Raw genomic sequence first — 57671 nt, 5'->3', positions numbered from 1 at the left:
TTTACAATTCCTTTTCCGTCTATTAGTACATTTGCTCTCTTGGATGTACCATCTTTCTCAATAAACAGCCCATAATCCTGGGTAACTTTACCATGAGGCCAGAAGTCAGCAAGAATACTTAAATTTTCAAGAACAAGTGCAGATGCCCATACTTTTTTGGAAGGCTGGGCATCAACGCTCATACCAAGGGGTACTGTATTTAGTTTTTGAAAGTTATCCCAATTGTTTTCCAGTGATCTCATCTGATCTGTACAAACTGGTGTCCATGCAAGAGGATGCCAGGAAAGCAATACATTTTTACCTCTATAATTTGATAAGTTTATAAATTGATCGTGATTATCTTCTAATGAAAAGTTTGGTGCAGGATCTCCTATAGCAATTAGTTTCATAATTTCATCTCCCTCTTATTAGTCAGATATATTATGTCGCATTTATTTAAATATATTCTAAAACAGTTTGTCAAGTTCATTGTCAATATTTTGACTATCTGAAGCATTAATCCATTTCTTTAGGATTATTACATATTTGCAGTTATTAGATTTATTTTTTAAATAGGTATAAACTATTTGAGATTCATCGATTTCTTCCTTTCCAATTTTTATTGAATTTCCTGCATTTTTATTATTAAAGTAAAATAAAATATTAGCTCTAAAAATAGATTTTAAGTTTTCAAAACCAAAATCTTTTATTATATATTTTTTATTAAAAAGTAGTTTATTTCCCTTAATGAGGAAAAATTTAGCTTTATTATCATTTAGATATTCAAGTAAAGCAATATTCCTATTTTTTTCTGTGAATTTTATGACCTTGTCATTATGGAGAAGGTAATTTACTGAACTTATATAATCTCTATACTTGGCAGCATTTTTAAAATCAAGTTTTTCCGAAAAAATACTCATTTTATATTTCATTTTTTCAAGAATACTTTTATCAGTGCCATTGAGCAGTTTTATTATTTTATTTAATATAGTAAGATATTGTTCTTTTGGAGTGCTATCTAAGCATATACCGATGCATAATCCTAAAGAATAATTCAAACAGGATGAAATTTTTGGTGAATTGCTGCTGCACAGTATTTTACAACATTCTTTTATTCCCTGAAGCCCTTTTTCCACTGTGTTTCTGCTCTTATACGGTCCAAAATAGACAGTCCCATCATTTTCAACTAATTCATCGGAAACCTCAATACCAGGATATCTTTCATTGATGCTTATTTTTATATAAGAATAGGATTTGGGGTTTTTCATCTGTTTGTTATACATGGGCTTAATTTTTTTTATTAATTTACACTCCAGAATAAAGGCCTCGAATTCTGTATCGGTGAGTATATAGTCAAAATCCTCTATATTTTTTATCAATCTCATAATTTTGGAAGAATGTGATTTTAAATTTTGAAAATATGACCTGACTCTGTTTTTTAAATTTTTAGATTTACCTACATAAATCACATTGCCAAGAGAATCCTTCATAAGGTATACTCCTGGTGAAGAGGGAAGTTTTTTGACTTTATCCTTTAGGTCCATATTTTGTCCTCCAAAAAATATATGATATCTAAGATTGTACCATAAATATTAACCAAAGCCGAAATTATATTATTAAAATGATGGAAGGTATTGATTTTAAAAAAGCTAAGTGTATAGTTGAGTATGGTACGGGTACAGGGATTTTTACAGAAAAATTACTGGAAAACAGAGATGATAATACTGTAATTATACTTTTGGAATACAATGAAGAATTTTACAATTTACTAAAGTACAGGTTTATAAATTTGATGTAATAAAAATTCTTATGACAAGTATTCTAATATGAGGAATGAAGTGATTGTAGAAATTGAACCTAAATTTATAACTCTTTGCATTTATGAAAATGGCCAGTCATTTAGAGATTTTTTGAATATTGAAAAAAGAAAAGCTTATAGAGAGCTATGATATAAGTATTTAGTTAGATACATAAAACAAGAAAGAATGTTTTTCTTATTTTTGAAACATACTATCCTTAAGATTATATGAACTTGAGGTGGTATAAAATGGAGAATAAACATAAAGGCTTATCTGCATGGCAGATTACAATGATGGCATTGGGTAGTATAATTGGGGGCTCTTTTTTCATTGGCTCAGCTGTAGCTATTCGTGCTGTAGGTCCTGCTATTATTGTATCCTACATACTAGGTGGAATTTTAGTCTATTTTATCCTTTCTGCACTTTCAGAAATGACAGAAAAAGATCCCTCTCCAGGATCCTTTAGGACATTTTCCGCAAAAGCTTTTGGCCCAGGCACTGGATTTATTGTCGGGTGGGTTTACTGGACTGGTATGATTCTAGCTATGTCCAGTGAAGCAGCTGCTTTGTCTATTTTGATTCGGAATTGGTTTCCAGGTGTGTCTATTTCACTATTTGGGAGCATAACAATTATTGGAGTTACATTGCTTAATTTATTAGGGGCTGATAAATTGAGTAAATTTGAAAGTGGTCTGGTTGCTTTTAAATTGCTGGCAATAGTATCCTTTATAATTATTGGACTGCTTTTAATCATGGGCCTAATAGGTAAAAATCCAGCAGTAGGTATGGGTGAGTTGAGACATGAACCGCTACTTTCAGGTGGAATAAAAGGTATTGCCGGAAGCATGCTTACAGTTATGTTTGCTTATGCAGGATTTGAAACCATAGGCTTGGCGGCTGCTGATACCGATAATCCCCGAAAAGTGATTCCTAAAGCAATTACCTATACTGTTTTAAGCCTTGTGGTTCTCTATATAATTTCTGTTGCTGTTCTTCTTCCTTTGATTCCCACCGGGATGGTTAGTGAAAATGTAAGTCCAATGGTGGCTGCTCTTGATAGGCGGGGAATAAACTGGGTGGGAAATGCAATAAATATAGTGATGTTTACTGCCATGCTTTCAACTATGCTTGCAGCTATGTTTGGTCTTGGAAGAATGATTCGTTCTCTTGCAGATGAAGGTTTTGCTCCAAAATTTTTAAAAGATGAGGAAGGTGTTCCTTATAGAGGAATGATTTTTTCAGGTGCTGCAATGCTCTTGGGATTGATGTCTGGACTTTTATTTCCAAGGGTTTATTTGTTTTTGGTAAGTGCAGGAGGATTTGCACTGCTTTTTACATATGTAATGATTGTTGCTTCACAAATTCATCTTTCTAAAAGAGATAAAAAAAGACATGGATATGCCTCCTGGTTTACTTTAATAAGCCTTATTATCGTTATTTTCAGTATGCCTTTTATCCCAGGGCAATCCCCTGGACTTATAGCAGGAATAACAATTATTGCATTTTATTCATTAACTTATGCAGGAGTAAAATATTATGAAAATACAAAAAAATTCAGATATGAAAATGTAAAAAGAAATAATATGGGGCTATACACAGAGTTTTCCAAAGAACTGACAGAGAATCATAAGAATTTAGACAAAAATATAAATGAAAAAGATACAGAAAATGACGGTAAAAAATTTAAAGCATATGAACTTACAAAAGAAGATGTGGAGCAAATTTTTGAATGCAGGGAGGAATTGAATATGATAAAATCTATAGAAGATACTGTAATCTTAAACAATGGGGTTAAAATGCCGCAGCATGGTTTTGGAGTTTATCTCATTACTGATGAAAAAAAAGGGTGCGAAGCAATAGATAAGGCGTTGGAAGTAGGGTATCGTGCTTTTGATACTGCTCAATTTTATGAAAATGAAGCTTTGCTGGGTAAAATATTAAGTGAATCATCTGTAAAGAGAAGTGAGCTGTTCATAACTACCAAGGTAGCCAATTACAATCAGGGATATGACAGCACTTTAAGTACAGCTGAACAATCACTAAAGAATTTGCATGTAGATCAATTGGATCTTTTATTAATTCACTGGCCAAGCAAAAGATATTTTTTTGAAACCTGGAAAGCCATGGAAAGATTATATGATGAAAAAATGGTCAGGGCCATAGGTGTATGCAATTTTGAAATTCATCATTTGGAAGAATTGTGTGCAAAGGCAAATGTGAAACCTGTGGTAGATCAGGTGGAATGTCATCCATATTTAACACAGCAGCCAATTAGGGATTATGTTAAAAAAAATAACATTGCTTTTGAATCATGGAGTCCTCTGGGAAGAGGCGCCGTACTTCATGATACGGTACTTGGCATACTGGCAGAAAAATATAATAAGTCAGTTGCGCAGATAATTATACGTTGGCATTTGCAAAAAGGAAACATAGTAATACCAAAGTCTATAACTCCTTCGCGAGTTGAAGAAAATTCAAAGGTATATGATTTTAGTCTGGACGAATCAGAGGTGAAGATCATAGATGCCCTGAACAAAGATAAGAGAACAGGTGACCATCCGGATGTAATATGGAATCAAATATAAAACCAATATCCCCATCATATTCATGATGGGGATATTGGCATATTAAACTTATGGTATAATTGGCTAATTGATATTTTAGATTTAAAGAAAAATATTGAGAAAGAAGGGTGATATGATGGAAAAAACATTAGTGCTTATTAAACCAGATGCCATGGAGAGAAAAGTCATGGGAGAAATAATATCTATTTATGAGAAAAAGGGACTTCATATAGCGGCTTTAAAAATAATAAAACCGTCTATAGGGATTGCAGAAGCTCATTATGCTGAACACAGTGAAAAACCATTTTTTAAGGAGCTTGTTGACTTTATTACCAGAGGTGAAGTCTGTGCTATAGTTATAGAAGCGGATAATGCTGTAAAGTTGGTTAGAAAAATAAATGGAGATACAAATCCATTGCATGCTGATATGGGCACCATAAGAGGAAAATTTGCAATATCAAAAAATGAAAATGCTGTTCATGCTTCAGATAGCCCAGAAAGTGCTGAACGTGAGATAAGACTATGGTTTTCTTAGATACCTCAATAAGAATTAACAGTTATGCTGAGAACATAAAACATATATTATATATAATATAAATATAGAAGTAATCAATGTAAAAGGTGTTAAGATGTCAAAAATCAAAGTGTGTAAGCATACATTTAAATACAGAGATCTAGTTAAGACCCTAAAGGATAATAAAATTGATTTTAAAACAAAAGACTGTCTCCATAAATGTTCAAAATGTCGTAAAAAGATTTTGGTTAAAAAAAATGATGATTATATATCAGCAAAAACTGTTGAAGGTTTAATGGAGAAATTACAAGCAAAAGGGTAAAATAAAGAGTATATAAAAAGGCTGTCTAAAATATTTTTAAACAGCTTTTTTTAAATTTTTTATTCATTTTCTGATTTTAAAGAATCAATCATGGAAATCCTATTGATCTTTTTCTTGCTTAGAGCTTTGGACAACTCATAGGTCATATATATTACAATAAACCCTGAAATGATGTATATATAATTTATGGTCATAGGAAATGAAATACTCATGTCTTTGGTTACAGAATTAAATAACGAGTGCAGAAATGCAAGGATCAATGGTATACCCAGAATATAACCCGCAATAACTGTGAGTGAAGAACTGTTTAATATGAGGGAGTAAATCTCTTTTTTCCTGTAGCCCAATATTCTTAGCAATCCTATATTTTTTTTATTCTCTTCTATGATTAAAGAAGTTACTACGTATATGACTATAAGCCCGATTATAAAGGATATAGCTGATATGGAGCCTATGGTCACTTTAAGCGGCTGTATAATTGCATCAAAGGATTTTTTTATATCATCAGTTGTAGCAGTAGCCAACAGCTTGTCTTCTGGAATTTTCAGCTTGTTTTTGCTCCACAGACCCATGTAGCTATGAGGCGGATAGCCAAGCATATGGTCAAGTTTTTCAATGGGAATATATATATATTGGCCCAGATAAGTTTCTGCAATGCCATTTATTTTTATGCTGTATTCTTTTGAATCAAGTTTGTTCACAACCCGTATGGTATCATCTGGCTTTAATCCAAGTTTGTCGGCAAGAGGTCTTGTAATAATAACTTTATCAGTATCTAATTTGCTCCCTGAACTGTCTTTTAATGAAATATATTTTGAATTGGAATCTATCCCATATATAGTAAAATTTGTTTTGCTGTTGGATTTCAGATTGAAAGGTACCTCACAAAAAGCTTCACCTGCTGCAGGTTTTCCATTTTGAATGGAATTGAATATATAGGTATAATTATATTTAAATGCCTGATTGAATGAATCCTTCATAAGATAGTCTATGGAACTTTTGGCAGCAAATCCGAAAAGCAGTAACATCGTTGCAAGTATGACCCCCAGTAGAAGAAAGGCACTTCTTGGTATATTTCTAAGCTGCTCCCGAATTTTAAACTTGGTGGAAAATTTCAATCTGTCAAGTTTTAAATTCTTTTCTATAAAACTGACTTTATTCCTTCCGTAACTGTCTCTCATCAATTGTGTTGGAGAATATTTAAGGGTATTTCTTATTACAAAATAGCTGCAAATGCCGAGGAAAATTACAGGCAGAATAATACTTATTGCAATATATTTTATAGTAAAATCCATGGAATCCATAGGCATATTAAAATAGTCCAGCATTAAATTGATCATGGGTTTTGAGGATAGAATTCCAAGGGCAGTACCTGTTAGTCCACCTGTAAGTGCAATGGACAGAGGATATATAAGGTAGTGCTTCATGATTTCCGCTTTATTATATCCAAGGGCATAAAGGGTTCCTATAATTATGGATTCTCTTTTTAACATTCTCCACATGACAGTTCCTGTAAGTATGCAGGTGAGAAGCAGTATGGCAACGGGCATGGAAGAGCTTATGCGATTTATGCTGTTGAGCTTTGCGTTTACATAGGTTACTCTTGGGTTTTCACTGATATTTGTCCAGTTTAGTATAATTATATTTTTGCTTCTTAAATAGTCTTTAAATTGTGATATCCTAGAGTCAATGCTGCCTTTATTAGCATTGAATTTTATACTGTAAAAGCTGTTGCCGCTTTTAAAACTGTTAAAATCTTTCTTGCCTATTACCCCTATTCCAAAACTGTTTGGATCATTCATCAAATCTGATTCGGATTTAAGTGGATATATATAGTTGGGCAGTGACATAAAACCCGATACCCTAAAGGATTTTCCATAGATTTTTATATGATCATTGACCTTGAGTTTATTTGCCTTTGCATAGGCGGGATCAATTAGTATGTCATGTCCACTCAGATTTTTTCCTTCAATGATTGCAGGAATATTTATTTTTGTATTCTGGCTGAATATTCTAAGAATATTGCCGCTGGATACAGGGTAATCAACTGATCTGGTTTCTTCAATGTTCATGTTGAACTTTGTCTCCAGGGAATTTATGCTGTTTAATTTCCTATTTAGTGTAAAATTTGCGTCTTCCTGATTGTAGTTCTTTTCAAAGGAAGATGATATATTTGATATATTACTGGAAAGCAGATTGAACATGGTAAAAAGAAGACAGCTTAAAATGATGAGCAATAGGGAACCCATGTATTGAGACTTGTTTTCCAGCATGGTTCTTTTGATTTTTTTATTTATGACCATTACCACTCAATCCTTTCTGCAGGAATAATATTTTTATTTATCTTATTTTCAATAATTTCTCCGCTCCTTACTTTGAAGATTCTGTTGGACATGGAACTTATGGCTTCATTATGAGTTATCATAAGTATGGTTGTACCAAAATTTCTGTTGATTTTCTGAAGAAGCTTCAATATCTCTCTTGAAGTTAAAAAATCCAGCGCACCTGTAGGCTCATCACATAAAAGCAGGATTGGATTTTTGACTATGGCCCTTGCAATTGAAACCCTCTGCTGTTCACCACCGCTAAGTTCATTGGGGAACCTGTATTTTTTATCAAGCATATCTACATCTCTCAGTACCTCATCTGTAGGCAGTGGGGATTTACTGATATTTGAAACGACTTCAATATTTTCACCTACAGTAAGGTGGGGTACCAGATTATAAAATTGAAATATAAACCCTATTTTCTTTCGCCTGTAATCAGTAAGTTTTTTGTCGGAAAGTCTGGTAACTTCTGTCCTATCTACTAAAACTGATCCGGAATCACAGCGGTCCAGTCCGCCTATTATATTTAGCAGAGTGGATTTACCGGAACCTGAGGGACCGAGAATTACACCAATCTCTCCGCTGTCAAGGGATAAATTTACATTATTTAAAACAGGAGTAGTGACATTACCTGTTTTATAGCTTTTCTTTAAATTACTTACCTGTATGAACATTTATTTTTCCCCCATTCCATTTTTTAAAAGCTCTATCATTGATTTAATTTCCCGTTCATTTATTTCAAAGCCTTCATCCACAATATCACTTCCATTTTTTCTTGCTTTATTCATCATGTGTTCTTTGAATTCTATTGATACTCCTCTAATAAATATGGAAAGCATGTCATCATCTAAGTCTTTTCTTATAAAACCATTTTCTTTACCATTTCGAATTAGTTTTAATGTATATTCATTTAAAGTATCCATCATATAAGACATGGATTCATCAGTTAAATTTTTATATTTACCAAGAAATACATCCTGAATAAATATGATGAGTTCCCTTTCTTCTTTCATCTCAATCCATATAGATTTAGAACTTCTATAAAATAAATCAAAAATATTTACATCCTTATTATCAGAAATAAAATAGTCACCGTACTTTTTACTGGTAAAGTCCACTGTCCATTTTACTGAAAAGAGAAATAGTTCTTTTTTGTTTTCAAAATATTGATACATACTGCCTTTTGATACTCTGGCATTTTTAGCTATATTAGATATATTGCCTTTTTCAAAACCATGATTTAAAAATTCATTTACAGCAGACCTCATTATAGTTTCCTGTTTTTTTTCTTCCAGATTAAAAAATGTTTTTTTTGGCATTACATCACTCCTTTATATTATATGACTCGCAGGTCATATGACTTATTGGTCATAATTATAATACTTGATTGTATATAAGTCAAATTAAGGACCTCTTTTTTATGTCTGATTTTCCATAAAAATAATGGTATAATTACAATATACAACTATAATGAAAATATACTTTTGAGAAATAGATAATTTGTTTTGGGGTGAGAAAATGAGAGATTATAATTCAGAAAAAAGCAAGGTGATATTGGTTAAATGTACTGAATATGATGAAGATAAGGTATATGAGGCTGTTAAAAGCGGATTGGAGCTTTTGGGGGGAATAGAAAAATTTGTAGGGAAAGATGAAAGGATTCTTTTGAAACCCAACCTTTTGAAAAAAGCAACCCCGGATAAGGCTATAACAACCCATCCAACTGTATTTCGAGCTGTGGCAAAACTTTTAAAAGAAAGTGGATATACACGTGTTTCCTATGGGGATTCCCCTGGAAATGGAAATCCCACAAAAATATCAAGTTCTGCCGGCATTAAAGAAGTTGCAGATGAACTGGGAATTGAAGAGGCAAATTTCAGACAGGGTAAAATGGTGGAGTTTCCCCGGGGAAAAGTTGCAAAAGAGTTTGTAATAAGCCAGGGGGTTTTAGATGCTGATGGCATTATAAATATTTGTAAAATGAAGACTCATGCTCTGGAGCGTATTACAGGGGCAATGAAAAACATATTTGGATGTATTTATGGTTTTAATAAAGGGTTAAGCCATGCAAAATATCAAAGTTCAGATAGATTTGCAAAAATGTTGGCGGATTTGCATGTTATGATAAAACCCAGACTTCACATTATGGATGGAATTGTTGCCATGGAAGGAAATGGACCTGCATCGGGAACTCCTGTACAGATGAATGTTATTCTGATGTCAGAAGATCCAGTGGCTCTTGACAGTGTTTTTTGCAGGCTCATTCATTTGGATCCGGCATCAGTGCCCACTAATGTAAATGGTGAAGCCTGGGGACTTGGAAATTGGCATGATGATCATATTGAAATTTTAACTCCTCAGGGTGAAAAATCCATAGATGAAATTGTTCAACAATACGGCAATGAAAATTTTGATGTTTACCGGGGTGATATAAAAAAAGCAGGTTTTCATAGAGTGGAATGGTTGATGAAACTTGTAAGGCAAAGGCCTTATGTAATAAAGGAGAAATGTATTCGCTGTGGTATATGTGTAAACAGCTGTCCTGTGGAAGGAAAGGCCATTAGACTGGATAGAGATAAAGGTACTGCTCCTGAATATAATTATGATAAATGTATCCGATGTTATTGTTGTCAGGAAATGTGTCCTAAACAAGCAATTGAAGTAAAAACACCAGTTTTAAGAAAGTTGTTGGATAAGATAGTAAGCTGACCTTAATGAAATAAAGAAGTTATTGTTTTCCTATTGACATTGACGCTGCGTGAAGGTTTATATTTAATTTGCAAGGGGATGAAAATATGGAATATACAGTACAAAAACTCAGTGAGCTATCGGGAATCAGCAAAAGGGCAATTCGTTACTATGATGAAATTGGAATACTGAAGCCGGCCAGAATCAATTCATCTGGGTATAGGATTTATGGACAAAAAGAAGTGGATAGACTCCAGCAAATTCTTTTTTACAGAGAATTGGGCGTTGGCCTTGAGAGTATAAAAAATATTGTAACTTCCATTGATTTTGATGCTGTAAAAGCACTGAAAAAGCATCATAAAAAACTCCTTGAAAAAAAACAAAAATTGGATTTGTTGATTGCAAATGTGGAAAAAACCATTGCATTGGCGGAAGGAAGGATTACAATGACAGATAGTGAAAAATTTGAAGGCTTCAAGCAAAAAATCATAGATGAGAATGAGAAGAAATACGGCCAGGAGATTAGGAAGAAATATGGCAGTAGTGCTGTTGAAAAGTCCAACAAGAAAGTTAAAAATATGACTGAAAAGCAGTATGGTGAAATTACAAAACTTGAAAATAGTATGATGGAAACACTAGAGGCTGCTTTTAAGACAGGAGATCCTGCAGGAGAATTGGCGCAAAAGGCAGCAGATATGCATAAGAAATGGCTTTGTTATTTCTGGGACAGTTATTCAAAAGAAGCACATGCCGGCCTTGCACAGATGTATTTAGATGATAAAAGATTTACGTCCTATTATGACAAGAAAAAGCCAGGTACAGCAGAGTTTTTAAAAAATTCCATTTTGATTTATACTGGAATGAATAAATAGAGGAAAAGATGATACACATGAAATTTTTAATACAATTATTTATTAAAACCTGTATAGAAACGGTTAATTTAACAGGCATGCTCATATTGATAGGTTTCCTTTTGGGGATGCTTAGAAATTATTCAGTGAGAAATTTTCAGAGAGGTTTTGGCAGTAAGGCAGTTATGATAACTGGATTTATAGGAGTTCCGGTACATGAACTCAGTCACGCTATTGCTGCACTGCTTTTTAAACACAGAATTACTGCCATAAAGCTGCTTCAAAGACCGGATGTCAATGGTGTAATGGGATATGTAGAACACAGCTATAATCAAAATAGTATTTATCAGCAGGTAGGAAATTTTTTTATAGGAATAGCTCCTATATTTGGCGGCATTGCTTCCATGATTGGATTAATGCATGTGACTATTCCTGAAACCTATAATAATTTTGTATATATTTTAATGAAAAATGTCCATGTGGAAGTAATAGATAAGTCTACAATTATGGGAATATTGTATTCATATTTGGGACTTGTAAAAAGTATTTTTTCAATTGGAAACTTTGAAAATCCACATTTTTATATATTCCTATTTATATCCATATGCATATCTTCCCATATATCACTTAGCTTAGCTGACATAAAGGGAGCTTCAATTGGACTTACAGTTATATTTTTCATACTGCTTATATTGAACATTTTTGGACTGTCAAAATATATACAGGCTTTTAATTTGATAAAATATAATATTTTAATAACAAGCTTTTTAGTTGTGGCAGTGATACTTTCTCTGATAACTTTTTTGATAAGTTTGTCTTTAGTAGTTATAAGAAAAAATTGAAATATATATTATAAGAAAAGATGTGCTTCTGTAGGCTGTAAAAAAAAGATGGGCTTGTAGAACTTAAAAGAATATCATAAAGGAGTATATATGGAGAATATAACTATTCTAGGATTTGCATTATATGAGATATTATTTTACTTTGTAATCTATGCATTTTTAGGCTGGTGTCTTGAAGTTGTCTATGCTGCAGTAAATACGGGATCTTTTGTAAACAGGGGATTTTTAAATGGACCTGTGTGCCCCATATATGGTGTTGGAGCGGTAATAGTCATAGATTTACTCATGCCATTTAGGGACAATTTAGTTTTATTGTTCATTACTTCTGTTTTCATTACTTCTCTTCTTGAATATGTTACTGGTTTAGCTCTTGAGAAACTTTTTAATGACAAGTGGTGGGATTATTCTCAATATCCTTTTAATATAAGAGGCTATATTTGTCTTAAATTTTCACTGGCATGGGGCATAGGATGTATCCTGACTATGAAAATTATACATCCTGTAATTGTGGAATTTGTCAAATTGATTCCAACTTTTTTAGGTAATATTCTATTACTATCTTTGACAATTGTATTTGTTATTGACCTTGTATCTACAGTTGACACAGTAATGAAACTTAATTTCAGATTGAAAAGAATTCATGAAATATCCGGTAAAATCAAAGAAAAATCAAATATACTTGGAGAAGGGATATCAAGAGATACAATTGAACTTAAAAGAAAGTATGAATATCAGGCAGTTGAGATTAGAAAAAAATATAATGATTTGTCTGAAGATGCTATTGAGCTTAAGGAAAAATATCAAAATGATCTAATCGAAATTAAGGAAAAATATGAAAATAGTTTGGCTGAAATCAGAGAGGGATACGAAAGGGAAATAAGCGAATTGAAGGAGAACTATAAAAAGCTTACGGGCAGGAGAAACCATCTTCATAGGAGAATTATCAGGGCATTTCCTGATATTAAATCAAACAGGTATTTTGAGGCATTAAATGAATTAAAGAGGAATATAACCAAGAAGTAGTTATTTGAATTTAATATGTAGACCTGGATATAATAATGGCATAACAGCTGCAGCATATATTTTATATTTGTTGCAGTTGTATGCCATTTATTGTTATCTTGAAATTATGAGAAGCTTAACTTTTATGGGTGAAGCTGTTAAAGCACAATGCTTTGTGCCAAAGAACAGCTGCATTTTTTACCAACGAACAACGTTCCTACTTGCTTGCCATCGATAATACTGTATAAGTCCTCTGGCCTTTGACCATGGGTTATAACCATGTCAATACCATGTGAAGTGGCAATTTGGGCGGCATCAAGTTTTGTAATCATTCCACCAGTACCGCGATTTGAACCGGAACCTTTTGCCAATGCACGGATATTTTTATCAATATCATCAACCTGACGGATAAGATGCGCATTAGGATTTTGACGTGGGTCACTTTCGTAAAGTCCATCTATATCCGACATCAGAACCAATTTTTTTGCCCTGCACAGTACAGCAACTACTGCAGAAAGTGTGTCATTGTCACCAAATATTTTTTGCTCGGATTCAATTTCCGTATAACTTACAGAATCATTTTCGTTTACGATGGGGATAATATCCCTCTCCAGAAGAGAGTTAAATGTGTTTATTAAATTCTGCTTTTTTTTGCTCTGTTCCACATCTTCCCCACTGAGAAGTATCTGAGCAACAATTTTACCATACTCGCTGAAAAATTTATCATAGATATGCATGAGCTCGCATTGGCCTACGGCAGCTGCAGCTTGCTTTATTCTAAGCTCTTTCGGGCGTTCAGACATTCCCATTTTACTTGTTCCCACTGCAATGGCACCTGATGAAACAAGGATGATTTCATATCCTAAATTTTGAATACCCGATAGTACGAAGGCCAGCTTGTCAATACAACGTAAATTCACTTTGCCTTTTTCGTTTGTGAGGGAGGATGTACCAATTTTAATTACTATACGATTTTTAATAAGATCCATAATGATTCAATCCTTTCTATATTGTAGTTTTTATAATAAGCAGTTGTTTTCAATTTAAGAACTTATTTTAGATAATAAAAAAGCCCTAAGTTGATTAAAATCAACTTAGGGCGAAAATACTTTCCGTGTTACCACCTAAATTCAGTATGAACTGCACTTAACCAGTACGAAGATAATTCTTGATACTGTTTTCCTAATAGCGGCGGAATTTCCGATGAAGTCTACTTGAATAATCGTTCGATCCATAGCTCCAAGACTGGTTCGATATTTTTTCATTAAAGTTTCACACCAACCAACTTTTCTCTGAAAATCCCAAATATCTACTATTTCTCTTCATGGCATTTACAATATTAATCCTTAAAAGTATAACACTAATTTTTAACAATGGCAAGCAGAAAATTATGTAAAATTTATTTATCAGTACAGCCAAGATGTTTCTGGCAGATAAGTAAAATTTCTATTAAATGTAGTATACCACTTTTTCAGCGAAAAGTCATGAGCTTGGTTTTTTATATCATCAAAATTACAAAATTGTAAGACAGGTCTTTTAATCTGTAAGCCAATAGATATGGAGTGAAGACAGTACTTTGGTTATACTTTAGACATGGGAGGGAAAATAAAATGGAAATATTAAAAGTGGAAAATTTAACTAAGATATATGGAAAAGGAGAAAATAAGGTAGAGGCATTAAAAAATATAAATTTATCTTTGAATAAAGGAGAATTTGCAGCAATTGTAGGAGCATCCGGTTCGGGTAAAAGTACGCTTCTGCATCTTTTAGGGGGACTTGACAGGCCTACAGGCGGGAAAGTGATAATAGACGGGGAAAATATCTATGATTATAGTGAGGATAGACTTGCTGTATTCAGAAGGAGAAAAATAGGATTTGTATTTCAGTTTTTTAATCTGATACCGGTTCTGGATGTGGAAGAGAATATAGCTCTTCCCGCTCTTTTGGACAATGACAAGGTGGATGAAAGATATTTGAACGAGATTATAAAATTGCTCGGTCTTGAAGAAAGGAAAAGGCATCTTCCTTCAGAGCTTTCAGGAGGACAGCAACAGAGGGTGTCCATTGGAAGGGCGCTTTTAAACAAACCCTCCATAATATTTGCAGATGAACCTACAGGCAATTTAGACAGCAAAAATTCAAAGGAAGTTATTGAACTTTTGAAATTTACAGCTGAGAAATACAGCCAGACCCTTGTACTCATTACCCATGATATAAATATAGCATCTCTGGCGGACAGGATAATTACAATTGAAGACGGACAGATAATTTCAGACAAATATCTTCAAAACAACTAGATAAAGAGAGGTGGTGATTTAAAATGATAACTAGCTATAAAAAACTTACAGGAAGATATCTTAAGTCAAACAAAAAGAGAAGTATCCTTACTATTATAGGAATTGTACTTTCAGTTGCACTCATAACTACTATAGGATTTTTTATGGTAGGCATGCAGGATGCCGAAATTGAAAGAGTGAAAAGTGATTATGGATCATGGCATGTGATGTATTCTGCTCCAGATAAGGATCTCATTGCAAAGGTAACCGGCAATCCTAAAATTTCAAGAAGCGGTCTTTATCAAATGGATAAGGATATAAAAATAAATGCAGATGTAAGTGTAAGTTCAATTACTGCCTCAGACAGTGCACTGGAACTTCTGCCATATAAAATTAAGATGGGAAGGTTTCCTGAAAATGCCCATGAGGCAGCTGTAGAAAATTGGGTTCTCAGGTATATGAAAAAGGATATTAAAGTAGGAGATAAAATAGAACTCAATAACAGGAAATACACTCTTGTGGGAATACTCCAGGATAGTGTATCCAGCCAGATAGAAAAAAAAGGCGTATTTTTATCCAAGAACAATAGTATTGACAGACAAAAATCCGTACTGCTTGCAGAGATAAGTTCAAAGACAAATTTAAAGAGGGCGGTTTCAGAATTGGATGGCCTGCCCAAATATAAAACAATAGAAGTCAATGGTAAAATTAGTCCTTCTGTTGTAAATAATTCACCTCTTATAGATGTGGAAGGGGGAGGAAACAGTAATGAATCAGGATTGACAAGCTTGTATGGTACAGTGGCAGTTATAATAGGAATAGTGCTTATTGCAGCCATTGCAGTGATATATAATTCATTTCAAATCAGTGTAGTGGAGAGGATGAAGCAGTTCGGGCTTTTGAGGGCAATTGGAGCAACACCGTCGCAAATCAGAAAAATAGTACTTAGGGAAGCATCTGCTCTTTCAATTATAGGTATACCAGTAGGACTTATATGCGGTATTATAGCAATTTGGGCTATAGGGTTTGGATTTAAAATAATTGGAGGAGACATGGTTTCCATAATGAAAGTATCCATATCACCTGAAATTATGCTTATAAGTGCTGCAGTTTCCATAGCGGCCATATATGTATCTGCACTGCTGCCTGCCTTACTTGCAGGAAAAACATCTACGCTTGCTGCTATAAGCGGAAGAACATCTATAACAAAGGAGAAAATAAAACGGAGAAAAAATATAATTATAAGCAAGTTATTTAAATTTGAAGGGGAGTTAGCGTATAAAAACATAAAGAGAAACAGAAAAAGATACAGGATAACTGTTTTTTCCATAGTAATAAGTGTGGTGTTATTTATTACTTTTAAATCCTTTATGGATATGTCCTTGAATGTATCGGAAGGTCTTAGCGAATCCAGCAATATACATTTTTCAATTCAATCCAATGGAGAAAATAGTTTTGTAGATAATCAGATTATAAAGGATATAGGTGAATTAGATTCCGTGGATAAAATGTATAAAGTATATAATGAGTATAATTTTACCCAATTTATAGATAAAAATAAGGAAATAGGAGAGGTGAAGAACATAAAGGGCATATATGGCAAAGGCACAACTATTGATGAAAAAGAAAAAATACCCATGGATGGAGCCATTGGCATATATGATAAAAATGCACTGCAGGTATCAAAGAAGTATGTACAATCCGGCAGTATAGATATAAATAAATTGAATGATGAAAATGGTGTAATTTTAATAAACAAAAATATAATTTACAATAAAGAGGCCAAGAAAAGCTATGTGGGTCCTGCAGCCAATATAAAAGCAGGAGATGAAATAGAACTGCAGTACGGCGGGGAAACAAATATAAGATCAATAAACAACAGCAATGAAGTTGCAAATAGAAAGCCGGTTGAAAATAAAGGTGTTGTTAAAAGGGTAAAGGTAATGGCAGTACTGAAGGATGAGCCTTTTGATTTTAACATGCAAAATGGGCTTAAACTTATAACTACTGAGAAAGTTGCTGAGAAACTCACCGGAAGAGATAATATTAAACCTACAGGATTAAATATAATTGTAAAGAATATCAAAAATGAAAATAATGTAAAAGACCAGATAGAAAATATTATAAAATCAGATCCTGCACTCAGCATGATAAATCATCTTGATCAAAACAGGACAGCAAAATCAGCAATTTTGATGATAAAAATATTGATATATGGATTTGTAGTAGTAGTGTCCTTAATTGGAAGTGTCAATATTATAAATACATTGACCACAAATATAATACTGAGGAGAAAAGAATTTGCCATCTTAAAGGCTGTGGGACTTACCCAAAGAGGACTGAAAAAAATGATAGTTTTAGAAGGCCTGTTATATGCAGTTGTAGGAACAATATACGGCTCCATAATATCCTGCGGATTATCCTATATGATGTATAGGGGAATAAATGGAGTGAGGGAATTCAGCTGGCCGGTTCCATGGGGTGGAATGCTGATTGCAGCAGCTGCTGCTGTTATCATAGGATATTTTTCAGTACTTTCGCCACTTTCCAGAATAAACAGGGAAAATTTAATTGACACAATAAGAGAAGACTATTGACAATTCACAGCGCACAATTGATTACAGTGTACAATTTACAATTTATGGTGAATTGTACACTGCTTGTGGTTTTGGTGCTGGAAAAGCAGAGAACTTAGAATTATACTTATTGGGTTTGTGATATATTTTATTCTTCAAAATCGATAGTATAAGACTAAAAAATTACAATGATTGGAGATAAAATCCTTATGTTTATTGCAGTCATCAAGGTGTTAGCTTATAAATACCTATGCTTAATATTTTTTGCATTATATTTGAAATAATTATGATTGTAAAAGATGGAGCCGGACTGTAAATAAAGTAATGAGAGTAAGATTGCAAAAAAGTTAGATTCTTTAAAAGAAGTGGTAAATAGAGCAAGTAAAATTAAAATGGCAGTGATTTTTTCTTTCAAGATACTATTGACCGAATCGGTTTATAGCAATATAATGATATTACTATAAACCGATTCGGTTCATAGACTTTGGGAGGTGAATTCTTTTGGAAAAATTTTTTAATTTACCTGTAGAGAAGCAAAATATAATTATAGATGCTGCACTTAAATCCTTTGATAAAAATGGTTATAAGAAAACATCCATAAGGGACATTGCTGCCGCAGCAGGAATTTCAAAATCAATGGTATTTCATTACTTTGGTACAAAAAAAAATTTATACCTTTATTTAATTAAGCTATGTGGCAATATTATTATGAAAGAAGTTGATGAAAAGTTTGATTATACGGTTACTGATTTCTTTGACAGAATTAAACTTTCATCTAATATTGAAATTTCGGTTATGAAGAAACACCCTGCAATCCCGTCCTTTTTAACGAGTATGTATTTTGAAAATGATGAGGAAGTAAAAGAAGATATAAAAGCTATTTTAGCAGAAGGTGAAGATTTTAGAGACAAAATTGCTTTTGATGGCATGGACTATTCAAAATTTAAGGAAGGCATTGATCCGAAGCTTGTTATGAAAATGCTTGGTTGGCTTACTGATGGGTATATAAATCAATTATCAAGTAAAACAGGAGTTGATTACGAAGCTTTTTTCAAAGAATTTGAGGAGTGTATGGATTTACTTAGGAACAATTTTTATAAGGAGGAATATGTATGAATTCATATGTGATGAGCTTCCAAGATATTGATAAATCAAATCTGCCTATGGTAGGCGGCAAAGGTGCTAATTTAGGAGAACTGTCCAAAATTAAGGATATACGCGTCCCAGAGGGATTTTGCATAACTACCAAAGCCTATAGAAGAATTGTTGATAACAACCCTGACTTTAATGCCATAATTGATCAATTATCTTTTTTGCAGGTGAGTGACAGGAAAAAAATCAGTGAGCTCAGCAAAAAGATCCGTGAGGTCATAGAAGGAATATCCATTCCAGTAGATATTATAGAAGGAATCTCACAATATGTTTCAAAACTTGGTAAAAAAAATGCCTATGCCGTACGTTCAAGTGCCACAACAGAGGATTTGCCTCTGGCTTCCTTTGCAGGTCAGCAAGATACCTATCTGAACATCAGGGGAGAGGATTACATACTGAAGTATGTTAAAAAGTGCTGGGCATCACTGTATACAGACAGAGCGGTAATTTATCGTATGCAAAATAACTTTGATCATCGCAAGGTTTATCTGTGTGTTGTAATACAAAAAATGGTTTTCCCACAGGCTTCGGGAATAATGTTTACTGCAGATCCTGTCACTTCCAACAGAAAGGTTACATCCATCGATGCAAGCTTTGGCCTTGGCGAAGCTCTTGTGTCCGGTATGGTTAATCCAGATATCTATAAAGTACGGGAAGGAAAAATATTGGACAAAAAAATATCCATAAAGAAACTGGCTATTTCAGCACTACAGAACGGCGGTACAAAAAAACAGGAGATTGAGACTGCAAAGCAAAATATGCAGACACTTTTGGATGAACAAATTTTACAACTAGATAGTATGGGCAGAAAGATTGAGGCCTATTTTGGTCGTCCACAGGACATAGAGTGGTGTCTTTATGAAGGCAAGTTCTACATTGTTCAAAGCAGACCTATTACTACATTGTATCCTGTACAACAAGAAACTAAGAACGGAAAGAATCATGTGTATATCTCATTTGGGCACAGACAGATGATGACTGAAGCTATGAAGCCATTGGGAATATCCCTCTTTCAAACTTTATTCAAACAGATGGTTGGGACTCCGATGAGCGAGATGGGTGGAAGGTTGTATATTGATGTATCCCGTGAACTTTCTTCATCCCTTGGTAGGATGTCTTTTATCAAAGGCCTGGATACAGTGGATGTACTAATGAAGAATGCCCTCATTAATCTTACAAAACGAAAAGATTTTATCAAAACGCTATATAAAAAAAAGACAGCCATGGCTGCAAAATCAATGTGGTTGAAATGGCTAATCCTTACCATAAAAGATTATAGAGCAAACGACCCAGCTATAGTGGAAAGCCTGATGAATAATAATAAGGCTCTGATGCTGGAACTAGAACAAGATATTACCAAAGTTTCTGGAGATAAACTGTTTGATTTCATTCTTAAGAGTATGAAGAAGATAAAGGATACCATTTTTAACAGCTATGGAGTGGTTTTTGCGGAAGCCTATGCCTCTTACTGCATAAATAAAAATATTGAGAAATGGCTAAGTGAAAAGAATGCAGCTGATATTCTTGTCCAATCCGTATCCAATAATGTCACATCTGAAATGGGGCTTGAACTTTTGGATGTTGCTGATGTTGTAAGACAGTATCCAGCCGTAATTGAATATTTTCAGCAACCAAATGAAGAAACTTTTTTTGAAGATTTGTCCAAGCTTGAAGGAGGCTCAGCTGTTATCAATTCAATTAAAGCATTTCTCAAAAAATATGGTATGCGATGCTCCGCTGAAATTGATATAACCAGGACTCGATGGAATGAAAGACCGACTATACTTATTCCTGCTATTCTCAATAATATCAAAGCCTTTGGGCCAAATGCCCACAGTATGAAATTTGAACAGGGGCTGCTGGAGGCAAAGCAAAAAGAGCAGGAGATCATAAGGCGTCTTGAAAAATTGCCTGGTGGAAAAAGAAAAGCCAAGAAAACCAAGAAAGCAGTCAGTGTTTTACGTAATTATGCCGGTTATCGTGAATTCAATAAGTACATTCTAATGTGGTATGACTGGATTGTGAAACAGGCATTTATGAAAGAATCAGATACTTTAGTCCATAAGAGTATAATACAAAACAGGGAGGATATATATTACCTAACTTTTGATGAACTTAGGGATGTTATTAAAACAGATAGAATAGATTACGATATCATAACTAAGAGAAAGGAGGACTACGAAACTTTCGAAAAGCTTACACCTCCCCGTGTTATAACCTCCGAGGGTGAGATCATAACTGGTGAGTACAATACAGATAAAATACCTGAAGGTGCCCTGGCAGGAGTACCTGTTTCATCAGGTGTTGTTGAAGGGCGTGCAAGGGTTGTTTTAAAGATGGAGGATGCCAATATAGAAGAAGGGGATATTTTGGTTACAACATTTACTGATCCCAGCTGGACTCCGCTGTTTGTATCAATTAAAGGTTTGGTTACCGAGGTAGGTGGAATGATGACCCATGGGGCTGTTGTTGCAAGGGAATATGGCTTACCTGCAGTGGTAAGTGTTGAAGATGCTACAAAATTGATTAAAGACGGACAGAGAATAAGGCTAAACGGGAAAGAAGGGTATGTGGAAATTCTGTAAGGAAAAGCTGCTGCATCACAATTATGTGTTATAGCAGCTTTTTAAATATGGGAGCTAGCATGTAATCTCTGTGGCTTTGCTGTGTTTTAAAGCTCCCTGGTAATTAAAATTTTTACCTGTATGAGTAATCTTTTCAACTATCATCCTATTTTACCACGAAGAAGAAGTTTTAACAAAATTTAGATGTGCACCGGTTGCAGCCAGTGACATCATGTTAAAGCCAGTTCTTCTCAAAAAATGAAACGATAAAACTGCGCCGCCAGCAATTGATACAAAACCTAAACAGGGGTGGATTCTCCGATTACAAAAAAATCGAGAGAGAATCGACCTCCCTTTGGCTTGCAGTTTTCTATTATGATACAGCAGAAAAGTAGGAAAATCAAACTGCATTTTGGTTACAAAAACTGCATTTCATTTACAAAACTGGCTTTTCGAGTGCAAAAATTGCATTTAGTTTACAAATATTCAGTTGTTGATTACAAACATTGCATTTGTTTTTACAAAGTTGCATCTCGTTTTGCTATTGAGTTTATGAGAGTTAGCGCCTCACCTTTCAATTAATCTAAACACCATAATTCGATAATAATATATTGTAAAACAATAAAATATGTGTTAAAATCATTTTATCATTAAATTAGTGAGGTGTTTCAAATGAATGTTAAACGAGGTTCAACCACCTTCTTAAAGGTAAGTATTTTTCTGGCTGGAATTGCAGTACTTGCTTTATGTATATTTTTAGTGCCCCATATGGCGAATTTCGCAGCAAAATTGTATCCAAATATTGCCCTAATGAAATATCTCATTTTCATCGTGATGTATGGAGCGGCTGTGCCTTTTTACTTTGCTCTCTATCAAGCTTTCAATCTTTTACGGTACATTGACAAGAACACAGCGTTTTCGGAATTATCTGTAAAGGCGTTAAAGAACATAAAGTGCTGTGCGATTATAATCAGTGGTTTGTATGTATTAGGTTTGCCACTCTTTCGTTTTATAGCGAAGAAAGTTGACCCTCCTATTGGATTAATGGTACTCATCATCATTTTTGCTTCGTTGGTTATCGCCGTCTTTGCTGCTATCCTCCAACGGCTTCTACAAGAAGCGATTAACATAAAGTCAGAAAATGATTTAACGGTATGAGGTGAATAACATGGCAATTATAATCAATATTGATGTGATGCTGGCTAAAAGGAAAATGAGTGTAACAGAACTTACAGAGAAGGTTGGAATAACCATGGCAAACATTTCTATACTAAAGAACGGAAAGGCAAAGGCCATTAGATTTTCAACTTTAGAGGCAATATGCAAAGCTTTGGAATGCCAACCAGGAGATATTTTAGAATACAGAAATGATACATAAATGGGAAGTTGTACTGCAAGTAGATTAGTTGAATGTTGAGTAAAGTTTGTTTGAGGAGGTAATGTATGAAGATTAAATTAATTCAACCTGCAATGCTGCCAAGACCTATGGATACAAAGTTAAAAACAAGAATGTCTCCTTCATTAGCTTTATTGACAATAGCAAATCTTACGCCGAAAGAGCATGAAGTTATTATTGAGAATGAAAATGTTGAAAAGATAGATTTTGATGAGCCTGTAGATTTGGTAGCAATAACTGTTACTGTAGATGTCATGAATAGAGCAGTGGAAATATCAAAGAAGTTCCAAAATCGCAACGTTACAGTAATTGCAGGAGGTATACATATTACAGCAGATCCAGAGGGTGCTCCTCTTAATAGTTTTGACGCAATATGTGTGGGAATGGCTGAGAAAGTTTGGGCAAAAATCCTTAAGGATAAAGAAAATAATTCACTTAAGAAGATATATTATGATATGGAAGATATTACCGGAAAGGAAATAGTATCACCTAACTATTATATTATTGATAATAAAAAGTATTTATATACTAATATAATTAGTACAAGCAGGGGATGTCCTTTTGAATGTGATTTCTGCTATAATAGCTGCAAAAATGTACTTAAAACTTATATTAATAGACCCATAGACGACGTGATTAAAGATATAAATGCATTAAAAACAAGGCATATAATGTTTATTGATGATAATTTTATTGGGAATCCAAAATGGACAAAAAAATTATTAGAGGAAATAAAACCTCTTAAACTAAAGTGGAACGCAGCGGTTACTTCCAATATAGTGGACATGCCTGAATTATTAAATGAAATGAAGGCGGCTGGTTGTCAAAGTCTATTTATAGGTTTTGAAAGTATAAATAGTAAGTCAATAGATAGTGTCCACAAGGTGCAAAATAGTGTAAAGAGATATGAGAAACTTGTAGATGAAATTCATAAAAGGGGAATAATGATAAATGCAAGTTTTGTTTTTGGATTAGATGAAGATGATGTCTCTGTATTTAAGAATACATTAAAATGGATAGTTAAAAATAAAATAGAAACGGTAACCTCACATATCCTTACCCCATATCCTGGTACAAAGTTATACTCATCATTAATGGAGAAAAATAGAATTGTAGATTATAATTTGTCAAATTATAATACCGCGCATGTGGTATATAAACCCAAAAATATGACAGCAGAAGAATTATATGATGGCTATCTATGGATATATAAAGAAGTGTACACGTTTAAAAATATAATGAAAAGATTACCAAAATCTAAAAAGCAATTGATCCCATTTCTAGCATTTAATTTCTTTTATAGGAAGTTTGGAAAGCTGACAGAATTATTGTGTAATATAGTTTCTTTTAAAAATGTAGGAAGATTTTTTAGATGGTTAGCTTATTGTATAAAGTAGGTGGTGGAATTTTTATCTTTCTATCATTAGATAAAATGTTAGAGCCTATTAAACATTCTTTACAATATATTGGAATTATACAGAAGAACGGAAGAAAGGAGTTCCTTTACAGTCTAATTTAGATTAACTGGCGTATGTCTTATGTGAAAAAATTTATTTTAAACAATGATAAAAAATGTTACTATTATATAAAGGATTACAGCACAATAGTAATTAATTACGTTGCAACGTAACAAATAATGGATTTTTTAATTTATACAGTTGACAAATATATCAGATTGATATATGGAGGATTGAGGTATGAAAAGACAAAAGGTTAGGAAACTGCTGCTGATAACAGCATTTTTATTATTTCCGATAACGATGTGGTATTTTTCACCAGACATTATTATTCTGGGAGCTATGGAAAGGATAATTAACGGAAGTTTCATTACATTTTCGATGATGTTGTTTGGTTCAATATTTTTGGGGAGATTCTTTTGCGGATATTTATGCCCAGCAGGTGGTCTGCAAGAATGTGCTATGCTGGTAAATGAGGAATCACTGAAACAGGGCTGGAAAAATAATATAAAGTATGGTATCTGGTTTGTTTGGATAGTTGCAATTGTGGTATGTTTTATTTTAAGTAAAAATAATGTGACGATTAATCCGTTTCATATGACTGACCATGGGATATCGATATCAAATATTTCTGATTACATTGTCTATTATGGTGTATTGTTATTGCTTTTCATTCCGTCAGTTTTGTTTGGTAAAAGGGCTGCCTGCCATTATTTCTGCTGGATGGCACCATTTATGGTAATTGGTACAAAGGTCGGTAAATTGTTGCATATTCCGCAGCTGCATATCAAAGCAGAACGAGACAAATGCATTTCCTGCAAGCAGTGCAACAGAAAATGTCCGATGAGTCTGGATGTGGAGAAAATGGTATCCAAAGGAGAATGCAGTAATTCGGAATGCATTCTGTGTGGAGAATGTGTGGACATATGTCCAAAAAAAGTCCTGCGATATAGCATTGAGAAATAGAGGAAAGAACGATGGCAAATGAGAAGAAAATTAATCAGATGATTTTGGGGCTGTTAAGCCCTGAATCATTGATTGGTATAGGACATATCGGAATTCAGTTGCAGCATTTGAAGGAATGCGAGATAGGAAAATTATGAGCATTGACTTAAACTGTAGAAGGAGAAATGTCAGCAGGCAGTTTTAATAATAGGTCTTGGAAGTATATTTATTAAGAATTTATATATTTTGTCACTTGATTTGCCGAATATTATAAATAAGAACTATATAAAAATCTCTTGTGAAGTTGAAAAGTCCACTAAAGCATCTTCAAGATCAGACCATCATTCACAATACATTGTTGTTAGGAATCTGCAAGATAAAATATGAACTTATCAGTAGGGGAATTAAAGTGAAAACTAAAATAATAAGACATAATGGAGTCAGAAGTTTTGTAACTTTGAATAAAGGTGGAAATGAATATTATGAAATATATATTCAGTCCAGAGAAATGGGAAAAGCCAATAAAATTATTCACAATCAATGAATAATGAACCTAAAAACCTTTTGAAAAAATGACAAGAGTACTTAAAGAAGGGGGAAAAATTCATTTTTGGCAGAGATTGATGCTTATGATTGGTTAAAAAGAAAAAAATTATATTGATATAAAAAGAGGTAGAATTAATGTACAAATTGTTATTGGTTGAAGATGACAGTGCACTTGCGGCAGGTATAGAGTTTACTTTAAAAGACGAGGGATATGAAGTCCTTACAGTGCCAACGGTTAAGGACACGAAAAAAATAATGGAAAACAGGAATTTTCACGTTGTCATTCTGGATATAAATCTGCCTGATGGAAACGGATATGATCTGTGCAGGTATATAAGGGAAAAAAGTGATGTACCCATAGTGTTTTTAACTGCCCTGGATGAGGAGGTAAATATTGTACTGGGCCTTGAAATCGGGGGAGATGATTATATAACCAAACCTTTTGCGGTGAGGGAGTTTTTGTCAAGAATAAAGGCCATAATAAGAAGAAATTATAAAAAGGAATCTTCAGGCAGCAGATTCCAGAGCGGGAATATAGTGGTGGATACCTCAAGTGCCCTGGTAAAAAAGAATGATAAAAAAGTGATGCTTACAGCACAGGAATATAAACTGCTGCTGATATTTTTAAATAATCCGGAGGCTCTCATGAGGAGAGAGGAGATATTAGGCAGGCTTATTGAAGGTGAAAAATCATTTTTTGATGAGAATACGATGTCAGTCTACATAAGGAGAATCAGAGAAAAAATAGAGGATGATTCTAAAAAGCCGGAATATATAGTTACCCAGAGGGGAATAGGGTACATGTGGAATAAAAAAGTCAGCAAGGAGAAATAGATATGAAAAGATATTTTATAAATCCCGAACTCAAAAGAAGTACTGCAGTCCTCCTGATTTTTAATATGTTGTTTATGGCTGCCGTGCTTTTAAATTTGAAAATATACCATGATAATCTGAAACAGGATTATTTACGGACTTTTGGTGCTGTAACTGAAAGAATATACAGTTATAATCCTGAAATTGCCAGGGAAATAATGCCTGCTATTACGGCTGGAGCAGATGAGAAGGAAGCTCAAAAGGGAGAGTCCATATTAAAACAGTACGGGTTAAGTGAAAAATTGGAAAATGGACTTTTCCCATACATAAACAAATCCGCACAGAAAGAAAATTTAAATGTGATTCTTATATTTATCGGCATGGCAGCTGTATTTTTCCTGATGAATTACATTCAGTACAGCTATTTTTATGACAGGATAAGAAGACTCAATACAGGTGCGAAGAAAATAATAGATGGGGATTATAATATATCAATAAGTGAGGACAGAGAAGGTGACTTTTCAAAATTATCCAATTCCTTTAATTCAATGAGGAAAATCATAAGAAACAACCTGGATGAGCTTAAAAAGGAAAAACAGTTTTTGGTGGAGCTGTTGTCTGATATATCACATCAATTGAAAACACCTCTTTCCTCAATGATAGTCTACAATGATATTCTGCTGAATAAACAGGTTTCAAAGGAACAATCCAGAACTTTTTTGATAAATAGTAAAAATCAGCTCTACAGGATGAACTGGCTTATTAAAAGTATATTGAAACTGGCCAGGCTAGATGCCAGGGCAATAGAATTTCACATGGAGCGGCAGAGCTTAAATGAAACTACAAGGTATTCCATAGAAGCTCTTGAGGACAAAATAAAATCCGCAGGTGTACAGGTGGATCTTCATGAAAATGAAAAGATACTGTTTCCCCATGACAGGCAGTGGCTTTGTGAGTCGCTTATAAACATAGTTAAAAATTGTGTGGAGCATACTCAAAATGGAGGTAGAGTGGATGTATATGTTATGGAAAATCCAATTTATAAGAGAATCATCGTATCAGATAATGGAGAGGGCATAGATGAAAAAGATCTTCCCAACATATTCAAGAGATTTTATAAAGCCAGAACCTCTAAAAGCAGTGATTCCATAGGCATAGGTCTGGCGCTTTCAAAATCCATAATAGAAGCTCATGGTGGAATTATAAATGTACAGAGTAAGCTTGGTGTTGGAACTACTTTTACAATTACTTTTTTAAAATACTAACTTTTATTCATTTTTAGTATTCATTGATGTTGTACTATTTTTCTCCATACGTTCTGATATGTTTTGTTTTAGAATTTCATAAAATGAAATATCATTCTCATTATTTTTTTCACGTTTATTCTCACGTATATTATTCAGATATCTATGCATTCCATTATTAGATTTGATAATTGAATTTACTCGCATTTTATCACCTCTAATTATAAATACGAAATATGCATTACTTTTTATGGAGTTATTAAGTAAAATATATTTTTTTAATGAATTTATATTATTTCTGTTTCAATGCACCTCTAAAGCATTATCACCATTATTTGCATAAAAAATAAGCACACTAAATAATAGATGCTTATTTTTATTGTTTACTTTTATATTCAGAGTATCCACTTACTTAATTTAGGAATTGTGCAAGTAATTTTTGCAACTCTTAATCCATATCTAAATATGATTTAATGGCATGTTAATGTTGAGCTTCTTCATTTTTTTGTCCATTATTATTGGTTGCTTTGTTCTGATTATTCTCTTTATTTTTATTGTTATCTGCTTCCTTTTTGATTTCACTTTTTACAGCCGGCTTTGCCGTCTGTTTTTTCGCATTTTCACTGATTACAGAAGTTGGTTTAGTTGCAGTGGAACCTGTTGCGGTATCACCTGCTGTTGTATTAGTTGTTGTAGTAGTATCAGCTGCAGTTGTCGTGGTTGTTGTAGCTGTAGTAGTGTTTGTTTTATCTGATTGTGTGTTTACATTATGTTTTGAACTCTTCTTTTTCTGTGTTTTTGCTTCTTTTATTAATTTACCAACACTTATCTTAGAAGCTTCTTTCTTTGCTTGAACAGCTTTTGCAAGATTCTGCTTTTCTGTATCTAATATCTGCTGCTTTTGCTGTAATAAATCTTCTGCAGACGTAATTGCTGTTTGATCTCCTGATTTTTTTGCCTTTTCAAGAGCTACTTTAGCTTCATTATATTGCTTTTTAGCGTCATTATAAACTACACGTTCTTTTCTGACAGCTAGTATGGCATTTCTTTTTGCTGTTTGCATTTCTATAACCTTTGCTATTACAACTTTTGCCTTATCTCCAACTTTATTTTGGAGTTTAGTTAGTACATCAAGGGATTTCTTTTCTTTATCGGTAATTTTATTTTCTACATCTTCCAACTTTTTGAGTTTATCTTGATTATCTGTGGTTTGATTATTAGTTATTGCATTCTCAATTTTGTTTTCAGCTGCATTCATATAATTCTTATAATCAGTAATAGCTGTATTTGCAAGGGCCTGATCACCATTATTCACCATTATCTCACTTTCACCTAATCTTTCTTCAGCTATATCAGATAATGTATCTGCTTTTGCTTCATCTGAAAAAGACAATATGACTTTTATACCATCGACAGCCTTATCTGCCGGGTATAAAATACTATCAGGTGTTATACCTGCCTGATCTTTCAGAGTTGCTGAATCAACAGCAAATACTGTACTGCCTATACCTAATGTCACCACTGCACTTGCTGCCAAAATCATTATTTTTTTCATTTTAATCATCCTTTCTAAATGCATAAAAATTTAAACTATGTTTTTTTGTCAGTCATATTTGGTTGAACACTAAAATATACGACAAGTACTCATATTTTAGGGAGCTCACAGAATAATTTATGTAAACCCTTTAAAATTTTTATTTATTTCGTATAATATTAATAGATGAGGTGATTTCATGCCGGATATTAATCACTTGATTCATGAAAATAAAAATGAATTTATTCATGAAAATAAAAACTTTATATATAAATGCACCTATACTATTTCAAAAAGACATCTCCAATGGGAAAATGATGATGAACTTAGCATTGCTCTAATTGCATTTAACAAAGCCTGTGATAATTATACAGAGTGTAAGGGGAATTTTTATACATATGCAAAAGTTATAATTAGAAATGCATTGATTGATTATTTTAGGAAAAATAAAAATTCACCTTTGCTTACCTTTGATAATGGTGATTATAACATGGAAAAATTAAATAATAATAGTGCTATAACTAGCTTTGAATTAGAAGTGAACAATAAAAACAGAGCAGATGAAATTATTGAGCTAAATAAAGAACTTACGAAATATAAAATTGATTTTAATGGTCTTGTAAATAATAGTCCAAAACATAAGGATACAAGAAATAACGTTTTAAAGCTTGTTTTAAAAATATGCAATAATAATGAAATTAGCAATTCCATATTAAATAATAGGCAGTTGCCCATTAAGAAAATATGTATATATACTGGATTTAACAAAAAATTTCTTGATAAGTGGAGAAAATATATTATTGCTTTATTTATAATATTCAATAGTGAAAAATTTCTTTATATAAAGTCTTATTTAAATATAAAAGTGGGTGAAAGCAATGAGTGAAAAAAAAGGTATAGTAATAAGTATACGTGGAAAATATGTCAATTTGCTTACTCCTTATGGTGAATTTGTAAAAGTGGACTGCAATGGTAAAAAGCCTAATATTGGTGAAAAATTTGTAGGAAATGAAGTCCAACATAAATTTTTTCATTTTAATACCAGAGGAATAGTGGCTGCTGCATGCATAATGTTTATATTGTTTATAGGTGGAGGTGTTAAAGCTTATTACAGCTCGTCAGCTACAGTGCTGGTAAATATAAACCCACATATTGAATTGAAGGTAAATTTTTTAAACAGAATTATTTTTTCTAAAGCATTAAATGATGATGGAAGTAAAATATTAAGTCAGGTTAAAATAAATAATACCAATATCAATGATGGTTTGGAAATAATAATTGATCAATCTAAAAAAGACAAATTCATTGACGAGAATTATATAAAAACAAAAACTATTTCCATTGATATAAATGGTAAAAATATAAATATTTCTAAATTTAAATCCAATATGGCAGTTTCTGACTTAAGTATTAAAATTCAATCTAATGGTAATGTAATTTTAAATAAGAATTCAAATAAGAAATTAAATAAGAACTCAAGTAAAAAATTAAATAAAAGCTCAAGTAATAATTCAAATATAGGTGTAAAAAATACTGATGGTATATTAAATAATGGGAAGTCCTCAAGTAACAAAAGCAATTACAAAAAATCAAACAGTAACAGCTTTCCCAAAAAAAATGTTTCTGCTGGTGGCAATAATTCTGTTTCAAGTAAAAATAATGATAAGGGTGAGTCTGATTCAAAACAGCCACAATATTCAAATAGTAATAAAATTAAGGAAAATCAAAACCCAGATAAAAAGACTGATAATTATAAAAGTAAGGATAATGATCACCATTATAATTCCAATAAAAGTAATACATCTGGACAAAATTCCAGTGCAAATAGGCACAAATAGAAGATTAAGGTCTATGTCAAATAGATCTTAATCTTGTTAGAAAATGTGAAAATAAATTTTAAATAAGAGTACTCATTGACAAATAGTAAATTAATATGATAATATATGTATATACATATAAAAAGATTATAATGCTTTTAGCTGCTATTCAAGGAAGGTAAAATCAAGTTATTATCAAATTTTTTAAAAATAATAAAAAAATTTTAATATAATATATGTATATACATATATTATGCGGATAGGAGTAGAGAAATGATGAATACAATAGAGCAGATGATCCAAAATAAGGCCTATGAATTAGGTTATGAAAAATGTGGTATTATTCCAGTTCATGCTATGAAAGATTATGCTGAAAAATTTGAGGAGCGTATTCAAAAGGTTCCTGAATCGAAAATGTTTTATCAAGGACAACGCCGTTTGTTAAATCCACTTGATAAATATCCATGGGCAAAATCTATTGTTGTATTGGCGTCAAGATATGGCAAGTATAAAATACCCAAATATGTAAAGGATCATATTGCAAAAGCTTATTTATTTGATATTCGTGTTGATGCTAATTCAAAAGAGTTTCAAAACAGTCAAAACTTAGAACAATATATGCAGCAGCTTGGTCTAAAAACTGCTGCTGATCATAAATTTGGAATAGTAGGGTTGCGCTGGGCAGCTATGCAAGCTGGACTTGGAATAATTAGACGAAACAATTTTTTCTATACTCAGTATGGTTCTTGGATGCATATAGAAGCATGGCTTACGGACAAAGATATGGAATTGATTGAAACACACAATCTTCAAAAATGCCCCAATGGATGTAACCGTTGCATAACAGCATGCCCTACTCACTCGTTGAGTTCTCCCTATACCATGTTACCGACTGCTTGCATTTCGTACTTGACTACATTTGGCGGTCGGGATTTACCACATGAACCTCTTCGTAAAAATTTTGGAAATTGCATTTACGGATGTGATGTTTGTCAAGATGTATGTCCAATGAATAGGGGAAAATGGGAGGAAAACTATAATTTCCCCAACCTTTCTGAATTGGCTCCTTTTCTTACTCCGGAAAACATACTGAATATGGAGGAAGAATTCTATAGAAAACAAATACAACCAAAATTCTTTTATTTATCAGGAAGTGAGCTTTGGAAATGGAAAGTAGATGTATTATGTTTTATGGGAAATAACTATCAGGAAAAATACAAGCCTTATATTACTGCAGCCTGTGAAAATAAGAATGAAAAGATTCGGGAAATGGCTCAGCTGATATGCAGTGAGCTATATGCTTGAAAGGTTGTTTCTAAGAACTCAATTTTTTAGAGTGTATACTAGTTATAACTTATTTGAATCTAATATTGGTGAAGATGATTCTAGAAAAAGATATATTTCTATTAGTGGAGGAGGAGAAAAAAGTCCATGAGACTGTTTTATTGTGGGAAAAAGCACAGTTTCAACAATAGAAGGCTGTTTTGAATTTATCATAATCTAATTGTAATTACCCGTTTTTTGTCTTGGGGTTAACCTAAGACAAAAAACGGGTATATCTGAAAAAACTATATTCTCATGTCTTGATATTATAGGTACTGTTAAATAATTATACATCTAAAGTAGTAAAATTAATTTTTAAATCTTCATATATTAGATTTAATATAATTATAAAATATAGCTGACAGCTCCATAATAATACCTTGATGTATCCTGCTAGGTGCAGGTGGCATATCATATATATTCCCATCCATAAGCTCTATTCTAAAACCTTCAGGATGGTTCATGTAATCTATATAAGTATAAGTTTTATTTTTAGCTGTATTATTCATAAAAGCTCAACATAATAAGCATGGAAATAAGGTTTTTTGTGCTTATTGGTATCATAATTATACATCTTTATTATGATTCCATCAAATCAGGCTACAAGTGCACCTGCATAAAAATTATGTTAAAATGTAATAAAAAATATATTTTGATTGTGGTATATTTATAATGCAAAAATTTATAAAATTATTCATAAAAACAAACTGTAAAAATAATAAAAAATTCAGTATTGTAGATCTTGAAAATTTTATTACAGATAGATGCGGAGGTCAGAGTAGTTATTATGAACTAGGCGGTTATGATGTATTTTACAGTGAGATGCAGAAGCTCAAAAAACAGGGTAGGATAAGAGAAATTAAAAGTTCAGGTACAAATAACAGGATGAATGCACCCACGAAGCTCAGGTGGATTTTAATAAATGATGAGGTAAATGGATCCTGGAAAGATGAGGATATTATAAGATGTTCGGACATATTGAATTTCAAGACATATAACAATCACCCCGAATATGAGACTAAAATGGAATGGGAGTATGTAAAAAACATATACAGATTTTTGAAAGAAAGGGAAAGCAGGCAGTGGGCCAGCCTGGAAGAGAGATGCCTGGAGCTTTTTTACGATGAAAAATTTTTAACTGATAATGACAGGGGCAGAAAAGACAACAAGGTTCTCAAAAGATTGGGAGTCACCCTCCAGGACATAAAGGCCAGACGATATGGAGAACAGTTCATATACTGGAATAAGGGTGTTGAAAATATCAGGACAATTATAATTCTTGAAAATCATTCCACCTTCTTTTCCTTTAAAAAGGCAGCGCAAAATGGGCTTGGCATATTTGGTATAAAGCCGGATGCTCTTATATTCGGGTATGGAAAGAAAATCATAAAGAGTTTCTCATTTATTGATGAAATTGCAGATCCGAAATGCATTGAAGTGTATTATTTCGGGGACATGGATCCTGAAGGTTATTTTATATATGGATCTTTAAAAGAAAAATACAATAATATTGATATAAGGTTATTTGTCAAAGCATATGTGGAGCTTATAAAATTATGCCGCAGAAAATATAGGGGAAAACAGCAGAATAAAAATGAAAAATATTTAAATATAATACTGCAGGAGTTTAATACATATAAATTGGGGCATTATTCTGATTACATAGTGGAGCTTTGGAATGGAAATTTGAGGATTCCCCAGGAACTCATCACTTATGAGCATTTACTTAAATTGAAAGGGGAAATTTAAGCTGATGGATTTAATTCAAAATGGAATGAATGAAAGATTAAAAAAGATAGACGCTATAAGAATGCTTGGATCCGGCATGGATGTAGGGAACTTAAATGAATATGCCCACGAGATTTCCCTGTGTCTTTTGCTTTCTGTGTTCAGACGGGAAATTACGGAAAATCCCAATAGAACCAGAAGTGATATGGTATATATGACTCTGGATATTTTAAGGGACATGAAGCTTGCAGCTTCAGATAAAAATATAGAGAGAATAGTGGATGGAGTACTCTGGTATAAGGATCCCTATAAACAGGCACCTTTTACCTGTCCCATATACAATGAGGAAAGCGGCAGGCACGAAATATATAAATTCAAATATTTGATACCGGATAGAGAATTTTCAAGATGGGAAAAAGGCGGAAGTACTGTATACATGCTTACTGAAGTGGCACAGGAGATAATATTGATAACCAGGGAGATGCTTGAGGAATTTGGATTTGATGTGGAGCAGTTTTATACACTTCAGCTTATCAAGAGTGGAAATTTCAACAAGGCATTGAACAGCGTCAGCAATTTGATAGGCAGAGTCAGAAGGCTTATACACAGGGAAAAAGACTATAGACAAGACATGATAAGAAATCCCCAGGTAATATTTTTTGATACTAAAAGAGATAGAAAAAAAGGGGAAGAGGAAATCAAAAATCAATTTAAAGATGAAAAAAATGAATTTTTGTATGCAAAGCCAAGAAGTTATCACTATGCAACCTGGGGTGCTGTAAATGGAGGAGAGGGAGATTCACCAGAAGGAAGTGGGGGGCAATCACTGTCCATAAATACCTTTGTGATTATGATGTTGATGAATTATAAAAAGAAAACTCCAGGCAATGAAAATCCTTGGACAGTGCTTATGCTTGATAATCCTTTTGGAAAAGCATCTGGTGCACATGTACTTGATCCTATATTTACCATAGCAAACAAATTGAATTTTCAAATCATTGCTTTTGCAGCACCGGAGATTATAAAAACAGAAATCAGTGAAAGATTTCCCGTTTTTTGGTCTTTAAAAATAAATAATGCAAAAGAAAATGGAAACATAGGCAGTGTATTAGGCAGAATGGTTCATGGGGGAAGGGTGATAATTGATGGATAAAAGGCTGAAAATAAATATGAAAGGCTGGTAGGTGATTTGAAGAGAATTTATATACGCACTGTTGGTTCAAGTATTGTCAATGTATTGTTATAAGTGTTAAGGTTAGCTTGAGCACCTACAGGTATAGCCATTTTGTATGTGCCATGTCCTGATGCTAAATTTGTCATAAGAGGTTTATTCAATGGCACCATAACTTCATTAATTAAGCTTTCATATGACTTACCATATGCAGGCTCACAATTCGTGCATTCACCCATAATGATACCTGCACAATCCCTAAGTTTACCTGCTAATATTAGATGGTTTATATACCTGTAGACTGTATTAATAGGTTCATGAACTTCTTCGATTAAGAGTATCTTTCCTATGGTATCAACTTCAAATGGTGCGCCAAGGTTATCTACAAAGGATGCAAGGTTACCTCCTACTATAGTCCCCGTTACATTGCCAGGGACCCTGCTTATTAGAGGCATTCCAGGAGGATTTTCAAGTTTCCTTGGTGAGGTAAGTGTGGATGTAGCAGTGAAAAACTGATTCATGTTGTATGCAGGAGTAGTCGATTTAAAGTCTATTAAAAGAAGACTATGAAAAGTAATTAAGTTAGCCCATATATACAAAACATTTAATAAAATTGTTATATCACTGTACCCTGTGATAATTTTAGGATTCCGTGCGATGACAGGATAATCAAGATATGGTATAATACCTGCAACACCTACTCCGCCTCTTGAGGGTATAATAGCCCTCACATCAGGGTTTTTAAACATTTCCATCAAATCAGAGGCCCTCTGTTGTTCTGTGGCTGCAATATATCCGCCATAAGAATATACGTATTTTCCTAAAACTACATTAAAGCCCATATTCTTAAGAGTCTGTATACCAGTATTAATGACATTCGCAGATAATGGACTCCCTAAAGTAACTATTCCAATTGTATCTCCTGCACGTAAAATTTGCGGTCTCATGGCCATATCTATTCACCTTCTAAATAACTTAATAATATATAATCTTACAATTCCGTAAAAACTACTCCTTTTAGAATATTATATGAAGTTACTCAAATAGTTGCTAATTAATAATATAACGTTCATTACTGCTCGCCTATGTTGGCTGATGTTTCATATTTTTTAGTACATGTTGATATCGTTTAGCTATCTATGCTATACTCAGCATTATGGTTATGCGCATCGATTTTGTGCGATATTTGCCAGACGGATACTGAATATGGCATGGATCATGGAGCATGGTGCGTTTTAAAAATTATATAACATGGGGGATATCTCTCCAATAGAGAATATAACCACTAAGATTTTGCCTAAGAAAATGACTGAGTTTGTGCGTTATTAAAATTCATTTCAAAAGCACTTTGTCTACTATTCCATAATCCACAGCCTTTTTTGCAGACATAAAATAATCCCTTTCCATATCCTTCTCTATTTTTTCAATAGGATTGCCTGTTTTTTCGCTGTATATGCTGTTTATTTTTTTCTTGGTTTCAAGTAACCACTTGGTATGAATTTCTATATCTGTGGCCTGACCCTGCATTCCTCCATATACTGACGGTTGATGTATCAATATCTCACTGTTTGGAAGTGCATATCTTTTTCCATGTTCACCTGCTGTCAATAAAAATGATCCCATACTTGCAGCCATACCAATACATATTGTAGATACATCTGATTTTATATACTGCATTGTATCATATATTGCCATTCCTGCTGTAATAGAACCTCCAGGACTATTTATATAAAAATGAATATCATCGTCAGGATTTTCAGATTCAAGAAACAACATCTGTGCTACAATAACACTTGCTGCTGCATCTGTTATTTGATCATTTAGCATAATTATTCTATCCTTAAGCAATCTTGAGTAAATATCATAGGAACGTTCTCCTAAATTAGTTTGTTCAATAACCACTGGTACATAACTCATAAGCTCACCTCGTAAAAGTATTATTTGACATAAATATTAAGCTGCCATAGAAAGAGCACTTGTAATTCTATTTCTTCTAAATTCCCTTGGAGGTATTCCATAAAGTTTTTTAAAAGCTTTTGTAAAGACTTCCTGAGAGTTAAATTGATATTTAAACGCTATATCCACAATTTTATCATCTGTATTTAATAGTTCATCGGCTGCTTCTATGAGTCTTCTTTTTCTTATATACTCAGCTACGGGCTCACCAACAACGGCATGAAAAACTCTATGAAAATGGTACTTTGATAAAAAGACCATATCCGCGAGATCTTTAAGTTTTATTTTCTTATCTAGATTATGTTCAATATATTCAATAGCTTTCTTAATACATGCGTCATAATTCATGTTAGGACATCCTCCTTATTCAATCTCTTTTCTATATTATAATCTAGCTTTTCATGTAAATCCTGTCTTTTCTTGCTAATTAATACGTTAAATAGTTAACTGTGGACTTAAAATTAAACTATAATCCTTAGTCTTTTTGAACCTCATCTATTTATAAAAATATCTAAAATGTAAAGATATATTGACATGTGTGGATAAATATCATATTATAATGTAAAGAACGTTTAACATTATGGGAGGTAATTAAGTTGAGATTATTCAGGGAAAAGGATGAACGGGAAAAGACCATTGGTGCAATCGCAATTCGATATACTTTTTTATTAGTCATTTTAACATTATTTGTTATAATAGTTGTACAGGGTATATATGAAAATATTAGTATATTGTATCCGGTGAACTTATTTGGAAATTATCATATAAATATTTATATCAGTGAAAGTATAAAACAGAATTTTGTTTTTATAATGAGTACTCAGGTACTGATATTGTTTGCATCTGAGATGATCATAAATAGGAGATCTGGGGGAGAAAGAAAACCTATAGTAAGCGGCGACTGGAAATTTAGATTTATGGATGAACGGGAAAGGATGATATCAGATAAAAGCATTGCAATATCTTTGTACTTTGTTATTGCATATCCATTTGTATGGGCAATTGCGGATTTAGTTTTAGATAAAACTTTTGGACTTCCGGCCGTTATGGTTATTCTAAATTTGATATTTTATATTATAGTTAGATTTGTAACACTTGTACAGCTTGGAGGTTAAAATATGAAAAACAATATAAAAAAATACCGAAAAAAATATAAACTAACTCAGGAAGAACTGGCAAAAGTTGTTGGAGTCACAAGGCAGACCATTATAGCCATAGAAAATGATAAGTACAATCCCACCCTGGAATTGGCAATGAATCTTGCGAAATACTTGGATGTTTCAGTAGAAGAGTTGTTTATATTGGAATAATGATAAAATTTTATTGAAGGGAAGCATATTTATGACTGATTATTTTGATTTAATTAAGCAGCGTGAAAGTTGCAGAAACTATTTAGATAAACAAGTGGAAAAAGAAAAGTTGATTGCCTGCATAGAAGCATGTCGAATTGCTCCTTCATCTTGTAATGGCCAACCCTGGAAATTTATAGTTGTAAATAACAAAGAACTATCTATTAAAGTGGCAAAATGTCTTCAAGATCTGGGTATGAATAAATTTACAGACAAATGTCCATCATTTATCATCGTATTGGAAGAAAAAGGAGATATTAAAGCCAGAATTGGTGGGACAATCAAAAATCAAGATTATTCATCTATTGACATTGGCATTGCAACTGCTCATTTATGTCTCGCAGCTACGGAACAGGGATTATCCACCTGTATTATGGGATGGTTCAATGAGAAAAAACTTAAAAATTTACTGGACATAGCAGTTTCTAAAAGAATAAGACTTGTAATAAGCATTGGCTATTCTGCAGATACGAAACTCCGTAAGAAAGTGCGTAAGAGCATGGATGAGATTTTACAATTCATAGAGTGATGTAATATTTTAGCCAAAATTGTGGTAAAAATGAATATATGAAAGAATTTATACAGGGCGCAGTAGTGCTTATCATCCTCCACTTTACGAAGCTGGGGTTGCTAACAATGGTAGCCCTTGAATAAAATAAAATATAGTAAGGAATGAAGAAGTGCATGGAAAATGTAAAAGATATTTTAGAGAATAGTGGTTTTACATTTGAATTGATTCATAATGATATACCTATTTATACAGCAAAAGAAGGTGCTGATTATTTTAAAGTTGATATCGCTCAAATAGCACCAACACTGATAATATATACTGGTATAGGTTTTCATGTATTAGTTGTTTCAGGTGGAAGAGGTCATGTTAATTTTAAAGAAGTAAAGCATTTATTAAATTGTAAAAATGTTAGACTAGCAACTAAGGATGAGGTTAAGTCGGCAACAGGATTTTCAGTTGGTAATGTACCGATGTTTGGAATTTCACTGCCCTATATAGTAGATAAAAAACTTCTTGAATTTTCATTCATTTATGGTGGCTTGGGTGAGGACAATACTACTTTAAAAATTGATCCAAATGCCTTATTCAAATTGAATAGAGTTGTTGGAACACTGGATTAAAAGATATGAAAGTCAGTCAGGGAGATGTGGTGAGAAATCATATGAGTATTGAATTAATATTAAGAAAGGCAGTTATACAAGATTTAAATAATGTGGTGGAAATATTTAAATCTACTATTAGAGTAATGGATGACAATGGAATTAATCAGTGGGATAATGTATATCCAGATGAAGAAGTCTTAAGAAAAGATATTTTAAAAGGGCAAATGTTTTTAGGGAAGATTGACGATAGAATAGCATCTGTATTTGTGTTAAATCAAGAGTACAATGAAGAGTACAAAAATGGAAATTGGAAATATAAAAATGGATCTTTTATTGTAGTCCATAGATTATGTGTTAACCCAATATTTCAAAATCAGGGAGTTGGCAAATGCAGCATGATGTTAATTGAGAAGATGCTGAAAAAAGAAAATATAGAATCTATCAGGTTAGATGCTTTTTCTTTAAATCCAGTTGCTTTGAAGTTGTATGAGAGAAGTGGTTATGTGAGAGTGGGAAAGGCAAACTTTAGAAAAGGATTATTTTATTTGTATGAAAAGAAGATATACTGAATAAATGGAGGAAAGAGAATGAAATGCAATATAAAAGAATATATATTGACTTGCCAGGTATGGGAAAAACCAAGGCTGAGGATTGGATTATAAACTCAGATGTAATGCTGGATATTGTAATTGATTTTATTGAAAAAATTATTTCAAATGAAAGTTTCTTACTTGCAGGTGAGTCCTATGGAGGATATTTATCAAGAGGAATAGTATATAAAATTGCAAATAGAGTGAATGGCTTGTAAGGGTTAATGAATCATAATATGTTAATATGGTTTTAACAATAATAAAATGGAGGTTTTATTAAATGAAAATTTTTGAATCAATTCAGATTAAAAATATTGAATTTAAGAATAGAATTGTTATGGCTCCAATGGTCAATTTTGGCTTACCTGCAAGTCCAAAGGGAATTATTAGTGACGGTTTGTTACATCATTATTTACAAAGAGCAGATGCCGGTATTGGACTTATGATTCTTCAGTCAACTTCAGTAACCTCTTCAAAAAATATAGATGGCCGCATCGGTATGTATTCAGATGAACATATCGTAAATATACAAAAAATAGCAGAAGCATGTCATAAAGGTGGTACTAAATTTTTTGTACAACTTGCTTACCCAAGTATAGGTTACAGTAGAGGTGATACTATTAATAATTTCACTGAAGCTGATTTAGAAAAAATAACAGACAAATTTATAAGTGCGGCAGAAAGATGTAAAGGAGCTGGCTGTGACGGAATTGAGTTGCATGGTGCACATAGCTTTTTCCTCAATATGATGGCATCACCCTTGTCAAATAAACGAACAGATAAATATGGTGGAGATATAAATGGAAGATTGCTGTTAGTGAAAAATATCATTGAGGGAATTAAAAATTTTTCGAATAATAATTTTATTGTTTCTTATAGAATGGGATGGAATGATAATCTAGATATTGACGTTCAAACCGCTCAAGCTTTGGCAGCTGCTGGTGTAGAGATGCTGCATGTTTCCTCTGGCATACCAGTTAATAGAGAATTGAGAATCCCTAATGAGTTTATGTTTAATGATATTGTATATACTGGCAGTGAAATTAAAAAGCACGTAAGCATTCCTGTTATTGTTGTAAATAATATAAGAACACTGCACAGAGGAAATATTTTGCTTGAAGATAATCTATGTGATTTTGCAGCATATGGAAGACCATTTCTTGCTGACGGAAGCTTTGCTCTTAAATCCATGAAAAATTATGATTATGAACCTTGTTTTAATTGTAAAGAATGTCAGTGGTTTGTAAATGGTGAAAATTGTCCCGCAGTAAAACAAATGATTTAAAACATGGTGCTTTTAGACCATCCTATCTATCCTCCATCTTACTTCATTAAAGGCACTGTTAAAAGCGCCATACAGCTTGCAGTAAAATATGACGAACTAATTGATATTCATTGTGACGAAATTGTAAATTTAATTGATCTCATAACCAAAAATAGCGCAAAAACACTGCACATTGAAAATGAATATGGAATACAAGAAGGAAATCCTGGAAAAACAGATGTTTATGTTGATGGGAAAGAGAGAATTTCATTTGAGCTAAAAAAATAAAAGGCCCCCCTAGGGGGCTTTTATTATACTCTCTGTCTTTTGTTTTCTTGAATTTTTTCATTGAGCTCATTCAAGTATGCCCATCGATCCATTTTTTCATCCAATTCCTTTTCCAGAACATCTTTTTCAGCTGTAAGTTCCTCAAGACGTATATAATCAGAAGAGATCTTTCCTATTTCTGTTTCTTTTTGAGATATGGATTTTTCCAGGTTCTCAATTATACCATCTATTTCACTGAATTCCAGCTGTTCTTTATAGGTAAATTTTAACTTCTTTTTTTGGTGCTGCGTATAGCCCTTTTTCTCCATGACTTTTTTAATATTTTCTTTTGAGGCTTCTTTTTGTTTTTCCTTTTGCATTTGGCGGAAATAAGAATAGCTGCTGGTATACTGGGAGATCTTGCCTTGACCTTCAAATGCAAATATTTTATTAACTATTTTGTCAAGAAAATATCTGTCATGGGATACGGCTACAACTGCTCCCTTAAAATTTTGAAGGTAATTTTCAAGAATTGTAAGTGTCTCTATGTCAAGATCATTTGTTGGCTCATCCAGTAAAAGCAGGTTGGGATATTCCATAAGTACTTTTAAAAGATAAAGCCTTCTTCTTTCTCCACCTGAGAGCTTTCCCAAAGGAGTCCATTGAACTGAAGGCTCAAAGAGAAATTTTTCAAGTACAGCCGAGGCACTTATTTTTTCACCTCCTGCAGTTGCAGCGTATTCTGACGTTCCTCTTATATATTCAATTACCCTCTGATTCATATCCATATTGGATATTTCCTGGGAATAATATCCTATTTTGACGGTTTCACCTATATCGATATTTCCACTGTCAGGTAAGATTTTTCCGTCTAGAATATTCATCAATGTGGATTTACCGCTTCCATTAGGACCGATGATGCCTATTCTATCATCATTTAATATATTGTATGAAAAACCTTTAATTAAGGCTGTATCCCCAAAACTTTTACTTATATTGTTTATGTTTATTACTTTTTTACCAATCCTTGAACTTTTAAGATCGATATCCAGTTTTGAATTATCTGAAATTGATTCTTGATTTGTAAGTTCCTGAAATCTTTCGATTCTGGCTTTTTGCTTTGTGCTCCTTGCTTTTGCACCCCTTCTTATCCAGGCAAGTTCTTTTTTTATAAGGCTTTCTCTTTTCCTTTCATCGCTGTTCTCTCTTTCAAGTCTTTCTGCCTTTTTTTCAAGAAAAGTACTGTAGTTACCTGTATAACTGTATAAATTTCCATCATGAAGTTCAAGTATTCTATTCGTAATTTTATCTAAAAAAAACCTGTCGTGGGTTACCATGAGCAGGGCCCCGTTATGACTGCTTAAAAATTCCTCTAACCATTCGATGGTTTCATCATCAAGGTGATTTGTGGGTTCGTCAAGTATTAGAATATTTGAAGGAGTTATGAGGGCAGAGGCCAGGGCTATTCTCTTTTTCTGTCCTCCTGAAAGTGTAGATATCTTTGCATCAAAATCAACAATACCCAGCTTTGTAAGTACGATTTTAGCCTGGTTTTCAATTTCCCACGCATTTTCTGCTTCCATTTTAGAATTAAGGTTAAAAATTTGATTCTGCAGCTTTGCATTATCAGGATCTTTTTTAATAAGTCTGAGAATGGTTTTATATTCTCTTAAAAGTTTCATTACAGGAGAATTGCCCTTGAAAATTTGTTCCAGTACCGTTGTCTCATTACTGTTATTAAAATCAGAATTTTGGGGTAAATATCCTAGGTCGGATTTATTTGCCCTTATGATTCTGCCCTTATCTGGTGTTTCAAATCCGGAGAGAATTTTTAAAAGTGTTGATTTCCCGGTACCATTAACACCTATGATGCCTATTTTATCTCCTTCATTTATTCCTAAAGATATATTGTCAAGCAATATTTTTTCACTGTAACTTTTGCTTATATTTTCTGCAGTTAATAGATTCATTCTTACACATCCTTTGCCTTATTATTATAACATGAGTAAATAGTAAATGTGATATAATCATTGTGGTCGCATAAAAATTGCTAAAAGAGGATGATAAGATGAAAAACAAAAAATTCATTAGCAAGATTCTAACAGTTTGTATTACTGGAATCTTACTGGTTTCAGCAGCAGGATGTTCAGATTCCAGCAGTGATAATAAAAATGTAGATAAATCCACACAAACTCTTGCTGTAAAAAGTAATGATTCCAACAAGAGTACAAGCCAAGAATCCAAATCGCCAATACAACTTGAACAAGCAGTGGTAATCAAGCATATAGACGGAGACACAGTGTATGTGAAGCTGGAAAATGGACAAGATGTGAAGGTGAGATTTATAGGTGTAAATACACCTGAAAGCACAACAGAGCACGAGCAATATGGAGAAGAAGCAAGCAATTACACTAAATCAAGGCTTTTAGGTAAAACTGTATATCTTGAAAAGGATATAGGTGATACAGACAAATATGGAAGGCTTTTAAGATATGTATGGCTATCACCACCTACAGAAATAAACGAAAGTGAAATTATAAACAAGATGTTTAATGCCATGCTGGCTGTCAATGGTTATGCACAGCAGATGACAATTCAACCCAATGTAAAATATGCGGATTATTTCAAGAAGTTCTGTGCAGAGGCCAGAGAAAATAACAAAGGGTTATGGTCTATAAATTCCAATGGAACTACAAGAGGAGATAGTATAAAAAGAACTGCAGGCTCTGCATCAAATATAAAAAGCAGCAGTACTTCTTCGGGTACTGATTCATCCGGTGAAAGCAGTACTTCTTTAGAGCATGGACTTATAAAGGGTAATATAAATTCAAAGGGTGAGAAGATTTATCATATGCCAGGGGATAAATATTATGATAAAACAAATCCGGAGGCATGGTTTAATACAGAAAAAGAGGCACAAGCTGCAGGATATAGAAAATCAAAAATATAAATTTAAGTTTATAGAGATATCTTTAAGAAATACATCTTCACAGCCCAATCTTTTTTGTATGGTATATTTAAGAGGTTTGGAGTATGTTGGGATATTAGAGGATAACCTCTGTGAAATGAAGTTATTATTGCAGAATGTTGTATTTTACCTCTTTTGTTTTCATAAAATATTACATCTCCCAGCTCCAGCATGGATACAGAATCAACTTGTGTACCTTTCACACCATACAGTTTTTCAGCAGCGTTGATTTTCAGATACCAGTAAAGTGAACCGGCTACAGCCCAGGAAACCGACCAACTCCGGCCAGTATACCACCATTTGTTTTTGCCTGAAAAGACCATTGGAGCTCCTCCAGCTTTAAGGCATTGAGATATAAAATTTGTACAGTCACCGCCGTTATCACTTTGTACAAGAAAATATCTATAAGCAGGATTTGGTGATTGGGCATAGTTTATAGCATAATTTACAGCATTGGTTCTAGAATAGGATAAATTATTTCTATAATTCATAATTACTCCACAAAATTATTCATGTTATAATCTATGTTAATATATAATAAAAAATTACAAGGAGAGGATGCAAATGAGAATACCAATTTATCAAATAGATGCTTTTACAGACCATCAGTTTAAAGGAAATCCTGCAGCAGTTTGTATGTTGAAAAATAGTATAAGTGATGATCTTATGCAAAATATAGCCAGAGAAAATAATTTATCTGAAACTGCTTTTTGTATTAATAAAAAGAATAATATATATGATTTGAGATGGTTTACTCCAGAAGATGAAATAGATTTATGCGGGCATGCAACTTTGGGAACTGCATATGTTATTTTTAATTTCATAGATAAAGAGTCAAATGAGGTTGTATTCCATACTAAGAGTGGTGTTTTAAAAGTAATGAAAAAAGAAAAACTAATGACAATGGTATTTCCAAGCAGACCGGGGGAAAAATGCAATGTAACAGATCAAATAATACTTGGTCTTGGAAAAGAGCCAAAAGAATTGTATAAGGCAAGGGATTATATGGCTGTATTTGAGACAGAGGATGAAATTAAAAATTTAAAACCTGATATGGAGTTATTGAAAAAAATAGATTCCATTGGAATAATAGTTACTGCTAAGGGAAATAAAGTAGATTTTGTATCTAGGTATTTTGCACCTAATTGTGGGATTTTCGAAGATCCGGTTACAGGTTCATCCCATTGCACTTTAGTTCCTTATTGGAAGGGAGTCCTGAAAAAGGATACTTTTGTGGCTCATCAGCTGTCTGATAGAGGTGGGAGGCTGTATTGTACTGATTTAGGTAAAAAAATAGAAATATCAGGTGAAGCTGTCTCATATTTGGAAGGATATATAAATATTTGAATATGTGTAATTTTATTATATGACTTCTGGTATTTAGAGAATGTAAAAATTTTATCTAAATTCATGGAGGTCTATTTATGTTATAATTAAATTCTGTATAAAATTATTTTTGGATTCAATCTAAATCTTAAAATAACTTATCCAGGGATATAACATTGTTTATCTCCCGTGGATGGGAACTTTAGCAATAATAAATGACAGTCGTTAGATAAAATATATAATACCAGGGTGATATGATGGATAAGGATAAGTTATTACAATTGTTTAATGAACAGATAAGCGGGAAAAACCATGGTAAGGGAATGAGAATTATAGATAACGACCTGGTTTCTTCTGTAAATATTTCAAGTGAAGAAGACCTTATTTACATAAAAGGCAGGGTTATTTCAGAAAGTCTTTTTAATGAATATAACACGGAAATTGAAATGGATGCTGAAAATAAAAACATAGTTTCAACTTACTGCAGTTGTATGGATTATGAAAATAATGAATTCAGAAAAGATAATTACTGCTGCAAGCATTTAATAGCCACTTTTTACAGGGCAGTTGATAAATTAGTAAAGCATCCCCTTTTAAACGAATCAAAAGCTGAAAATATTTTTCAGACTAAATATAATATGGATACACTATCTATGCTTTTAGATAATGAAAAGGGCAGAAGTGAAATAAAAATAGAGGTTTACGTAGATAGAAATCAATGGGAAAATAAAATTTCTGCCCAGTTTAAAATAGGGCTTATTTCCATGAACTCAAATAATCTTTATGTTTTAAAAGATATAAACCAGTTTTTATTGGCAATCTGCAATAATATGCCTGTAATCTACGGAAAAAATTTTACTTTAGATATGAGACAAAATAGGTTAGGCACTAGAGATAAATGTCTTGTTGATTTTATTCAAATGTTGAAAAGCATAGAGGGAAGTTCTATATATAGAGGCAAGATAAAAAAATCAAATATAGACGGAAAATATATACACATACCGGATTATCTGGTGAGAGAGTTTTTTCAGGTAATAAAAGAGCATAGAGTCTATTTAAATGAAGGCTTTTTATACAGATGCGTTGAAACTGAAGTACTGGAAGTTAATCCACCACTAGAATTTGACTTGAAAATGGTGAAAAAAAATTATATCTTAAAGCTGCCAAGTGGAATGCCTATGGTATTGGGTTCTAGAAATAATGTATTTTTTTATGGATCAACTATATATCTTCCTGATGCTGAATATTGTTCAAAAATAAATCCTTATCTTACAGTGTTCAGTGAAGCTAGATCAGTTACACTGCAAGGATCTGAGGAAGATACAATACTTAGAAATTTAATTCCCAGGCTTAATTTATTATCAGATAATATTGTATTATCTAAACCTATAAGAGACAAGATAGTAAATGAAAAATGTGAGTTTAAATTCTATTTTGACAGGGAAGGAAAGAAGGTTGCTTTGATTGTCAAAGTTAAATATGGGGCTTTTGAGTTCAATATTTTTGAGGATTGTACTGAGAAGATCATATACAGGGATTCCAAAAGAGAAGCAGGGACCTTGGGAATGTTGAGATCTTTGGGATTTGAAAGGTCAGATGACAAGTTTTATCTTATGTGGGGGGATGACTATGTATTTAGATTTTTCAAAGTGGAAATAGAAAAACTCCAGAAAATAGGAGAGGTGTTTTATTCTGAAAACTTCAAAGGTATAAAATCCATAAACAGTAAAAATATAAGAGGAGACATTAAATCAGGGAAATATGATTATTTTGAAATGAAATTCAAGCTGGATGACATACCATCAGAAGAGACAACTGCCATATTAAGGGCTTTTAGAGATAATCTTAAATATTACAAGTTAAAGAGCGGAGAATATCTGGATTTGGAAGAATTGGAACTTAAGAAATTCTTAAGATTATTGGATGTGGTCTCAGAGGAGAATATTAAAGACAATCATATGGAAATAAATAAAAATAAAAGTATTTATTTGGATTCATATATAGAAGAAAACAATATAAGATATATTAAGGGCAATTCAGAGCTTAAAAAGATAAGAAATAAGTTAAAAGATATAAAAAATCTTGAATTTAAAGAACCGGAGAATTTAAAAATTGCTTTAAGGGAATATCAAAAAGTAGGTTATAATTGGTTTAAAACACTGGATTATCTGGGCTTTGGTGGAATACTGGGAGATGAAATGGGACTTGGGAAAACCTTTCAGGCCATTGCATTTTTGCTTTCAAACCCAGGCAGCAGGTCATTGATTGTAGTACCTACATCTCTGGTATATAACTGGATTCATGAATTTGAAAAATTTGCTCCGGATATGAGGGTAGCGGCAATTAATGGATCAAAAAAGGAAAGAGAAGAATTGCTGAAAAATATGGATAAATGTGATGTCATCATAACTACCTATAATATGTTAAAAAGGGATTTGGAGATATATGAAAATATGGAATTTGACTACTGCCTGCTGGATGAAGCTCAGTATATAAAAAATCCTCATTGTCAAAATGCTGAAAGCGTAAAAAGCATAAAGGCAAGAAGAAGATTTGCACTGACAGGCACTCCAATAGAGAATTCTGTTATGGAACTCTGGTCCATATTTGATTTTATAATGCCGGGTTATTTATATAATGAAAAGAAATTTAGTGTGAGATACTATAAGAGGCTTAAAGAGGAGCCTGTAGTAATTGAAGATCTCAACAGACTTGTAAAACCATTTATTTTACGAAGAAAGAAAAAAGATGTTATAAAAGAGCTTCCTGATAAAATAGAAAAGACCATTAAGGTTTATTTAAGGGATAAACAGGAGAAGGTTTATGGAACTTATGCAAAGCATGCATTGGATCTTATTGAAAATAAAGTAAAAGAAGATGAATTTAAAAACAGTAAGATTGAAATACTTGCATATATTACAAAGCTCAGGCAGCTTTGTCTTGATCCATCTGTAGTAATGAAAGACTACAACGGAAGCAGTGCAAAAATAGAAGCACTTGTAGAGCTTTTAACACAGAGTATAGGCGAGGGGCACAGAGTGCTGGTATTTTCACAATTCACCTCCGTACTTAAAAATATTGCAGGGAGAATAAGTGAAGAGGGTATAGAATGCAGTTATTTAGATGGTTCTGTGTCTTCAAAAAATAGAATGAAACTGGTGGAAGAGTTTAATTCAGGAATGAATTCAGTGTTTTTAATAAGTTTAAAGGCGGGAGGAACAGGTCTCAATCTCACTTCTGCAGATATAGTAATTCATTTTGACCCCTGGTGGAATCCTGCAGTAGAGCAGCAGGCCACGGACAGGGCACACAGAATAGGCCAAAAACATGTAGTGGAAGTAATAAAGCTTGTGGCTAAAGGCACTATTGAAGAAAAGATTATACAACTGCAGGAGGAAAAGAAAAAGCTTATAGACAGTCTGCTTGGGGGAGAACTTTCCGGAAGCCAGGGAATTGCCTCATTATCACAGGAGGAAATTATGAAATTGTTCAAATAAATGGAATGGGGTCAGACCCCCTGACATTTATTGTCAGAGGGTCTGACTCATGCTTGGATTACAGATCTTTGTTTTTATATGCTGTATAGGATAAAATAAATGATATTGAAAATACAACCAAGCATATTGTAATGATGATAAAGTCCATTGTAATTTCTGGAATACTGCTCAAATAGGTACTAACAAGCTGAACTTTTTTAACAAATATTTTTGCAAAGGCCGTAAAAACAAAGAACATGCCTAAAAATAATACCATTACTGCATATCTTGTTTTTGAATATCCAAATTTAAAATACACGGGAAAAAGTATACAGCTTAAAAATAAAACTGTTATTAGTCCACCCAGTATACCTTCTGTATTGATAGTCCTAGACAGGTGTGTCAATCCTGTATACTGTGCAAAAGTGAGAAATAAAAATAAAATTACCATGCTGATAAGTACGAATACAAGCAATGACAGGTACTTGGATATAATTATAGTTGTCCTATTTATTGGAAGACTGTTTAACATTACCTCGGCACCTTCATCCCGATAAAAGCTGTTGGTTAAAAATGCATAAGCGGTGAAAGTTGCTACAAAGGAATACACAACACTAGTGTCACCGGAAGTACCTTTAAAAGCAAAAACCAGGGGCAAACAAGTTAAAATTGTTATAATAAAAGTTTTTTTCTGTATAAGTAAGTCTTTTAAAACTAAATTCCACATTATCTGTTCCTCCTTTTTTAGTTTAAATCTTTGTTTTTATATACCTGGCAGGATATTATGAAAGATACTAAAAGCAATATCATTAATAAAAATGTACAAATCCAGGCCCCTCCTAAATTAAATGCGTTATTTAAATATGAAATGATTTTTAGAATAATATTTTTCAAATGGGAATTACCTTCAAAAAATAGAGGGCTTAAAGCAACGAGTATAGTTAAAATTGTATTTAAATATCTGATTTTTGAATATCCAAATTTGAAATTTGCGGGAAAATACAGTGAGCTATAAAATAAGGTTTGCCCCATATATATAAATAATATATTTGAATTCATGAAATTTTGGTCATTAACAATTCCAAGGGCAGTCAATACAAGTAAAATGAGATAGTATATAATTATGGCAATGCCCATTGATACAAACATGGACAGATATTTGGCTGAAATTATATCAGACCTTTTAAGGGGAAAGCTGACAATAATTTTTTCCGAGATTTCATCTTTCAAAGCAGCATTTTCTATAAAATTGCTGGAAATACAAAAAAGTACAAGTGAAATATATCCGCTGAAATTACCATTTGATCTTTGAAACAATAGGATTGCAAATATTAAAAATGCTATGAAAAACAGGGAAATTTTTTTCTGTATAAGTATGTCTTTTAAGACTAAATTCCACATTGCCTATTCCCCTTTCACAGTATATACCATGATATCATCAAGAGTGGCTCTTTCAATTATAACTTTGTCCTTGAATAATTTTTTTATCTCCGGGCTATTATTAGTCAATCCTTCAAAACCAAAGGAGGTTTCTCTTATACCTATAAACTTGTTTCTCATATCAGGTTGTAAAAGATTTTTATCCCCTTTTACAATGCCATAGCTGTCCAGGATATTGTCTTTGGTATCTGAAAAAACTATCTTGCCGGAATTCAGGAAAGTGATGTAATCCGCTATTTTCTCAAGATCCGTGGTGATGTGGGTGGAAAATAGTATGGCTTTGTTCTCATCCTGGATTATTGAACAAAGGGTATCCAGCATTTCACTTCTAAAGACCGGATCCAGTCCTGAAGTGGGTTCATCCATTATAATGAATTCGGCATTGTGGGAAAGGGCAATGGCAAGAGAATACTTCATTTTCATTCCCTTGGACAATTGTTTTATTTTTTTGTTTCTAGAAAGGTTGAATTCATCCATATATCTATTAAAGGCTTTATCATCCCAATTTTTGTAAAAACGACATATGATATTTTTCATGGCTGTTGTAGTCAGATCCGAGTAAAAATAATTTGCATCATATACAAAACCTATTTTCTGTTTTATCTGTTTCTCGCATTTTAAATTGTCCAGTCCAAAAACCTTTATAAGTCCTGAATTCTTCCTTATAAGATTCATTATGAGTTTTATAGTGGTGCTTTTACCTGCACCATTTGGACCAATGAGCCCCATAATATATCCTCTGGGCAGGCTAAAGCTTATATTATCCAGGGTAAAGCCCTTGTAAATTTTACTTAAGTTATTGATCTCTAAAATATTATCCATAATTCTCCCTCCAAAATTCACATATTGTCATATAGAATATCCAGCATTTCTTTTAATTCTTTTTTCGTCAGGCCAATGATCTTGCTGTCCTCTATAGCCTCCATGAGTTTATCTTCAATTGACTTCATCTTTTTTTCTTTTAATAATTCCTTGTTTTGTACTGATACATAGGAACCTTTTCCGGGAACTGTTTCAATAAAACCTTCTCTTTCAAGTTCCTCATAGGCCCTTTTGGTGGTTATTACACTTATCTTCAGTTCTCTTGCAAGATTTCTTATGGAGGGCAGAAGTTCACCTTCAGAAATAATGCCCTTTATTATATTATCTTTTATCTGTTTTGTAATCTGTTCATAAATAGGATCCTTGGATATGTTGGAAATAATTATGTTCATAAGCAGTACTCCTTTTGTAAACCGTATATACTGTATATATTAGTTTATATACAGTATATATAAAATGAATATTTTTGTCAATTGCCAATTTTCTAATGGTATTCTAATGTTGCACTAATTTTAATCTAATGATGATGCTGTATTGTATAAATATAAACTCACATGTAAGGTTAATAAAAGTAAATTGGAGGAATTAATATGGCTATTACTATTGAACAAATTGATTTGTTGAGAAAAAGAGCAGATGTAGGTTATAAGGAAGCAAAGGAAGCACTTGAAAAGTGTAACGGGGACATAGTAGAAGCGCTTTCATATTTGGAATCGCAAAATAAAATCAAGCCTGAAGAAGAATTTTTAAAAGGATCTTCTCTTATCAAAAAAATAAAAAGAGTGATTTCAAAAGGTAATAAAATGAGCGTTGTGATTTCAAAAAGTGAAAAAACTATACTGAATCTGCCTCTGACGCTGGCTGTAGTATTTACTGTATTTGCAATGCCGGTTGTTATAATATCCCTTGTAATTGTACTGATTACCAGCTGTAAAATAAGATTTAACAGAGAAAATGGTGATGATTGCAGTATTAATGATAAAATAGATAAAGTCAGTAAAGCAGTTGAACATGTTACAAATAAGGTAAATAAAGAATTTACCAACGCTTAAAAGACCAAGTCTGCCTTTGATTTTCATGGGGCAGACTTTTATTTTATATTTTCCTAATAGCATTAAAAGGGTATAATACATTTAGATAATCTGAATGTATACAAATAGGAGGTATATATGGCTGGCGAAAAAATTCTTATTATTGAAGATGAAATAAAAATAGCTAGATTTGTTCAATTGGAACTTCAACACGAAGGATATGAAGTTGAACAATGTCAGGATGGAAGGACAGGATTAAATACAGCTTTAAAGGGGAATCATGATCTTATAATCATTGATGTGATGCTTCCATCTATAAATGGAATGGAAGTTCTTAGAAGGTTGAGGCAAACATCTCAGGTTCCTGTAATCATGCTTACTGCAAAGGATGGAGTTACAGACAAGGTTATGGCACTTGATATAGGGGCTGAAGATTACGTAACAAAGCCCTTTGCCATAGAGGAACTTCTGGCCCGCATTCGAGTTATATTCAAACATAAAAATCATGTGGCTCAATCTGAAATTATTACTGTGGGAAAATTGAAGATGGATATGAATAGACACGTTGTGACTTATCATGATAATGTGATAGATCTGACCAAAAAAGAATTTGATCTGCTTAAATATCTTATGATCAATAAAAATATAGTGCTTTCCAGAGATAATATTCTTGAAAATGTTTGGAAATACGATTATATAGGTGATACAAATATAGTGGATGTATATATTCGATATTTGAGAAGCAAAATTGATGACAAATTCAATGACAAATTTATTTATACTATTCGTGGAGTGGGGTATCAACTGAAATATGAATAGCATAAAATCCGCATTTAAAATAATATATAATATAACTAAATCTATTTTGATTTTTTTGTATAATATGATATGCAGAATTATTAAAATTATTTTTGAAAAACTCAGATTTTCCATAAGCTTTAAGCTCACAATAACTTATGCTTTTATGTTTTTAATAGCTTTTCTATTTATGGGTACAGGTGCATTAATCAGTTTCAGATATTATATAAAAAATGGCAGCCATGGGGATTATACAGTGTTGTTAAGTAATGTTATATTCATATTAGGTATTATAAGTTTGATTGCAATTATCATGTTGGGGTCAAGGGCCAGCAAAAAATTTTTGTCACCAGTGAAAAATATGAATGAAACTGTAAAAGAAATATCTATAAATGATCTTGGAAGACGTATTGATGTAAAAGGCTCAAAAAATGAATTGAAGGATTTGGCAAAAACCTTCAACGCCATGCTGGATAGGATACAGAATTCAGTAGAACAGCAAAATCAGTTTATATCAGATGCATCACATGAATTGAGGACACCTATTTCTGTGATTCAGGGATATGCAAATCTTTTGGATCGCTGGGGAAAAGATGACAGGTCTGTTCTTGAAGAATCCATTGCATCTATTAAAAGTGAATCTGAAAATATGAAGGAACTTGTGGAAAAACTTTTATTTCTGGCAAGAGGAGATAAAAATACACAAAGAGTTGAAAAAGAAAATTTTAAGCTCAATGAGTTGATTGATGAACTGATAAAGGAAACAAGGCTAATTGACAAAGATCATATTATAGAAAGTGATTACAATGATGAGATTGATATACGTGCAGATAGAAAACTTATGAAGGAAGCTCTCAGAATATTTATTGACAACAGTATTAAATATACTCCTTCTGGAGGGACAGTAAAGTTAGATTCTTATCTCAAGGACAATGCAGCTATTATAGTTGTATCAGATACAGGCATAGGTATTTCAGAAGAAGACATTCCCCACATATTTGACAGATTTTATAGGGCGGATAAGTCCAGAACAAAATCCAGTGGAGGAACAGGACTTGGGCTTTCTATCGCCAGATGGATAATTGGCAGGCACAGTGGCAAAATAGATATTTGGAGTCAGGTGGACATTGGAACAGTTATAAAAATTACCATTCCCATCTTTAAAATATAAAATAAGTTAATAATTATTGGATAATACTGAAAAAAGGAAATTCCATGGTTTTTTGTTGATAAAAAATATAATCATTTCTTTGATTAATTTATAATAGACTTATATAGATGATTATATAAGTCTATTGCTGTAAAAAGCAATAAATAGAAAAGGGGAATCTCTAAATATGATAAGTATAACCAAACTGCTGTGGGATTCACATAATTATGGAGATAATCTTAGATATATAGAAGGTGCTGCATTGGAAAAGTGTGGTGTAAGTAAAGGCAGAGGGCCTGTGGTTGCATGGAACTGCACAAAAACCTGTAATTTAAAATGTAGACATTGCTATGCAAATTCAGATAGTAAAAGATATGAAGGGGAACTGACATTTAACCAGGCAAAAGAATTTATAGATGATTTAAGGGATTATAATGTACCGGTGTTGTTGTTTTCAGGTGGAGAGCCTCTTATGAAGGGGAATTTATTAGACATACTAGCTCATGCCAATAAAAGAAAGATTAGAAGTACTATATCCACTAATGGAACTCTTTTAGATAAAGATGTATGCAAAACTTTAAAGAGATTAGATGTTGGATATGTAGGTGTAAGCCTTGATGGAATAGGAGAAAACCATGATAAATTCAGGGGTGTTCCAGGTGCATTTGACAGTGCATTAAAAGGAATAAGAAATTGCATAGAAGCAGGCCTGAAGGTTGGCCTTAGATTTACTATAAATAGAAATAATTATAAAGAAATAGAAGAGATCTTTTGTTTGATAAAGGAGGAAAATATACCAAGAGTCTGTTTTTATCACCTGGTATATTCAGGCAGAGGAAATAATATGATAGATGAAGATATTTCAAAAGAGAAAACACGGAAGGTTTTGGACTTAATTATAAAAAAGTCATTGGAATTTGGACCGAAAGTAGAAATACTTACTGTGGATAATCATGCAGATGGAGTTTATACATATTTAAAATCTCTAAAAATGTTCAAGGATAAATCAGAAAGAATATTGTATTATTTAAAAAACAATGGAGGAAACAGATCTGGTATGGCTTTTGCTGATGTAGATTTTTATGGAAATGTACATGCCGATCAGTTTACATGGCAGTATGTTTTTGGAAATGTTAAGGAAAAAAATTTAGTTCCATATGGAAAAATGGCAATAATAAAATATTAAGTGGACTTCGAGATAGAAAAAGATTACTTAAAGGCAGATGTAGTAAATGCAAGTGGATTAATGTATGTAATGGAAACTTTAGAACCAGGGCAGAATCATTATCAGGAGATTTTTGGGAAGAAGATCCGGCCTGTTACCTTACGGATCAGGAAATCAGATGATTAATTTTAGAATTTTGTTTATTGGAGGTAAATGATGATAAATGATAGTTTCATGGAATACAACAAATAGGTGCAATTTAAAATGCAAACACTGTTATAGGGATTCAGGTAAAGAAATCAATAATGAATTAACTACTAAAGAGGCAAAAACATTAATAGATCAAATTGTAAAAACTGGATTTAAAATAATGATATTTTCTGGTGGAGAGCCGCTTATGAGAGATGACATATTTGAACTTATAAGTTATGCTTCACAAGTTGGTCTGAGGTCTGTTCTTGGAACTAATGGAACTTTAATTTCTGAAAAAATAGCAGAGAAGCTGAAAAAATCTGGCATTGCTGGAGTGGGGATAAGTCTTGATAGTCTTGATTCAAAAAAACACGATATCTTTAGAGGTTATGATGGAGCATTTAGAGATACTATTAATGCAATGAAAAATTGCAGGGAAGCAGGTATAAGATTTCAAGTTCATACTACAGTTATGGAGTGGAATAAAGAAGAACTAATTACTATTACTGATTCCGCAATAGCTATGGGTGCAGCTGCACATCATATTTTCTTTCTCATACCTACAGGAAGAGCAAAAAATATAGAAGATGAAGTATTAAAATCTGAAGAATATGAAAAGTTGTTAACAGCTATAATGAAAAAACAACAGGAGGTTCATATAGAATTAAAGCCTACTTGTGCTCCGCAATTTGTACCAATTGCTAAAAGCTTAGGCATTGATATCAGATTTAAACGTGGATGTATTGCAGGAATAAATTATTGCGTTATAAATCCAAAAGGGGATGTACAAGCATGTGCCTATTTATCACAGTCTGCCGGGAATATAAGAAAAACAACCTTTGATGAAATCTGGAGAAATAGTGTTTTATTTAATAATTTAAGAACCCAGAATTATAAAGGAAGCTGTGGAAGCTGTAAATATAAAGATACTTGTGGTGGTTGCAGAGCAAGAGCCGCATACTATAGTAAAGGAAATTATATGGAATCAGATAAATTATGTACATTTTAAGCTTTAAAACTTTTACAAGGAGGGTTTTTATGGATGAGATAGATAAAAGATTACTTGAGCTAATACAAAATGAAATCCCAATTGATAAAAGACCATTTAAAATATTAGGGAAGAAATTATTGATTACAGAAGAAGAAGTATTACAAAGAATAGATAAATTGAAAGAAAAAGGTTTCATACGAAGAATAGGTGGAATTTTTGATTCAAGAAAATTAGGATATACAAGTACTTATGCATCATATGATGCATCAAACCAAATAAGTGGATCAGAGTTTTGGAGAAATGATATGACCCCAATAAGTTAGACTTTATTGCGTAGTAGTTT

The 57671-nt window shown here is 32.8% G+C and carries 60 protein-coding genes, 2 pseudogenes and 1 other annotated feature (1 of these 63 running past the window's edge); of the genes and pseudogenes, 43 read left to right on the top strand and 19 right to left on the bottom strand.

What is annotated here, in order from left to right; translation table 11 throughout:
* Together AB8U03_RS07830 and AB8U03_RS07825 are read right to left on the bottom strand one after the other, a co-directional pair.
* Positions 1 to 389: the 5' portion of a redoxin domain-containing protein gene (locus tag AB8U03_RS07830; protein WP_369703994.1), read on the bottom strand. It extends 73 nt beyond the left edge of the window; 389 of the gene's 462 nt are visible here — the first part of the coding sequence; the start codon lies at positions 387 to 389; its stop codon lies beyond the left edge, outside the window.
* Between the two features lie 57 nt (positions 390 to 446).
* A complete protein-coding gene (locus AB8U03_RS07825) occupies positions 447 to 1523 on the bottom strand; it encodes a GIY-YIG nuclease family protein (protein WP_369703993.1) in 1077 nt (358 codons plus the stop codon).
* A gap of 77 nt (positions 1524 to 1600) precedes the next feature.
* Here AB8U03_RS07825 and AB8U03_RS07820 point away from each other — a divergent pair, with 77 nt between their 5' ends.
* The 5 genes and pseudogenes from AB8U03_RS07820 to ndk all read left to right on the top strand — a co-directional run bounded on the left by AB8U03_RS07820 (position 1601) and on the right by ndk (position 4877).
* The gene (locus AB8U03_RS07820; protein WP_369703992.1) at positions 1601 to 1777 is read left to right on the top strand and encodes a hypothetical protein; all 177 of its coding nucleotides are present in this window, start codon (positions 1601 to 1603) and stop codon (positions 1775 to 1777) included.
* A gap of 28 nt (positions 1778 to 1805) precedes the next feature.
* Complete coding sequence (locus AB8U03_RS07815; protein WP_369703991.1) at positions 1806 to 1928, top strand: hypothetical protein; 123 nt, start codon at positions 1806 to 1808, stop codon at positions 1926 to 1928.
* A gap of 98 nt (positions 1929 to 2026) precedes the next feature.
* Positions 2027 to 3442 (top strand): annotated as a pseudogene (locus AB8U03_RS07810) (amino acid permease); the annotation flags it as partial.
* An 84-nt stretch (positions 3443 to 3526) separates the two neighbouring features.
* Complete coding sequence (locus AB8U03_RS07805; RefSeq protein ID WP_369704114.1) at positions 3527 to 4363, top strand: aldo/keto reductase; 837 nt, start codon at positions 3527 to 3529, stop codon at positions 4361 to 4363.
* A 115-nt stretch (positions 4364 to 4478) separates the two neighbouring features.
* Positions 4479 to 4877 (top strand): nucleoside-diphosphate kinase, encoded by a 399-nt coding sequence (gene ndk, locus AB8U03_RS07800; RefSeq protein WP_369703990.1) that lies wholly within the window; start codon positions 4479 to 4481, stop codon positions 4875 to 4877.
* A 360-nt stretch (positions 4878 to 5237) separates the two neighbouring features.
* Here ndk and AB8U03_RS07795 read toward each other — a convergent pair whose 3' ends face one another.
* From AB8U03_RS07795 to AB8U03_RS07785, 3 genes are read right to left on the bottom strand one after another with little or no spacing between them, the layout of a single operon-like run.
* A complete protein-coding gene (locus tag AB8U03_RS07795) occupies positions 5238 to 7481 on the bottom strand; it encodes an ABC transporter permease (protein ID WP_369703989.1) in 2244 nt (747 codons plus the stop codon).
* Positions 7481 to 8179: an ABC transporter ATP-binding protein gene (locus AB8U03_RS07790; RefSeq protein ID WP_369703988.1), complete on the bottom strand. Its 699-nt coding sequence runs from the start codon at positions 8177 to 8179 to the stop codon at positions 7481 to 7483. Before AB8U03_RS07790 ends, AB8U03_RS07795 begins: the two co-directional genes overlap by 1 nt.
* Positions 8180 to 8824 carry a TetR/AcrR family transcriptional regulator gene (locus tag AB8U03_RS07785; protein WP_369703987.1) on the bottom strand — a complete coding sequence of 215 codons (645 nt, stop codon included), beginning with the start codon at positions 8822 to 8824 and terminating at the stop codon, positions 8180 to 8182.
* A 199-nt stretch (positions 8825 to 9023) separates the two neighbouring features.
* Here AB8U03_RS07785 and AB8U03_RS07780 point away from each other — a divergent pair, with 199 nt between their 5' ends.
* The 4 genes from AB8U03_RS07780 to AB8U03_RS07765 all read left to right on the top strand — a co-directional run bounded on the left by AB8U03_RS07780 (position 9024) and on the right by AB8U03_RS07765 (position 12909).
* On the top strand, positions 9024 to 10214 hold the full coding sequence (locus AB8U03_RS07780) for a DUF362 domain-containing protein (RefSeq protein WP_369703986.1): 1191 nt from the start codon (positions 9024 to 9026) through the stop codon (positions 10212 to 10214).
* A gap of 86 nt (positions 10215 to 10300) precedes the next feature.
* Positions 10301 to 11065 carry a MerR family transcriptional regulator gene (locus tag AB8U03_RS07775; protein WP_369703985.1) on the top strand — a complete coding sequence of 255 codons (765 nt, stop codon included), beginning with the start codon at positions 10301 to 10303 and terminating at the stop codon, positions 11063 to 11065.
* A 17-nt stretch (positions 11066 to 11082) separates the two neighbouring features.
* Positions 11083 to 11886, top strand: a complete 804-nt coding sequence (locus AB8U03_RS07770) for a hypothetical protein (RefSeq protein WP_369703984.1) — start codon at positions 11083 to 11085, stop codon at positions 11884 to 11886.
* A gap of 90 nt (positions 11887 to 11976) precedes the next feature.
* The gene (locus tag AB8U03_RS07765; RefSeq protein WP_369703983.1) at positions 11977 to 12909 is read left to right on the top strand and encodes a putative ABC transporter permease; all 933 of its coding nucleotides are present in this window, start codon (positions 11977 to 11979) and stop codon (positions 12907 to 12909) included.
* Between the two features lie 137 nt (positions 12910 to 13046).
* Here AB8U03_RS07765 and proB read toward each other — a convergent pair whose 3' ends face one another.
* Positions 13047 to 13877 (bottom strand): glutamate 5-kinase, encoded by an 831-nt coding sequence (proB, locus tag AB8U03_RS07760; protein WP_369703982.1) that lies wholly within the window; start codon positions 13875 to 13877, stop codon positions 13047 to 13049.
* A 103-nt stretch (positions 13878 to 13980) separates the two neighbouring features.
* Positions 13981 to 14223: a binding site (T-box leader), on the bottom strand.
* 275 nt (positions 14224 to 14498) lie between these two features.
* Here proB and AB8U03_RS07755 point away from each other — a divergent pair.
* The 12 genes from AB8U03_RS07755 (at position 14499) to AB8U03_RS07700 (ending at position 27878) form a co-directional block, all read left to right on the top strand.
* Entirely contained in the window at positions 14499 to 15185 is a 687-nt protein-coding gene (locus AB8U03_RS07755) for an ABC transporter ATP-binding protein (protein ID WP_369703981.1), read from the top strand.
* Between the two features lie 23 nt (positions 15186 to 15208).
* A complete protein-coding gene (locus AB8U03_RS07750; RefSeq protein ID WP_369703980.1) occupies positions 15209 to 17761 on the top strand; it encodes an ABC transporter permease in 2553 nt (850 codons plus the stop codon).
* Between the two features lie 480 nt (positions 17762 to 18241).
* On the top strand, positions 18242 to 18856 hold the full coding sequence (locus AB8U03_RS07745) for a TetR/AcrR family transcriptional regulator (RefSeq protein ID WP_369703979.1): 615 nt from the start codon (positions 18242 to 18244) through the stop codon (positions 18854 to 18856).
* Positions 18853 to 21477, top strand: coding sequence for a phosphoenolpyruvate synthase (gene ppsA, locus AB8U03_RS07740; protein ID WP_369703978.1), 2625 nt, complete (start codon positions 18853 to 18855; stop codon positions 21475 to 21477). The genes AB8U03_RS07745 and ppsA overlap by 4 nt, the downstream gene beginning before the upstream one ends.
* Positions 21478 to 22128: 651 nt before the next feature.
* The gene (locus tag AB8U03_RS07735) at positions 22129 to 22614 is read left to right on the top strand and encodes a DUF2975 domain-containing protein (protein WP_369703977.1); all 486 of its coding nucleotides are present in this window, start codon (positions 22129 to 22131) and stop codon (positions 22612 to 22614) included.
* Positions 22615 to 22624: 10 nt separating this feature from the next.
* A complete protein-coding gene (locus tag AB8U03_RS07730) occupies positions 22625 to 22834 on the top strand; it encodes a helix-turn-helix domain-containing protein (RefSeq protein WP_368488493.1) in 210 nt (69 codons plus the stop codon).
* Positions 22835 to 22899: 65 nt separating this feature from the next.
* Positions 22900 to 24249, top strand: a complete 1350-nt coding sequence (locus AB8U03_RS07725) for a B12-binding domain-containing radical SAM protein (RefSeq protein WP_369703976.1) — start codon at positions 22900 to 22902, stop codon at positions 24247 to 24249.
* A gap of 300 nt (positions 24250 to 24549) precedes the next feature.
* Positions 24550 to 25275 (top strand): 4Fe-4S binding protein, encoded by a 726-nt coding sequence (locus AB8U03_RS07720; RefSeq protein WP_369703975.1) that lies wholly within the window; start codon positions 24550 to 24552, stop codon positions 25273 to 25275.
* A gap of 11 nt (positions 25276 to 25286) precedes the next feature.
* Positions 25287 to 25412 carry a hypothetical protein gene (locus tag AB8U03_RS07715; RefSeq protein ID WP_369703974.1) on the top strand — a complete coding sequence of 42 codons (126 nt, stop codon included), beginning with the start codon at positions 25287 to 25289 and terminating at the stop codon, positions 25410 to 25412.
* Positions 25413 to 25552: 140 nt separating this feature from the next.
* Positions 25553 to 25798, top strand: coding sequence for a hypothetical protein (locus tag AB8U03_RS07710; RefSeq protein WP_369703973.1), 246 nt, complete (start codon positions 25553 to 25555; stop codon positions 25796 to 25798).
* Between the two features lie 137 nt (positions 25799 to 25935).
* Complete coding sequence (locus AB8U03_RS07705; protein ID WP_369703972.1) at positions 25936 to 26634, top strand: response regulator transcription factor; 699 nt, start codon at positions 25936 to 25938, stop codon at positions 26632 to 26634.
* 2 nt (positions 26635 to 26636) lie between these two features.
* Positions 26637 to 27878 (top strand): HAMP domain-containing sensor histidine kinase, encoded by a 1242-nt coding sequence (locus tag AB8U03_RS07700; RefSeq protein WP_369703971.1) that lies wholly within the window; start codon positions 26637 to 26639, stop codon positions 27876 to 27878.
* Positions 27879 to 27881: 3 nt separating this feature from the next.
* Here AB8U03_RS07700 and AB8U03_RS07695 read toward each other — a convergent pair whose 3' ends face one another.
* Positions 27882 to 28064: a hypothetical protein gene (locus AB8U03_RS07695; RefSeq protein ID WP_369703970.1), complete on the bottom strand. Its 183-nt coding sequence runs from the start codon at positions 28062 to 28064 to the stop codon at positions 27882 to 27884.
* Positions 28065 to 28338: 274 nt separating this feature from the next.
* On the bottom strand, positions 28339 to 29412 hold the full coding sequence (locus AB8U03_RS07690) for a DUF5667 domain-containing protein (protein WP_369703969.1): 1074 nt from the start codon (positions 29410 to 29412) through the stop codon (positions 28339 to 28341).
* Between the two features lie 178 nt (positions 29413 to 29590).
* On the opposite strand from AB8U03_RS07690, the gene sigI reads away from it, so the two are divergent.
* The 3 genes from sigI to AB8U03_RS07675 all read left to right on the top strand — a co-directional run bounded on the left by sigI (position 29591) and on the right by AB8U03_RS07675 (position 32513).
* Positions 29591 to 30277, top strand: coding sequence for an RNA polymerase sigma-I factor (gene sigI / locus AB8U03_RS07685; protein WP_369703968.1), 687 nt, complete (start codon positions 29591 to 29593; stop codon positions 30275 to 30277).
* On the top strand, positions 30270 to 31229 hold the full coding sequence (locus AB8U03_RS07680; protein ID WP_369703967.1) for an anti-sigma-I factor RsgI family protein: 960 nt from the start codon (positions 30270 to 30272) through the stop codon (positions 31227 to 31229). The genes sigI and AB8U03_RS07680 overlap by 8 nt, the downstream gene beginning before the upstream one ends.
* Positions 31230 to 31484: 255 nt before the next feature.
* Complete coding sequence (locus tag AB8U03_RS07675) at positions 31485 to 32513, top strand: epoxyqueuosine reductase (RefSeq protein ID WP_369704113.1); 1029 nt, start codon at positions 31485 to 31487, stop codon at positions 32511 to 32513.
* A 341-nt stretch (positions 32514 to 32854) separates the two neighbouring features.
* Here AB8U03_RS07675 and AB8U03_RS07670 read toward each other — a convergent pair whose 3' ends face one another.
* Positions 32855 to 33040, bottom strand: coding sequence for a hypothetical protein (locus AB8U03_RS07670; RefSeq protein WP_369703966.1), 186 nt, complete (start codon positions 33038 to 33040; stop codon positions 32855 to 32857).
* The gene (locus AB8U03_RS07665) at positions 33037 to 33114 is read right to left on the bottom strand and encodes a hypothetical protein (RefSeq protein ID WP_369704112.1); all 78 of its coding nucleotides are present in this window, start codon (positions 33112 to 33114) and stop codon (positions 33037 to 33039) included. The genes AB8U03_RS07670 and AB8U03_RS07665 overlap by 4 nt, the downstream gene beginning before the upstream one ends.
* An 89-nt stretch (positions 33115 to 33203) precedes the next feature.
* Between AB8U03_RS07665 and AB8U03_RS07660 the strand changes: the two genes are divergently transcribed.
* Both AB8U03_RS07660 and AB8U03_RS07655 read left to right on the top strand, forming a co-directional pair.
* Positions 33204 to 34280: a Wadjet anti-phage system protein JetD domain-containing protein gene (locus AB8U03_RS07660; protein WP_369703965.1), complete on the top strand. Its 1077-nt coding sequence runs from the start codon at positions 33204 to 33206 to the stop codon at positions 34278 to 34280.
* Between the two features lie 4 nt (positions 34281 to 34284).
* Complete coding sequence (locus AB8U03_RS07655; RefSeq protein WP_369703964.1) at positions 34285 to 35412, top strand: hypothetical protein; 1128 nt, start codon at positions 34285 to 34287, stop codon at positions 35410 to 35412.
* Between the two features lie 47 nt (positions 35413 to 35459).
* Here AB8U03_RS07655 and AB8U03_RS07650 read toward each other — a convergent pair whose 3' ends face one another.
* The 3 genes from AB8U03_RS07650 to AB8U03_RS07640 all read right to left on the bottom strand — a co-directional run bounded on the left by AB8U03_RS07650 (position 35460) and on the right by AB8U03_RS07640 (position 37734).
* Entirely contained in the window at positions 35460 to 36383 is a 924-nt protein-coding gene (locus tag AB8U03_RS07650) for a S66 peptidase family protein (protein WP_369703963.1), read from the bottom strand.
* A gap of 379 nt (positions 36384 to 36762) precedes the next feature.
* Positions 36763 to 37347, bottom strand: coding sequence for an ATP-dependent Clp endopeptidase proteolytic subunit ClpP (clpP, locus tag AB8U03_RS07645; protein ID WP_369703962.1), 585 nt, complete (start codon positions 37345 to 37347; stop codon positions 36763 to 36765).
* 36 nt (positions 37348 to 37383) lie between these two features.
* Positions 37384 to 37734, bottom strand: coding sequence for a helix-turn-helix transcriptional regulator (locus tag AB8U03_RS07640; RefSeq protein ID WP_369703961.1), 351 nt, complete (start codon positions 37732 to 37734; stop codon positions 37384 to 37386).
* Positions 37735 to 37982: 248 nt separating this feature from the next.
* Between AB8U03_RS07640 and AB8U03_RS07635 the strand changes: the two genes are divergently transcribed.
* The 8 genes from AB8U03_RS07635 (at position 37983) to AB8U03_RS07600 (ending at position 41990) form a co-directional block, all read left to right on the top strand.
* Positions 37983 to 38501, top strand: a complete 519-nt coding sequence (locus AB8U03_RS07635) for a hypothetical protein (RefSeq protein WP_369703960.1) — start codon at positions 37983 to 37985, stop codon at positions 38499 to 38501.
* A 3-nt stretch (positions 38502 to 38504) separates the two neighbouring features.
* Positions 38505 to 38696 carry a helix-turn-helix transcriptional regulator gene (locus AB8U03_RS07630; protein WP_369703959.1) on the top strand — a complete coding sequence of 64 codons (192 nt, stop codon included), beginning with the start codon at positions 38505 to 38507 and terminating at the stop codon, positions 38694 to 38696.
* A 31-nt stretch (positions 38697 to 38727) separates the two neighbouring features.
* A complete protein-coding gene (locus AB8U03_RS07625; protein ID WP_369703958.1) occupies positions 38728 to 39264 on the top strand; it encodes a nitroreductase family protein in 537 nt (178 codons plus the stop codon).
* Between the two features lie 155 nt (positions 39265 to 39419).
* A complete protein-coding gene (locus AB8U03_RS07620; protein ID WP_369704111.1) occupies positions 39420 to 39866 on the top strand; it encodes a YbaK/EbsC family protein in 447 nt (148 codons plus the stop codon).
* Positions 39867 to 39871: 5 nt separating this feature from the next.
* Positions 39872 to 40417 carry a GNAT family N-acetyltransferase gene (locus AB8U03_RS07615; protein WP_369703957.1) on the top strand — a complete coding sequence of 182 codons (546 nt, stop codon included), beginning with the start codon at positions 39872 to 39874 and terminating at the stop codon, positions 40415 to 40417.
* Positions 40418 to 40440: 23 nt separating this feature from the next.
* On the top strand, positions 40441 to 40656 hold the full coding sequence (locus AB8U03_RS07610; RefSeq protein ID WP_369703956.1) for an alpha/beta fold hydrolase: 216 nt from the start codon (positions 40441 to 40443) through the stop codon (positions 40654 to 40656).
* 62 nt (positions 40657 to 40718) lie between these two features.
* Positions 40719 to 41723, top strand: a complete 1005-nt coding sequence (locus AB8U03_RS07605; RefSeq protein ID WP_369703955.1) for an NADH:flavin oxidoreductase — start codon at positions 40719 to 40721, stop codon at positions 41721 to 41723.
* A 3-nt stretch (positions 41724 to 41726) separates the two neighbouring features.
* Positions 41727 to 41990: a hypothetical protein gene (locus AB8U03_RS07600; protein WP_369703954.1), complete on the top strand. Its 264-nt coding sequence runs from the start codon at positions 41727 to 41729 to the stop codon at positions 41988 to 41990.
* A gap of 23 nt (positions 41991 to 42013) precedes the next feature.
* Here AB8U03_RS07600 and AB8U03_RS07595 read toward each other — a convergent pair whose 3' ends face one another.
* Positions 42014 to 43939 (bottom strand): ABC-F family ATP-binding cassette domain-containing protein, encoded by a 1926-nt coding sequence (locus AB8U03_RS07595; protein ID WP_369703953.1) that lies wholly within the window; start codon positions 43937 to 43939, stop codon positions 42014 to 42016.
* 98 nt (positions 43940 to 44037) lie between these two features.
* Here AB8U03_RS07595 and AB8U03_RS07590 point away from each other — a divergent pair, with 98 nt between their 5' ends.
* Positions 44038 to 44919 (top strand): thermonuclease family protein, encoded by an 882-nt coding sequence (locus AB8U03_RS07590; RefSeq protein ID WP_369703952.1) that lies wholly within the window; start codon positions 44038 to 44040, stop codon positions 44917 to 44919.
* Positions 44920 to 44927: 8 nt separating this feature from the next.
* Here the strand turns inward: AB8U03_RS07590 and AB8U03_RS07585 are convergent, their stop codons facing one another.
* Entirely contained in the window at positions 44928 to 45428 is a 501-nt protein-coding gene (locus tag AB8U03_RS07585; RefSeq protein ID WP_369703951.1) for an amidase domain-containing protein, read from the bottom strand.
* A gap of 73 nt (positions 45429 to 45501) precedes the next feature.
* Here AB8U03_RS07585 and AB8U03_RS07580 point away from each other — a divergent pair, with 73 nt between their 5' ends.
* A complete protein-coding gene (locus AB8U03_RS07580) occupies positions 45502 to 46284 on the top strand; it encodes a PhzF family phenazine biosynthesis protein (protein ID WP_369703950.1) in 783 nt (260 codons plus the stop codon).
* A 233-nt stretch (positions 46285 to 46517) separates the two neighbouring features.
* Positions 46518 to 49760 carry a DEAD/DEAH box helicase gene (locus AB8U03_RS07575; protein ID WP_369703949.1) on the top strand — a complete coding sequence of 1081 codons (3243 nt, stop codon included), beginning with the start codon at positions 46518 to 46520 and terminating at the stop codon, positions 49758 to 49760.
* A gap of 58 nt (positions 49761 to 49818) precedes the next feature.
* Here the strand turns inward: AB8U03_RS07575 and AB8U03_RS07570 are convergent, their stop codons facing one another.
* From AB8U03_RS07570 to AB8U03_RS07555, 4 genes are read right to left on the bottom strand one after another with little or no spacing between them, the layout of a single operon-like run.
* On the bottom strand, positions 49819 to 50466 hold the full coding sequence (locus AB8U03_RS07570) for an ABC-2 transporter permease (protein WP_369703948.1): 648 nt from the start codon (positions 50464 to 50466) through the stop codon (positions 49819 to 49821).
* Between the two features lie 17 nt (positions 50467 to 50483).
* The gene (locus AB8U03_RS07565; protein WP_369703947.1) at positions 50484 to 51140 is read right to left on the bottom strand and encodes an ABC-2 transporter permease; all 657 of its coding nucleotides are present in this window, start codon (positions 51138 to 51140) and stop codon (positions 50484 to 50486) included.
* Positions 51141 to 51143: 3 nt separating this feature from the next.
* Positions 51144 to 52001 (bottom strand): ABC transporter ATP-binding protein, encoded by an 858-nt coding sequence (locus AB8U03_RS07560; RefSeq protein WP_369703946.1) that lies wholly within the window; start codon positions 51999 to 52001, stop codon positions 51144 to 51146.
* A gap of 17 nt (positions 52002 to 52018) precedes the next feature.
* A complete protein-coding gene (locus tag AB8U03_RS07555; RefSeq protein ID WP_369703945.1) occupies positions 52019 to 52393 on the bottom strand; it encodes a GntR family transcriptional regulator in 375 nt (124 codons plus the stop codon).
* 198 nt (positions 52394 to 52591) lie between these two features.
* Between AB8U03_RS07555 and AB8U03_RS07550 the strand changes: the two genes are divergently transcribed.
* The 6 genes and pseudogenes from AB8U03_RS07550 (at position 52592) to AB8U03_RS07525 (ending at position 57651) form a co-directional block, all read left to right on the top strand.
* Positions 52592 to 53053, top strand: a complete 462-nt coding sequence (locus AB8U03_RS07550; RefSeq protein WP_369703944.1) for a DUF4342 domain-containing protein — start codon at positions 52592 to 52594, stop codon at positions 53051 to 53053.
* A 117-nt stretch (positions 53054 to 53170) separates the two neighbouring features.
* The gene (locus tag AB8U03_RS07545) at positions 53171 to 53851 is read left to right on the top strand and encodes a response regulator transcription factor (protein ID WP_369703943.1); all 681 of its coding nucleotides are present in this window, start codon (positions 53171 to 53173) and stop codon (positions 53849 to 53851) included.
* On the top strand, positions 53844 to 55001 hold the full coding sequence (locus AB8U03_RS07540; protein WP_369703942.1) for a sensor histidine kinase: 1158 nt from the start codon (positions 53844 to 53846) through the stop codon (positions 54999 to 55001). Before AB8U03_RS07545 ends, AB8U03_RS07540 begins: the two co-directional genes overlap by 8 nt.
* 166 nt (positions 55002 to 55167) lie before the next feature.
* Positions 55168 to 56327: pseudogene (nirJ1, locus tag AB8U03_RS07535) on the top strand (putative heme d1 biosynthesis radical SAM protein NirJ1).
* A gap of 41 nt (positions 56328 to 56368) precedes the next feature.
* Positions 56369 to 57346 carry a putative heme d1 biosynthesis radical SAM protein NirJ2 gene (gene nirJ2 / locus AB8U03_RS07530; RefSeq protein WP_369703941.1) on the top strand — a complete coding sequence of 326 codons (978 nt, stop codon included), beginning with the start codon at positions 56369 to 56371 and terminating at the stop codon, positions 57344 to 57346.
* Between the two features lie 29 nt (positions 57347 to 57375).
* Complete coding sequence (locus AB8U03_RS07525) at positions 57376 to 57651, top strand: Lrp/AsnC family transcriptional regulator (RefSeq protein ID WP_369703940.1); 276 nt, start codon at positions 57376 to 57378, stop codon at positions 57649 to 57651.
* Positions 57652 to 57671 lie beyond the last annotated feature (20 nt).

The sequence above is a fragment of the Clostridium moutaii genome, from assembly GCF_041205085.1.
GTDB lineage: Bacteria > Bacillota > Clostridia > Clostridiales > Clostridiaceae > Clostridium_B > Clostridium_B moutaii.
Note: the sequence above shows the minus strand (reverse complement) of the source record. Positions and strands in the feature narration are given on the sequence as shown.

Coding starts and splice junctions, on each gene's coding strand:
- AB8U03_RS07825 (WP_369703993.1), bottom strand. CDS start 1,523: ATGGACCTAAAGGATAAAGTCAAAAAACTTCCCTCTTCACCAGGAGTA.
- AB8U03_RS07820 (WP_369703992.1), top strand. CDS start 1,601: ATGATGGAAGGTATTGATTTTAAAAAAGCTAAGTGTATAGTTGAGTAT.
- AB8U03_RS07815 (WP_369703991.1), top strand. CDS start 1,806: ATGAGGAATGAAGTGATTGTAGAAATTGAACCTAAATTTATAACTCTT.
- AB8U03_RS07805 (WP_369704114.1), top strand. CDS start 3,527: ATGATAAAATCTATAGAAGATACTGTAATCTTAAACAATGGGGTTAAA.
- ndk (WP_369703990.1), top strand. CDS start 4,479: ATGGAAAAAACATTAGTGCTTATTAAACCAGATGCCATGGAGAGAAAA.
- AB8U03_RS07795 (WP_369703989.1), bottom strand. CDS start 7,481: ATGGTCATAAATAAAAAAATCAAAAGAACCATGCTGGAAAACAAGTCT.
- AB8U03_RS07790 (WP_369703988.1), bottom strand. CDS start 8,179: ATGTTCATACAGGTAAGTAATTTAAAGAAAAGCTATAAAACAGGTAAT.
- AB8U03_RS07785 (WP_369703987.1), bottom strand. CDS start 8,824: ATGCCAAAAAAAACATTTTTTAATCTGGAAGAAAAAAAACAGGAAACT.
- AB8U03_RS07780 (WP_369703986.1), top strand. CDS start 9,024: ATGAGAGATTATAATTCAGAAAAAAGCAAGGTGATATTGGTTAAATGT.
- AB8U03_RS07775 (WP_369703985.1), top strand. CDS start 10,301: ATGGAATATACAGTACAAAAACTCAGTGAGCTATCGGGAATCAGCAAA.
- AB8U03_RS07770 (WP_369703984.1), top strand. CDS start 11,083: ATGAAATTTTTAATACAATTATTTATTAAAACCTGTATAGAAACGGTT.
- AB8U03_RS07765 (WP_369703983.1), top strand. CDS start 11,977: ATGGAGAATATAACTATTCTAGGATTTGCATTATATGAGATATTATTT.
- proB (WP_369703982.1), bottom strand. CDS start 13,877: ATGGATCTTATTAAAAATCGTATAGTAATTAAAATTGGTACATCCTCC.
- AB8U03_RS07755 (WP_369703981.1), top strand. CDS start 14,499: ATGGAAATATTAAAAGTGGAAAATTTAACTAAGATATATGGAAAAGGA.
- AB8U03_RS07750 (WP_369703980.1), top strand. CDS start 15,209: ATGATAACTAGCTATAAAAAACTTACAGGAAGATATCTTAAGTCAAAC.
- ppsA (WP_369703978.1), top strand. CDS start 18,853: ATGAATTCATATGTGATGAGCTTCCAAGATATTGATAAATCAAATCTG.
- AB8U03_RS07735 (WP_369703977.1), top strand. CDS start 22,129: ATGAATGTTAAACGAGGTTCAACCACCTTCTTAAAGGTAAGTATTTTT.
- AB8U03_RS07730 (WP_368488493.1), top strand. CDS start 22,625: ATGGCAATTATAATCAATATTGATGTGATGCTGGCTAAAAGGAAAATG.
- AB8U03_RS07725 (WP_369703976.1), top strand. CDS start 22,900: ATGAAGATTAAATTAATTCAACCTGCAATGCTGCCAAGACCTATGGAT.
- AB8U03_RS07720 (WP_369703975.1), top strand. CDS start 24,550: ATGAAAAGACAAAAGGTTAGGAAACTGCTGCTGATAACAGCATTTTTA.
- AB8U03_RS07715 (WP_369703974.1), top strand. CDS start 25,287: ATGGCAAATGAGAAGAAAATTAATCAGATGATTTTGGGGCTGTTAAGC.
- AB8U03_RS07705 (WP_369703972.1), top strand. CDS start 25,936: ATGTACAAATTGTTATTGGTTGAAGATGACAGTGCACTTGCGGCAGGT.
- AB8U03_RS07700 (WP_369703971.1), top strand. CDS start 26,637: ATGAAAAGATATTTTATAAATCCCGAACTCAAAAGAAGTACTGCAGTC.
- AB8U03_RS07695 (WP_369703970.1), bottom strand. CDS start 28,064: ATGCGAGTAAATTCAATTATCAAATCTAATAATGGAATGCATAGATAT.
- AB8U03_RS07690 (WP_369703969.1), bottom strand. CDS start 29,412: ATGAAAAAAATAATGATTTTGGCAGCAAGTGCAGTGGTGACATTAGGT.
- sigI (WP_369703968.1), top strand. CDS start 29,591: ATGCCGGATATTAATCACTTGATTCATGAAAATAAAAATGAATTTATT.
- AB8U03_RS07680 (WP_369703967.1), top strand. CDS start 30,270: ATGAGTGAAAAAAAAGGTATAGTAATAAGTATACGTGGAAAATATGTC.
- AB8U03_RS07675 (WP_369704113.1), top strand. CDS start 31,485: ATGAATACAATAGAGCAGATGATCCAAAATAAGGCCTATGAATTAGGT.
- AB8U03_RS07670 (WP_369703966.1), bottom strand. CDS start 33,040: ATGAATAATACAGCTAAAAATAAAACTTATACTTATATAGATTACATG.
- AB8U03_RS07660 (WP_369703965.1), top strand. CDS start 33,204: ATGCAAAAATTTATAAAATTATTCATAAAAACAAACTGTAAAAATAAT.
- AB8U03_RS07655 (WP_369703964.1), top strand. CDS start 34,285: ATGGATTTAATTCAAAATGGAATGAATGAAAGATTAAAAAAGATAGAC.
- AB8U03_RS07650 (WP_369703963.1), bottom strand. CDS start 36,383: ATGGCCATGAGACCGCAAATTTTACGTGCAGGAGATACAATTGGAATA.
- clpP (WP_369703962.1), bottom strand. CDS start 37,347: ATGAGTTATGTACCAGTGGTTATTGAACAAACTAATTTAGGAGAACGT.
- AB8U03_RS07640 (WP_369703961.1), bottom strand. CDS start 37,734: ATGAATTATGACGCATGTATTAAGAAAGCTATTGAATATATTGAACAT.
- AB8U03_RS07630 (WP_369703959.1), top strand. CDS start 38,505: ATGAAAAACAATATAAAAAAATACCGAAAAAAATATAAACTAACTCAG.
- AB8U03_RS07625 (WP_369703958.1), top strand. CDS start 38,728: ATGACTGATTATTTTGATTTAATTAAGCAGCGTGAAAGTTGCAGAAAC.
- AB8U03_RS07620 (WP_369704111.1), top strand. CDS start 39,420: ATGGAAAATGTAAAAGATATTTTAGAGAATAGTGGTTTTACATTTGAA.
- AB8U03_RS07615 (WP_369703957.1), top strand. CDS start 39,872: ATGAAAGTCAGTCAGGGAGATGTGGTGAGAAATCATATGAGTATTGAA.
- AB8U03_RS07610 (WP_369703956.1), top strand. CDS start 40,441: ATGCAATATAAAAGAATATATATTGACTTGCCAGGTATGGGAAAAACC.
- AB8U03_RS07605 (WP_369703955.1), top strand. CDS start 40,719: ATGAAAATTTTTGAATCAATTCAGATTAAAAATATTGAATTTAAGAAT.
- AB8U03_RS07600 (WP_369703954.1), top strand. CDS start 41,727: ATGGTGCTTTTAGACCATCCTATCTATCCTCCATCTTACTTCATTAAA.
- AB8U03_RS07595 (WP_369703953.1), bottom strand. CDS start 43,939: ATGAATCTATTAACTGCAGAAAATATAAGCAAAAGTTACAGTGAAAAA.
- AB8U03_RS07590 (WP_369703952.1), top strand. CDS start 44,038: ATGAAAAACAAAAAATTCATTAGCAAGATTCTAACAGTTTGTATTACT.
- AB8U03_RS07585 (WP_369703951.1), bottom strand. CDS start 45,428: ATGAATTATAGAAATAATTTATCCTATTCTAGAACCAATGCTGTAAAT.
- AB8U03_RS07580 (WP_369703950.1), top strand. CDS start 45,502: ATGAGAATACCAATTTATCAAATAGATGCTTTTACAGACCATCAGTTT.
- AB8U03_RS07575 (WP_369703949.1), top strand. CDS start 46,518: ATGATGGATAAGGATAAGTTATTACAATTGTTTAATGAACAGATAAGC.
- AB8U03_RS07570 (WP_369703948.1), bottom strand. CDS start 50,466: ATGTGGAATTTAGTTTTAAAAGACTTACTTATACAGAAAAAAACTTTT.
- AB8U03_RS07565 (WP_369703947.1), bottom strand. CDS start 51,140: ATGTGGAATTTAGTCTTAAAAGACATACTTATACAGAAAAAAATTTCC.
- AB8U03_RS07560 (WP_369703946.1), bottom strand. CDS start 52,001: ATGGATAATATTTTAGAGATCAATAACTTAAGTAAAATTTACAAGGGC.
- AB8U03_RS07555 (WP_369703945.1), bottom strand. CDS start 52,393: ATGAACATAATTATTTCCAACATATCCAAGGATCCTATTTATGAACAG.
- AB8U03_RS07550 (WP_369703944.1), top strand. CDS start 52,592: ATGGCTATTACTATTGAACAAATTGATTTGTTGAGAAAAAGAGCAGAT.
- AB8U03_RS07545 (WP_369703943.1), top strand. CDS start 53,171: ATGGCTGGCGAAAAAATTCTTATTATTGAAGATGAAATAAAAATAGCT.
- AB8U03_RS07540 (WP_369703942.1), top strand. CDS start 53,844: ATGAATAGCATAAAATCCGCATTTAAAATAATATATAATATAACTAAA.
- nirJ2 (WP_369703941.1), top strand. CDS start 56,369: ATGATAGTTTCATGGAATACAACAAATAGGTGCAATTTAAAATGCAAA.
- AB8U03_RS07525 (WP_369703940.1), top strand. CDS start 57,376: ATGGATGAGATAGATAAAAGATTACTTGAGCTAATACAAAATGAAATC.